General features: G+C 71.4%; 56 protein-coding genes (2 of these 56 cut by a window edge). 29 read left to right on the top strand and 27 right to left on the bottom strand.

Annotation, left to right across the window (positions count from 1 at the left end; translation table 11 throughout):
* From Vau01_RS43330 to Vau01_RS43305, 6 genes are all read left to right on the top strand, one after another.
* Window positions 1–1,470, top strand: partial view of an FtsX-like permease family protein gene (locus Vau01_RS43330; protein ID WP_204005933.1) — the 3' portion only. It extends 1,002 nt beyond the left edge of the window; the window shows 1,470 of its 2,472 coding nt (coding positions 1,003–2,472); its start codon lies off the left edge, out of view; the stop codon is at window positions 1,468–1,470.
* Window positions 1,471–1,552: 82 nt separating this feature from the next.
* Complete coding sequence (locus Vau01_RS43325) at window positions 1,553–3,085, top strand: phenylacetate--CoA ligase family protein (protein ID WP_204005963.1); 1,533 nt, start codon at window positions 1,553–1,555, stop codon at window positions 3,083–3,085.
* Window positions 3,085–3,528 carry a DUF4188 domain-containing protein gene (locus Vau01_RS43320; protein WP_204005932.1) on the top strand — a complete coding sequence of 148 codons (444 nt, stop codon included), beginning with the start codon at window positions 3,085–3,087 and terminating at the stop codon, window positions 3,526–3,528. Before Vau01_RS43325 ends, Vau01_RS43320 begins: the two co-directional genes overlap by 1 nt.
* Entirely contained in the window at window positions 3,528–4,589 is a 1,062-nt protein-coding gene (locus Vau01_RS43315) for a hypothetical protein (RefSeq protein ID WP_204005931.1), read from the top strand. Before Vau01_RS43320 ends, Vau01_RS43315 begins: the two co-directional genes overlap by 1 nt.
* A complete protein-coding gene (locus Vau01_RS43310; protein ID WP_204005930.1) occupies window positions 4,586–5,503 on the top strand; it encodes a nitroreductase family protein in 918 nt (305 codons plus the stop codon). Before Vau01_RS43315 ends, Vau01_RS43310 begins: the two co-directional genes overlap by 4 nt.
* A gap of 52 nt (window positions 5,504–5,555) precedes the next feature.
* A complete protein-coding gene (locus Vau01_RS43305) occupies window positions 5,556–6,398 on the top strand; it encodes a polysaccharide lyase (RefSeq protein ID WP_204005929.1) in 843 nt (280 codons plus the stop codon).
* On the opposite strand, the gene Vau01_RS43300 is transcribed toward Vau01_RS43305, so the two are convergent.
* Window positions 6,372–7,127, bottom strand: a complete 756-nt coding sequence (locus Vau01_RS43300) for an alpha/beta hydrolase family protein (protein ID WP_204005928.1) — start codon at window positions 7,125–7,127, stop codon at window positions 6,372–6,374. The two genes, Vau01_RS43305 and Vau01_RS43300, sit on opposite strands and share 27 nt — an antisense overlap.
* 8 nt (window positions 7,128–7,135) lie before the next feature.
* A complete protein-coding gene (locus Vau01_RS43295) occupies window positions 7,136–7,822 on the bottom strand; it encodes a MerR family transcriptional regulator (RefSeq protein ID WP_204005926.1) in 687 nt (228 codons plus the stop codon).
* A 54-nt stretch (window positions 7,823–7,876) separates the two neighbouring features.
* Here Vau01_RS43295 and Vau01_RS43290 point away from each other — a divergent pair, with 54 nt between their 5' ends.
* A complete protein-coding gene (locus Vau01_RS43290; protein ID WP_204005924.1) occupies window positions 7,877–8,500 on the top strand; it encodes a hypothetical protein in 624 nt (207 codons plus the stop codon).
* Window positions 8,501–8,682: 182 nt separating this feature from the next.
* Entirely contained in the window at window positions 8,683–8,814 is a 132-nt protein-coding gene (locus Vau01_RS64815) for a hypothetical protein (RefSeq protein ID WP_275424007.1), read from the top strand.
* Window positions 8,815–9,072: 258 nt separating this feature from the next.
* On the opposite strand, the gene Vau01_RS43285 is transcribed toward Vau01_RS64815, so the two are convergent.
* Window positions 9,073–10,533, bottom strand: coding sequence for an MFS transporter (locus Vau01_RS43285; RefSeq protein ID WP_204005922.1), 1,461 nt, complete (start codon window positions 10,531–10,533; stop codon window positions 9,073–9,075).
* A 132-nt stretch (window positions 10,534–10,665) separates the two neighbouring features.
* Here Vau01_RS43285 and Vau01_RS43280 point away from each other — a divergent pair, with 132 nt between their 5' ends.
* Window positions 10,666–11,250: a TetR/AcrR family transcriptional regulator gene (locus Vau01_RS43280; protein WP_204005920.1), complete on the top strand. Its 585-nt coding sequence runs from the start codon at window positions 10,666–10,668 to the stop codon at window positions 11,248–11,250.
* Here the strand turns inward: Vau01_RS43280 and Vau01_RS43275 are convergent.
* The 3 genes from Vau01_RS43275 to Vau01_RS43265 are packed head-to-tail and all read right to left on the bottom strand — an operon-like array spanning window position 11,204 to window position 14,469.
* Window positions 11,204–13,603 (bottom strand): ATP-binding cassette domain-containing protein, encoded by a 2,400-nt coding sequence (locus Vau01_RS43275; protein WP_204005918.1) that lies wholly within the window; start codon window positions 13,601–13,603, stop codon window positions 11,204–11,206. The two genes, Vau01_RS43280 and Vau01_RS43275, sit on opposite strands and share 47 nt — an antisense overlap.
* Window positions 13,604–13,612: 9 nt before the next feature.
* Window positions 13,613–14,020: a VOC family protein gene (locus Vau01_RS43270; protein WP_204005916.1), complete on the bottom strand. Its 408-nt coding sequence runs from the start codon at window positions 14,018–14,020 to the stop codon at window positions 13,613–13,615.
* 5 nt (window positions 14,021–14,025) lie between these two features.
* Window positions 14,026–14,469 (bottom strand): helix-turn-helix transcriptional regulator, encoded by a 444-nt coding sequence (locus tag Vau01_RS43265; protein WP_204005914.1) that lies wholly within the window; start codon window positions 14,467–14,469, stop codon window positions 14,026–14,028.
* Between the two features lie 69 nt (window positions 14,470–14,538).
* On the opposite strand from Vau01_RS43265, the gene Vau01_RS43260 reads away from it, so the two are divergent.
* Entirely contained in the window at window positions 14,539–15,687 is a 1,149-nt protein-coding gene (locus tag Vau01_RS43260; protein WP_204005962.1) for an RNA ligase RtcB family protein, read from the top strand.
* On the opposite strand, the gene Vau01_RS43255 is transcribed toward Vau01_RS43260, so the two are convergent.
* The 5 genes from Vau01_RS43255 to Vau01_RS43235 are packed head-to-tail and all read right to left on the bottom strand — an operon-like array spanning window position 15,684 to window position 22,449.
* Entirely contained in the window at window positions 15,684–16,568 is an 885-nt protein-coding gene (locus Vau01_RS43255; RefSeq protein WP_204005912.1) for a formylglycine-generating enzyme family protein, read from the bottom strand. The genes Vau01_RS43260 and Vau01_RS43255 overlap by 4 nt on opposite strands.
* A complete protein-coding gene (locus Vau01_RS43250; RefSeq protein WP_204005910.1) occupies window positions 16,565–17,899 on the bottom strand; it encodes a radical SAM protein in 1,335 nt (444 codons plus the stop codon). Before Vau01_RS43250 ends, Vau01_RS43255 begins: the two co-directional genes overlap by 4 nt.
* On the bottom strand, window positions 17,896–18,504 hold the full coding sequence (locus Vau01_RS43245) for a hypothetical protein (RefSeq protein ID WP_204005909.1): 609 nt from the start codon (window positions 18,502–18,504) through the stop codon (window positions 17,896–17,898). Before Vau01_RS43245 ends, Vau01_RS43250 begins: the two co-directional genes overlap by 4 nt.
* A gap of 9 nt (window positions 18,505–18,513) precedes the next feature.
* A complete protein-coding gene (locus tag Vau01_RS43240; protein WP_204005908.1) occupies window positions 18,514–21,606 on the bottom strand; it encodes an AfsR/SARP family transcriptional regulator in 3,093 nt (1,030 codons plus the stop codon).
* Between the two features lie 54 nt (window positions 21,607–21,660).
* Window positions 21,661–22,449 (bottom strand): SAM-dependent methyltransferase, encoded by a 789-nt coding sequence (locus Vau01_RS43235; protein WP_204005907.1) that lies wholly within the window; start codon window positions 22,447–22,449, stop codon window positions 21,661–21,663.
* Window positions 22,450–22,481: 32 nt separating this feature from the next.
* Between Vau01_RS43235 and Vau01_RS43230 the strand changes: the two genes are divergently transcribed.
* The 4 genes from Vau01_RS43230 (at window position 22,482) to Vau01_RS43215 (ending at window position 25,868) form a co-directional block, all read left to right on the top strand.
* Window positions 22,482–22,949, top strand: coding sequence for a hypothetical protein (locus Vau01_RS43230; RefSeq protein WP_204005906.1), 468 nt, complete (start codon window positions 22,482–22,484; stop codon window positions 22,947–22,949).
* Between the two features lie 129 nt (window positions 22,950–23,078).
* Window positions 23,079–23,636, top strand: a complete 558-nt coding sequence (locus Vau01_RS43225) for an NfeD C-terminal domain-containing protein (RefSeq protein ID WP_204005905.1) — start codon at window positions 23,079–23,081, stop codon at window positions 23,634–23,636.
* Between the two features lie 29 nt (window positions 23,637–23,665).
* Entirely contained in the window at window positions 23,666–25,228 is a 1,563-nt protein-coding gene (locus Vau01_RS43220) for a flotillin family protein (RefSeq protein WP_239152311.1), read from the top strand.
* A gap of 100 nt (window positions 25,229–25,328) precedes the next feature.
* A complete protein-coding gene (locus tag Vau01_RS43215; RefSeq protein ID WP_204005903.1) occupies window positions 25,329–25,868 on the top strand; it encodes a DUF1349 domain-containing protein in 540 nt (179 codons plus the stop codon).
* Between the two features lie 245 nt (window positions 25,869–26,113).
* Here the strand turns inward: Vau01_RS43215 and Vau01_RS43210 are convergent, their stop codons facing one another.
* Complete coding sequence (locus Vau01_RS43210; protein WP_204005901.1) at window positions 26,114–27,118, bottom strand: LacI family DNA-binding transcriptional regulator; 1,005 nt, start codon at window positions 27,116–27,118, stop codon at window positions 26,114–26,116.
* A gap of 193 nt (window positions 27,119–27,311) precedes the next feature.
* On the opposite strand from Vau01_RS43210, the gene Vau01_RS43205 reads away from it, so the two are divergent.
* Window positions 27,312–30,854 carry a LamG-like jellyroll fold domain-containing protein gene (locus tag Vau01_RS43205; protein ID WP_204005900.1) on the top strand — a complete coding sequence of 1,181 codons (3,543 nt, stop codon included), beginning with the start codon at window positions 27,312–27,314 and terminating at the stop codon, window positions 30,852–30,854.
* Between the two features lie 22 nt (window positions 30,855–30,876).
* Entirely contained in the window at window positions 30,877–32,565 is a 1,689-nt protein-coding gene (locus Vau01_RS43200) for a carbohydrate-binding protein (protein WP_239152310.1), read from the top strand.
* On the opposite strand, the gene Vau01_RS43195 is transcribed toward Vau01_RS43200, so the two are convergent.
* Window positions 32,562–33,599 (bottom strand): hypothetical protein, encoded by a 1,038-nt coding sequence (locus tag Vau01_RS43195; protein ID WP_204005899.1) that lies wholly within the window; start codon window positions 33,597–33,599, stop codon window positions 32,562–32,564. The two genes, Vau01_RS43200 and Vau01_RS43195, sit on opposite strands and share 4 nt — an antisense overlap.
* A 78-nt stretch (window positions 33,600–33,677) precedes the next feature.
* On the opposite strand from Vau01_RS43195, the gene Vau01_RS43190 reads away from it, so the two are divergent.
* Both Vau01_RS43190 and Vau01_RS43185 read left to right on the top strand, forming a co-directional pair.
* Window positions 33,678–34,274 (top strand): DUF2975 domain-containing protein, encoded by a 597-nt coding sequence (locus tag Vau01_RS43190; RefSeq protein ID WP_204005898.1) that lies wholly within the window; start codon window positions 33,678–33,680, stop codon window positions 34,272–34,274.
* Window positions 34,274–34,504 (top strand): helix-turn-helix domain-containing protein, encoded by a 231-nt coding sequence (locus Vau01_RS43185; protein WP_204005897.1) that lies wholly within the window; start codon window positions 34,274–34,276, stop codon window positions 34,502–34,504. Before Vau01_RS43190 ends, Vau01_RS43185 begins: the two co-directional genes overlap by 1 nt.
* 90 nt (window positions 34,505–34,594) lie before the next feature.
* Here the strand turns inward: Vau01_RS43185 and Vau01_RS43180 are convergent, their stop codons facing one another.
* On the bottom strand, window positions 34,595–35,704 hold the full coding sequence (locus Vau01_RS43180) for an epoxide hydrolase family protein (RefSeq protein WP_204005896.1): 1,110 nt from the start codon (window positions 35,702–35,704) through the stop codon (window positions 34,595–34,597).
* Between the two features lie 62 nt (window positions 35,705–35,766).
* Between Vau01_RS43180 and Vau01_RS43175 the strand changes: the two genes are divergently transcribed.
* Complete coding sequence (locus Vau01_RS43175; protein ID WP_204005895.1) at window positions 35,767–36,741, top strand: helix-turn-helix transcriptional regulator; 975 nt, start codon at window positions 35,767–35,769, stop codon at window positions 36,739–36,741.
* On the opposite strand, the gene Vau01_RS43170 is transcribed toward Vau01_RS43175, so the two are convergent.
* From Vau01_RS43170 to Vau01_RS43155, 4 genes are all read right to left on the bottom strand, one after another.
* Window positions 36,738–37,640: an LLM class flavin-dependent oxidoreductase gene (locus Vau01_RS43170; protein ID WP_204005894.1), complete on the bottom strand. Its 903-nt coding sequence runs from the start codon at window positions 37,638–37,640 to the stop codon at window positions 36,738–36,740. The two genes, Vau01_RS43175 and Vau01_RS43170, sit on opposite strands and share 4 nt — an antisense overlap.
* A 65-nt stretch (window positions 37,641–37,705) precedes the next feature.
* Window positions 37,706–38,158 carry a MarR family winged helix-turn-helix transcriptional regulator gene (locus Vau01_RS43165; RefSeq protein WP_204005892.1) on the bottom strand — a complete coding sequence of 151 codons (453 nt, stop codon included), beginning with the start codon at window positions 38,156–38,158 and terminating at the stop codon, window positions 37,706–37,708.
* Between the two features lie 27 nt (window positions 38,159–38,185).
* On the bottom strand, window positions 38,186–39,505 hold the full coding sequence (locus Vau01_RS43160) for a vWA domain-containing protein (RefSeq protein WP_204005891.1): 1,320 nt from the start codon (window positions 39,503–39,505) through the stop codon (window positions 38,186–38,188).
* Between the two features lie 53 nt (window positions 39,506–39,558).
* Window positions 39,559–40,032, bottom strand: a complete 474-nt coding sequence (locus Vau01_RS43155; protein WP_204005890.1) for a macro domain-containing protein — start codon at window positions 40,030–40,032, stop codon at window positions 39,559–39,561.
* 23 nt (window positions 40,033–40,055) lie between these two features.
* Between Vau01_RS43155 and Vau01_RS43150 the strand changes: the two genes are divergently transcribed.
* Window positions 40,056–40,751: a ThuA domain-containing protein gene (locus Vau01_RS43150; RefSeq protein WP_204005889.1), complete on the top strand. Its 696-nt coding sequence runs from the start codon at window positions 40,056–40,058 to the stop codon at window positions 40,749–40,751.
* On the opposite strand, the gene Vau01_RS43145 is transcribed toward Vau01_RS43150, so the two are convergent.
* Window positions 40,738–41,127 (bottom strand): hypothetical protein, encoded by a 390-nt coding sequence (locus Vau01_RS43145; protein ID WP_204005888.1) that lies wholly within the window; start codon window positions 41,125–41,127, stop codon window positions 40,738–40,740. The two genes, Vau01_RS43150 and Vau01_RS43145, sit on opposite strands and share 14 nt — an antisense overlap.
* A gap of 86 nt (window positions 41,128–41,213) precedes the next feature.
* Here Vau01_RS43145 and Vau01_RS43140 point away from each other — a divergent pair, with 86 nt between their 5' ends.
* Entirely contained in the window at window positions 41,214–41,675 is a 462-nt protein-coding gene (locus Vau01_RS43140) for a MarR family winged helix-turn-helix transcriptional regulator (RefSeq protein WP_204005887.1), read from the top strand.
* Here the strand turns inward: Vau01_RS43140 and Vau01_RS43135 are convergent, their stop codons facing one another.
* Together Vau01_RS43135 and Vau01_RS43130 are read right to left on the bottom strand one after the other, a co-directional pair.
* Window positions 41,676–42,197 (bottom strand): CGNR zinc finger domain-containing protein, encoded by a 522-nt coding sequence (locus tag Vau01_RS43135; protein WP_204005886.1) that lies wholly within the window; start codon window positions 42,195–42,197, stop codon window positions 41,676–41,678. It lies immediately after the preceding gene.
* A 159-nt stretch (window positions 42,198–42,356) separates the two neighbouring features.
* The gene (locus tag Vau01_RS43130) at window positions 42,357–43,193 is read right to left on the bottom strand and encodes a dioxygenase family protein (protein WP_204005884.1); all 837 of its coding nucleotides are present in this window, start codon (window positions 43,191–43,193) and stop codon (window positions 42,357–42,359) included.
* 37 nt (window positions 43,194–43,230) lie between these two features.
* Here Vau01_RS43130 and Vau01_RS43125 point away from each other — a divergent pair, with 37 nt between their 5' ends.
* The 3 genes from Vau01_RS43125 to Vau01_RS43115 all read left to right on the top strand — a co-directional run bounded on the left by Vau01_RS43125 (window position 43,231) and on the right by Vau01_RS43115 (window position 44,906).
* Window positions 43,231–43,803: a DUF7691 family protein gene (locus Vau01_RS43125; RefSeq protein ID WP_204005882.1), complete on the top strand. Its 573-nt coding sequence runs from the start codon at window positions 43,231–43,233 to the stop codon at window positions 43,801–43,803.
* A gap of 340 nt (window positions 43,804–44,143) precedes the next feature.
* Window positions 44,144–44,635, top strand: coding sequence for a hypothetical protein (locus tag Vau01_RS43120; protein WP_204005880.1), 492 nt, complete (start codon window positions 44,144–44,146; stop codon window positions 44,633–44,635).
* Window positions 44,636–44,753: 118 nt separating this feature from the next.
* A complete protein-coding gene (locus tag Vau01_RS43115) occupies window positions 44,754–44,906 on the top strand; it encodes a hypothetical protein (protein WP_204005878.1) in 153 nt (50 codons plus the stop codon).
* Window positions 44,907–45,005: 99 nt separating this feature from the next.
* On the opposite strand, the gene Vau01_RS43110 is transcribed toward Vau01_RS43115, so the two are convergent.
* The 3 genes from Vau01_RS43110 to Vau01_RS43100 form a co-directional block, all read right to left on the bottom strand.
* Window positions 45,006–46,316: an ABC transporter substrate-binding protein gene (locus Vau01_RS43110; protein WP_204005876.1), complete on the bottom strand. Its 1,311-nt coding sequence runs from the start codon at window positions 46,314–46,316 to the stop codon at window positions 45,006–45,008.
* Window positions 46,317–46,399: 83 nt separating this feature from the next.
* Window positions 46,400–46,957 (bottom strand): AAA family ATPase, encoded by a 558-nt coding sequence (locus Vau01_RS43105; protein WP_204005874.1) that lies wholly within the window; start codon window positions 46,955–46,957, stop codon window positions 46,400–46,402.
* A 165-nt stretch (window positions 46,958–47,122) separates the two neighbouring features.
* On the bottom strand, window positions 47,123–48,043 hold the full coding sequence (locus Vau01_RS43100) for a VOC family protein (RefSeq protein ID WP_204005872.1): 921 nt from the start codon (window positions 48,041–48,043) through the stop codon (window positions 47,123–47,125).
* Between the two features lie 131 nt (window positions 48,044–48,174).
* Between Vau01_RS43100 and Vau01_RS43095 the strand changes: the two genes are divergently transcribed.
* Together Vau01_RS43095 and Vau01_RS43090 are read left to right on the top strand one after the other, a co-directional pair.
* Window positions 48,175–48,816 carry a GntR family transcriptional regulator gene (locus tag Vau01_RS43095; protein ID WP_204005870.1) on the top strand — a complete coding sequence of 214 codons (642 nt, stop codon included), beginning with the start codon at window positions 48,175–48,177 and terminating at the stop codon, window positions 48,814–48,816.
* Window positions 48,813–49,748, top strand: coding sequence for an NADP-dependent oxidoreductase (locus Vau01_RS43090; protein ID WP_204005868.1), 936 nt, complete (start codon window positions 48,813–48,815; stop codon window positions 49,746–49,748). The genes Vau01_RS43095 and Vau01_RS43090 overlap by 4 nt, the downstream gene beginning before the upstream one ends.
* Before the next feature lie 15 nt (window positions 49,749–49,763).
* Here the strand turns inward: Vau01_RS43090 and Vau01_RS43085 are convergent, their stop codons facing one another.
* Entirely contained in the window at window positions 49,764–50,723 is a 960-nt protein-coding gene (locus Vau01_RS43085) for a glycoside hydrolase family 68 protein (RefSeq protein WP_204005865.1), read from the bottom strand.
* Window positions 50,724–50,739: 16 nt separating this feature from the next.
* Window positions 50,740–51,774 carry a LacI family DNA-binding transcriptional regulator gene (locus tag Vau01_RS43080; RefSeq protein ID WP_204005863.1) on the bottom strand — a complete coding sequence of 345 codons (1,035 nt, stop codon included), beginning with the start codon at window positions 51,772–51,774 and terminating at the stop codon, window positions 50,740–50,742.
* A 334-nt stretch (window positions 51,775–52,108) separates the two neighbouring features.
* On the opposite strand from Vau01_RS43080, the gene Vau01_RS43075 reads away from it, so the two are divergent.
* From Vau01_RS43075 to Vau01_RS43065, 3 genes are read left to right on the top strand one after another with little or no spacing between them, the layout of a single operon-like run.
* Complete coding sequence (locus Vau01_RS43075; protein WP_204005862.1) at window positions 52,109–53,473, top strand: ABC transporter substrate-binding protein; 1,365 nt, start codon at window positions 52,109–52,111, stop codon at window positions 53,471–53,473.
* Window positions 53,470–54,375, top strand: coding sequence for a carbohydrate ABC transporter permease (locus tag Vau01_RS43070; RefSeq protein ID WP_239152309.1), 906 nt, complete (start codon window positions 53,470–53,472; stop codon window positions 54,373–54,375). Before Vau01_RS43075 ends, Vau01_RS43070 begins: the two co-directional genes overlap by 4 nt.
* Window positions 54,372–55,196 carry a carbohydrate ABC transporter permease gene (locus tag Vau01_RS43065; protein WP_204005861.1) on the top strand — a complete coding sequence of 275 codons (825 nt, stop codon included), beginning with the start codon at window positions 54,372–54,374 and terminating at the stop codon, window positions 55,194–55,196. Before Vau01_RS43070 ends, Vau01_RS43065 begins: the two co-directional genes overlap by 4 nt.
* A gap of 6 nt (window positions 55,197–55,202) precedes the next feature.
* On the opposite strand, the gene Vau01_RS43060 is transcribed toward Vau01_RS43065, so the two are convergent.
* Window positions 55,203–55,799, bottom strand: the 3' end of a protein-coding gene (locus Vau01_RS43060) for a hypothetical protein (protein WP_204005860.1). Its footprint extends 1,149 nt past the window's final position; only the last 597 of its 1,746 coding nucleotides appear in the window; the start codon falls outside the window, past its right edge; its stop codon occupies window positions 55,203–55,205.

The following is a 55,799-nucleotide window of genomic DNA, read 5'->3' as shown; positions in this document are numbered from 1 at the left end:
GACCGCGGCTTCGTCCCGGCCGGTTTCCCGATCTCCGACGGCCTGGCCGCACCCGTCGCGGCCGCCGTTGTCGTCGCGCTGGTGGCCCTGCTCTCGGCGCTCATCGCGGCCCGCCGGGTCACCTCGATCCGGCCCGTGGAGGCGCTCGGCGAGGTCGCCGTCGAAGCGCAACGCGGCGGCAAGGTGCGGCTGGTCTTCGGCCTCGTCGCGCTGGGCGGTGCCCTCGCGTCGAGCGCGTTCACCCTCGGCGCCGGCGGCCAGGCGGCGCTGGCCGGCGCGCTGGGCATGCTGTACCTCTTCGTGACCGCGGTCGGCCTGCTGGCGCCGTGGATCAACCGGACCGCCGCCACGGTCCTCGCGCCGGTGCTGCGCCTCGTGTGGGGCGCCAGCGGCTACCTCGCGACGGCCAACCTCAAGGCGAACGCGCGCGGCATGGCCGCGGTGCTCACCGCGCTGGTGCTGTCGGTCGGCCTCGGCGGCTCGGTCTGGTTCCTGCAGAACAACCTCGAACGCCAGACGCTGGCGCAGAGCCGCGACGGCCTGATCGCCGGGCACGCGCTGGTCGCGCCGGCCGGCCTGCCTCCGTCCACAGTGGACGAGGTGCGGAAGACCGCCGGGGTCGAGTCCGCGACGGCGGTGCGGCGCACGTCGGTCGTCGTCAAGTTCCTGGACAGCGCGGAGGTGGTCGGCGCGCAGGCCGTCGACGCGACCGACCTGGCGTCCACAATGGACCTCCGGGTGACCGACGGCGACGTTGCCGACCTGCGCGGCGCCGACACCGTTGCGGCGTCGTCGATCCGGGCGTCCACGCACGGGTGGAAGGTCGGCGACCGGGTGAAGCTCTGGCTCGGCGACGGCACGCCGGTGACGCTGCGGCTGGTGGCGATCTACGACCGCGGCCTCGGCTTCGGCGACATCACGCTGACGCGCGAGACGGTCACCGGTCACACCGCCCGGAACCTGGACGACGAGATCCTCATCGCGGGTGACCCGGCCGGCCTCGCCGACCGCTTTCCGGGCGCGTCCCTCGTCGCCACCGACGGTCTCACCCGACAGCTCGCCGACGACCTCGCCGTCAGCGCGTGGCTCAACAAGCTGCTCGTCGGCGTGATGGTCGGGTACGCCGCGCTGGCGGCGGCGAACACGATGGTCATCGCGGCCCTCGCGCGGCGGCGGGAACTGGCCGTGCTGCGCCTCGTCGGGGTCACCCGCCGCCAGGCGCGGCGGATGGTCAACGCGGAACAGGCCGGGCTGCTCGGGGTCGCGGTGCTGACGGGTGCGACGATCGCGTTGGTGACGCTGGCGTTGGTGGTCAGGTCGGTGACCGGCGAACCGGTGCCCTACGTGCCGCCGCTGGGCTGGGTCGCGGTGATCGGGGGGACGGCGCTGCTGGCGCTGCTCACCACCGTGCTGCCGATCGGCCGGCTGCTCCGGGTCCCACCGATCGAGCACATGGGTGTGAAGGAATAGTTCGTGGGCGCCGCTACCTAGGCCGGGTTGAGTACCTGGGCCGAGGTGGCGGCGCCGTGTTTTTCATACGGTGCTGGGCGTGATGAGTTTCGTTCGCCAGTGGACGCTGCGGCTGACCAGCCTCGCGTTGACCGCGCTCTATGCGCTGTACCGGGTGCACCCCGCCGTCTGGCGGACGATGGCCCGCAACTACCGCCCGTGGATGGGCCGGTTCGCCCGCCTGCACGCGTTCATGACGTGCCAGTTCGCCGCTCTCGACGTCCCCGCCTATGCCGACTTCCTGCGCCGGCGCGACTGGGTCTTCCGGTACTTCGACCTCTCCACCTATCCGGAGACGTCGAAGCGGTCCTACGTCCAGGCGTATCCGGAGGAGCAGCGGTGCTGGCACGGCCGGATTCTCGTCAGCGGCAGCGTGGTCGACGAGTCGTCGGGCTCGTCGGGTACGCCGTTCAACTGGGTGCGCAGCCGGCGCGAATTGAACACCGTCCACAAGAACCTGGCCGGGTACACGACGCTCGTCTTCCCGTCGCGCCGCCGCTTCGTGATCAACGCGTACTCGATGGGCGCGTGGGCCACCGGCACCAACACCGGCATCGCGATGGCGAAGGTCGCCATGGTGAAGAACACCGGCCCCGACCTCGCGAAGATCGTCGACACGCTGACGCACTTCGGACCCGGGTTCGAGTACATCGTCACCGCGTACCCGCCGTTCCTGAAGCACCTGCGCGACGCGCTCGACGCTCTCGAGTTCCGGTGGAGTGACTACCGGATCAGCGGTCTGGTCGGCGGCGAGGGAATGACCGAGGCGCTCCGGGACTACCTCGAGGAGCGCTTCGTCAAGGTGCGCAGCGGGTACGGCGCCAGTGATCTGACGATCGGGGTCGCGGGGGAGACCGACCTCAGCGTGTGGCTGCGCCGCCGGCTGCGGCACGACGACGCGTTGCGGGCGCGGCTGCTCGGCCCCGACGAGCACCGGCTGCCGATGGTGTTCCAGTACAACCCGCTGGAGACCTACCTGGAGACCAACGCCGACAACGACGTCGTCTGCACGGTGAACTCGACGTCGGTGATGGCGCCCAAGGTGCGGTACAACATCGGTGACGAGGGACGGCTGCACCCGTTCCCCGACGTGCTCGCCGCTCTCCCGCCGTCGCTGCGCGCGGAGGCGTTGGACGCCTGGAGCACCGACCGAATGCGGCTGCCGTTCCTGTTCCTGTTCGGCCGCCGCGACAGCACGGTCTCGTACATGGGCGCCAACATCTACCCGCAGGACGTCGAGTACGGCCTGTACGCCGGCAACCCGATGGCGCACCTGATCGCCGGGTTCTGCCTGGAACTGGTCGAGGACCCCGACCTGCGTCCGCGTCCCGTGGTGAACCTGCGCCTGCGCACCTCCGTGGTCCTCGACCGCGACGAGCGCGACGACCTCGCCCGGCGGTGCGCCGACGGCGTGGTCGCGCACCTCGCGTCGGCCAGCCGCGACTTCGCCGAGTCGTTGCGCGAGGACCCGTCGGCGGCCCGCGTCGAGGTGCGCGTGTTCGACCACGACGAAGGTCCCTTCGCGGGCACCGACAACCGGATCAAGAACGTCTACCTGATGACGGGAGCACGCTGATGCGCACCGACGACTTCTCGAACGCGCCGCCGATGGGACAGGCGACGGCGATGTTCGTCGGCGCGACACGGTACCGCGGGCCGCTGTCGCTGATCCGGCTGCTGCCGCGGTGGCTGCGCCTGGTGCGGCAGATGAAGCGGATGCGGGGGTACTGCTGGCACACCGTCTACTGGCGGTACCCGTTCAGCCTGGGCACGATCGCGTTCTTCCGCGACCGTGACGCGCTGCTGCTGTTCGCCCGCGGGTCGGCGCACCGGGACCTCATGTGCTGGGTCACCGATGCCGGCACGCGGCACGCGACCGGTGGTTACATCCGCCTCTACAACGCCGAGCCGGCCGGCTACACGAACGGCGTCTGGCGCGCCGAGGAGAACGTGATGAGGCACATCGAGACGTTCAGTCCACTGTCGACGGAGCGCGTCGGACCGGCGGTGCACCGCTGATGGTCGTCGTCGTCTCGAAAGTTGCCGACACCGTTTCCCTGCGCGAATTCTGCGACCTGCCGCTGCGCCTGCACCCCCGCGACAAATACGTGCCGACGCCGCAACCGGTGATCGCCCGCTGGTACCGCGACGGCGTCGACCTGTACGTGGCCCGCAACGACGCCGGTGTCGTCGTGGGGCGAACCACCGTCCACCGCGACGACGCGTTCGACCGGAAGGTGGGGCCACGGCAACTGTTCGGCCTCACCGAGTTCGTCGACGATCCCGCCGTCCTGACGGCCCTTCTGGACACAGCGGCGGCCGGAGGCCGCAGGCTGTTCGGACCGGTCGCGCTGCTGCCGAACCAGACCGGCGGGGTCATCACCGACGGGTTCGCCGAGCGCGGGTTCATCGACTCGGCGTGGAACCCGACCTGGTACCCGGCCAGGTACGAGCAGTACGGGCTGCGCCGCCGCTTCGTGGCCGACACCTGGATCTGCGATCCCACCGCGCCGGGCGGGTTCACGTTCGACGACAGCCGGATCGCGGTGGAGGACCTCGTGATCCGGCGCGGGTCGCGGCGGAGACTCGGCGCACAACTGCCGATCCTGCGCGACATGCTGAACGCGAGCTTCGACCAGCTCGGCTACTACACGGAGATCTCGGCCGCGCAGCTGGCGGCGCAGACCGACGGGTTGGCGTTCCTGCTCGACGAGGGCCTGCTGCTGTGGCTGGAGAAGGCGGGCAAGCCGGTCGCGTTCATCGTGGCGATGCCCGACATCTCGGAGTTCCTCATGCGCGTCGGCGGGAAACTCGGTGTGGCGCAACAGTTCCGGCTGCTGCTCACCCGCCGCCGGTACCGGCGCGACGCGGTGCTCGTCATCAAGGGGACCGTCCCGTCGGAACAGGGCAACGGCTACCTGACGCTGCTCTCCCGGGAACTGCACCGGAACCTGCGCGCTGGCGGCTACCGGTCACTGCGCAGCACGTTCGTCGAGCGCGGCAACCACGCCTCGGCGGCACAGTACCGCCGCATGGGCGGCCGTCCGCTGCACGGCTACACCTTCTACGAGACGCCGTGAGCTGGGTGGCCGATTTCCGGGAGCTGGAGCCGGTGGTGCAACGCGCGCCCAGCGCCCACAACACCCAACCGTGGACGCTGACCTACGGCGCCGACCACGTCGACATCGGCTGGGATCCGGCCGCCGCGTTGCCGGTCGCCGACCCGACCCGCCGCGACCTGTTCCTCGGCCTGGGCGCGTTCGTCGAGACGTGCCTGATCGCCGCCGCCGACACGGGTCTGACCGTCGCCGCCGAGGGGCTGCGTCTCGTCGCCGCGCCGGCCCGCTACGACACGCCGTTCACCGTCACCGACATCGAGGAGCGGCGCTGCGCCCGCGGCCGCTACGAGCCCGGCCCGCTCCCGCCCGTGTCGCTGGAGCCCGGCGTGGTCCGGGTCAACGCCGGTGCGGTCGCGCCGCTGCTGCGCCCGGCCGACCGCTGGATGTTCGGCTCGGCACCCGTGACCGCCGAACTGCGCGAGTGGCTCCGGCTCACGCCCCGGCACCCGCGGTACGACAAGGACGGGCTGACCGACCGCGCGCTGGCACTGTCCACAGTGGAGGCGATCGGGCTACGGGTGGCGGTGAGCCGCCCGGTGCACGCGGTCGGGCGTCGGCTCGGGCTGCCGGCGCTGCTGGCCGCGGCGTCCACTCTCGACGGAACCGTCTTCGTCCTGACCGGCGACGACCCCGTCGACGCGGGCCGCCGCCTGATGCGAACCTGGCTGACGCTGGGCCGCGCGGGGATCGCGGTGCACCCGCTGAGCCAGCTCCTCGACTGCCCGCACACGGCGCGGGCGGTGGCGGCCATGGTCGACGGCACGCCGCTGGCCGTCTTCCGCGCCGGCCGCCCCGTGACGCCACCGCCCCGGTCGGCCCGCCTGTCCGCACCGCGCTCCGGCGCCAGCCCTTCGTGGACATCGATTGATGGATAAATCTTCATTAAGGAGAATGCCGTGGCGTGGCCGGTTCGGCAGACTCGATGTCATGAGACTGCGTCTGGCCATCGGCGCCGCCGGCGTCGTCACGGTGCTGGCGACGATCGCCACCACCGTCGCCACGCTGGCCGTCACCGACGCGTCCGCCGCCGAGAGCCGGTCGGCCGCCCGGCTCGAGACGCAGCGGGCGGCCGCGACCACCTGGTCGGCGTCGTTCGAGGGCTTTCCCGGCGCCGCGTGGAAGTCGTCGTGGGGCGTGGTCTCCGGTGGCCAGTTCGGCTTCGACCGCATGTTCGCGATGACCGGCGGCGGCCTCCTCGTGCGCTACGGCGCCGGATCGTCGGCGCCGAGCTGCACCAACTGCCCCACGGAGGGCGGCGGCCAGTTCTACACGAACGTGCCCTCCCTGGCCACCAGCCGCACGGTGAGCCTGAAGTATCAGCTGAAGTTCCCGGTCGGCCATGATTTCGGACGCGGGGGCAAGCTGCCCGGCCTCTACGGCGGCAGCCCGGGCGAGGCGTCGGGCGGCAACCACGGGAACGCCTGGTCCACCCGGTTCATGTGGCGCAACGGCAACCAGGGCGAGGTCTACTTCTACTCGCCCGACGAGGAGGGCTACGGCCGCGACCTCGGCCTGGGATCGTGGAGCTACCCGGCCGACGACGCGTACCACACGATCGAGCAGTTCGTCGACCGCACCAGCCAGACGATCACCGTCTGGTTCGACGGTCGGCAGGTCTTCACCACGACCGTCAGCGGCATCAGCGCGATCGACGTCAGCGGCATCTTCTTCTCGACGTTCTACGGCGGCCACTCCACCGAGTGGGGCCCGGCGGTCGCGTCGGAGGCGCGGTTCAAGAACTTCTCACTGAGCACAGCGGTCCAGCACTAGGGAGACGGCCCGGTCGACGGCCTGCCGCGACTCGTCGGTGTGGTCGAGGATGTCGAAGGCGTGCCGGCCCTGCGGCACGTCGACGATCGTCAGGTCGGCGTCGGCGGCGCGGGCCGTCGCCACGAACGCCGCCACCGTGTCGGCGATCGCGGGCCGTTCGAGTCCCACCCGGGTCAGCATGATCGGCAGGGCGTTCGCCCGCTGGGCACCGGCGACGCCGGCCGCGGCCGCCACCCCGACGGCCTCCACCGCGTCGGCCGGCCGGAAGCGGAGGTCCGGCGTGAAGCCGGGCATGGGGCCGAGCAGCGGGTAGCTCAGCGCGACGCACCGCAGCCACGCGGGCGGGTCCCGTAGCCAGTCGGCGCTCAACGGCCCGCCGCCGGAGAAGAACCAGAGCGCGACCCGGTCGGCGTCGACCCGCGGATCGCGGCGCACCCGGTCGACGGCGGCCACCACCTGCCCGGCCGCGGCCGGATAGGCGTCGACGTCGAAAAGATCGTGATCGAGCGTCACCCCGACGGCGCCCCGGGCGGCGACGAGCGAGCCGTACCCCCGGTACTGCGGCCATTCCCGCGGGCGCGGCGTCACCGTCGGCGGCAACGGTCCACCGTGGACGAACACCACCGCCGGCCGCGGCCCCTCGACGCCCGGCAGGTACAGGTCGACCGCGCCGTCCCGCTCCGGTTCGACCGGTTCCACCGCCACCACGAACGGTTCGAGAAACTCCATGCTCCACCCTAAACGGGGATCTCCAGGACGACCGCCGTGGCGCCGTCGCCGTCGACGAGGTGCTCCTCCACCGTGGGACCGGCCGGGGCGAGCCGGTGGCGGTGCAGCCAGTCGAATAGGTCGTGCCCGGCGCGCACCACCCCGACATCCGGCGGAACCGTCGCCCGCACCACGCTCCGCGCGGGCAGTGTCAGCGGGTCACCGCCGCGCGTCCCCATGGCCGCGGCGAAGGAGCCGGCCGGGCTCGCGCTCAGCCAGGTCAACAACGTCCCCGCGCACAGGTCTTTGAGTTCAGACGGGTGACCGACCTCCACGTACCGGACGCGCAGCCGTCGCGGTCCCACCCGGGTGAGCTGGGGGAGGACCGTGCTCGGGGTGGCCAGCCGGTCCTCGGCGGCGGTCATGACCGCGGACAGTGCGGCGATGTCGCGCCGGAGCGCCGCCACCCGCTCGGCCAGCGCCTGCCGCACCTGCGAATCCGGGGCGTCGACGATGTCGGCGATCTGCCGCAACGACAACCCGAGATGCTGCAGCCCCCGGATGCGCTCCAACCGCGTCAACTCCGCGGCCCCGTACCAGCGGTACCCGGTCGCCCGGTCGACCGCGGCCGGCGTCAGCAGCCCGATCTTGTCGTAGTGGCGCAGCGTGTGGTCGGAGACGCCGGCCATCCGCGCCAACTGCCCGATGCGCCACACGTGGTCCTCCCGCCTTGACCTTCGCCCCGCACGAGGGTTCTACCTTTCCCGGCCATGACGACCACCGCCGCCCGGCCGACGGGCGCCCTGCTGCTGACCGCGCTGATCGCCATGATTGCGTCCGCGGCCATCGTCGTGCCATCGGGGCTGACCCTGAATCCCGCCGAGCCGGCCGCGACCCTGGCCGCCGTGCACGACAAACCCGGCCTCCACCTGTTGGAACTGGCCCTGGACGTGGTCGGCTGGCTCGCCCTGACCACCGCCGGCCTCCTGCTCGCCGCCCGGCCCGCCTCGGGCGGGGTCGCGGCGGGGTTGCTGGCTGCCGCCGGCCTGGCCGGCCTTCTCCACGACGCGGGAAACCTCGCGGTGACGCAGCTGGCCGCCGACCCCGCGAACGCGCCCATGGCCGCGGCCGTGCTCCTCACCGCGAAGTGGACGGTCAACCTGGCCGGCCTCCTGTGGGTGGCGGCCACTCTCGCGATGAGCCGCACCGTGATGCGCCGGGCGGGTGCGATCGCGGTGGTGTCCGGGCTGGCCGCGGTCGTCCTGCCGTGGACCACCGGCACGGCCGGCCCGTCCCCCGCCCTGGAACAGGCCGGCTACCTCCTCCACCTGCCGGTCATGCTCTGGTGGGCCGCGCTCGGTACCTCGTCGCTGCGCCTCGTGAGTGGGAGGTGAGATACCCCCAACCGCGCAGTTGACGTATCCAACCTCCCACTCAACCTATTGCTGCCATAACAACCACAAAGTTCAAAGATCTGCTGGCTCGTCCACCATTGACCGATCTTCGACTTCGGTCGTTAAGGCCTAGATACTGCAACGGATGTGGCGGGTGTGCCCGATCGCGTGCAGTGCGGGGCGTGACCACTGATGTGTTCTGCTCGATGGCTCAAGATCGCCGTTCGCGGAACAAACCTGAAGCCTCACTGCGGGTTTCTTCCAAGGACAGCGATCTTGCTGTCGGCTCGTCCAAGATGACCTCGAACCCGTGATGCCGCCCACGCCGGATCACCCCGCATGAGTCGATCTTGCAGTTGTGGTGCCTGCCAAAGCGGGACAAAGCCGTTGTGATCCGACACCACAACTGCAGGATCAATTGAGGGGCGAACCCCAGTCCAAGATCCGCAAAGTAGGCCGAGCAGGGGAACCAGCCTAGCCTCCTAGGATGGCGGAGAGGGTGTGCGGGCTACCACCCGCACGAGCGACAACGGAGGCCGGGCCCGTACCCAGGCCCGGCCTCCGTTCAACGGCTACCGCTGGAGGGCTGCGGCGTCCACGGCTTCGGCGTGGCGGCGGCGGGCCGAGGGGAGGGCAACGGCCGCAGCCACGGCGATCACCGCCACCGCCGCGCACACCCAGAAGCCCTCGGTGAACGCGGCGTCCGTCGGCAGCCCGCGGGCGTCGGTGTTGGACGCGATCACCGCGGCGACCACGGCCGTCCCGATGCTGCCGCCGATGGTGCGCACGATCGCGTTGACGCCGGTGGCCTCGCCGGTGTGGCTGGCGGGGACGGTCTCGATGATGGCGTTGGACATGGCCGCGAACGCCAGGCCGATGCCGGCACCGGTCAACAGGCCGGAGACCACGATCTGCCAGAGCGAGTCGTGCATCAGCGCCGGCAGGGCGAAGGCGGCAACAACAGCAACGGCGCCGAGGAACATCGGGAGCTTCGGGCCGAACCTGCGGTCGAGCAGGCCGGACAGCGGGCCGAACACCAGCATGGTCATCGTCGTGGGCAGCAGGAACAGGCCGGCCTGCGACACGGACTTGCCGAAGCCGTACCCGGTCGCCGCGGGAAGCTGCAGCAGCACCGGGATGAGCAGGAACGTGCCGAACATCGCGAAGCCGAACGCCAGGCCGACGAGGTTGGTGGCCCACACGCCGCGGATCGCGATCAGGCGCATGTTGATCAAGGGTTCGCGCACGCGGAGTTCGACCAGTACGAAGGAGAGAAGCGCCACCACGCCGAGCGCCAGCAGGCCGATGGTCAGCGGGTCGGTCCAGCCCCAGTCGCGGCCCTTGCTGATCGCCAGCAGCAACGCGACCAACGAGACCGACAAGATTGCTGCGCCGAGCACGTCGAGGCGGCCGGGCGTGCGCACCGGCGACTCGGGCACGCCGAAGATCACGCCGAGCATCGCGATCACGATCAGCACCAACGGTAGCCAGAACAGCCAGTGCCACGAGAGGTGGTCGACGATCGGGCCGGCGGCCACGATCCCGATGCCGGCGCCGATGCCGAACAGCGCCGACAGCAGGCCGACGATCACGCCGACCTTCTCGCGCGGAAGTTCGTCGCGCACGATACCGATCGACAGCGGCAGGATCGCGCCGGCCGCGCCCTGGAGGGCGCGCGCGGCGATCAGCACGATCAGGTTCGGCGCGAGCGCGGCCAGCAGCGTGCCGGCGAAGAAGATCACGAGGACGGCGAGCAGCACCCGCCGCTTGCCCACCATGTCGCCCAGCCGGCCGAGGATCGGGGTGAACACCGAGGCGGCCAGCAGGTACGCGGTGAGCACCCAGCTGATGTCGCCGGTGGAGGCGCTCAGGTCCTTGGCGATCACCGGTAGGGCCGGCGCCACCAGCGACTGCAGCGTCGCGAACGCGAGGCCGCCGAGCGAGAGGAACAGGACCAACAGGGTGGCATTGGCGTGCCGGCCGGAGGTCGCCCCGCCGGGGAGGTCGCGCTTGGCGGCGACGGTCTGTGTCATGTGAGGAGCCCCCGGAGTTGAGAGAGAGCATGTAAACGTATGCTGACTTAGCTACGGTAGGGTGATCACCAAGCTGAGTCAACGCGCGTTTACATCACATGTGACGTCCGTTACCCGGGAAGGGGGAGTCCGATGGACGAGACCGCCCGTAGGCGCGATTCCACCCGCACGAGAAAAGCTCTATTGGACGCGGCGAGCCGCCGCTTCGCGCAGGACGGCTACTCCGCCACCACGGTCCGCCACATCGCCGACGACGCGGGTGTCAACGTCGCCCTGATCAACCGGTACTTCGGCTCCAAGGAGGGCCTGTTCGAGGCGTGCCTGGTGAACCTCGTCGAGGAGTCCCGGCAGGAGGCCAGTTCGGAGCCCGAGCGCATCGCCGAGAGCATCGCGGCCCTGATCGCCGGGCCGAAGGCCGACCACGGTCACCGCGAGTTCCTGCCGTTGCTGCTGCGCAAGACGGGCGACGAGCGGATCGACCAGCTGCGGCTGGGCTTCCTGCGCTACTACACGGAGCGGCTGGCCGCCGCCGCCGGATGGCAACCCGGCGGTGACGACCAGCTCCTGCTCCGGGCGCAGCTCGTGCTCGCCGCGTCGATCGGTGCCGTGGTGTTCCGGGCGGCGGGGCTGGAGCCGCTCGGGTCGGTCGACGAGAAGGACCTGGTCGGCCCTATGCGCGACCTCGTCGACGCGGTGCTGCTGCGGCACGGCTCTTAGCGGGCGCTCCCACGTAGTCCGCGAGGTGCTCGCCGGTCAGCGTCGACCGCTTGGCGACCAGTTCGGCCGGCGTCCCCTCGAACACGATCTTCCCGCCGTCGTGGCCGGCGCCCGGGCCGAGGTCGATGATCCAGTCGGCGTGCGCCATGACGGCCTGGTGGTGCTCGATGACGATCACCGACTTTCCGCTCTCGACCAGCCGGTCGAGCAGGCCGAGCAGCTGCTCGACGTCGGCGAGGTGCAGGCCCGTGGTGGGCTCGTCGAGGATGTAGATGCCGCCCTTCTCACCCATGTGGGTGGCGAGCTTGAGCCGCTGGCGCTCGCCGCCGGACAGGGTGGTGAGCGGTTGGCCGAGGCTCAGGTACCCGAGCCCCACGTCGACCAGCCGGGTGAGGATCGCGTGCGCCGCCGGGAGCTTCGCATCGCCGTCACCGAAGAACTTCTCGGCCTCGGCCGCCGACATCGCCAGCACCTCGCTGATGTCGCGACCACCGAACTTGTAGTCGAGCACCTCGGCCTGGAACCGCTTGCCCTCGCACTCCTCGCACGGGGTGGCGACGCCGGCGACCATGCCGAGGTCGGTGTAGATGACGCCGTTGCCGTTGCAGACCGGGCAGGCGCCCTCGGAGTTCGCGCTGAACAGCGCCGGCTTGACGCCGTTGGCCTTCGCGAACGCCTTGCGGATCGGTTCGAGCAGACCGGTGTACGTGGCCGGGTTGCTGCGCCGCGAGCCCTTGATCGCGGCCTGGTCGATCGCGACCACGCCGTCCCGCCCGGCCACCGAGCCGTGGATCAGCGAGCTCTTGCCCGAGCCCGCCACGCCGGTGACCACGGTGAGCACCCCGAGCGGGACGTCGACGTCGACGTTCCGCAGGTTGTTCGCCGTCGCACCGCGGATCTCCAGCGCCTCGGTCGACTCCCGCACGTTCTCCTTGATCGACGCGCGGTCGTCGAGGTGCCGGCCGGTGACCGTGTCGCTCTTGCGCAGCTCCTCGACGGTCCCCTCGAAGCAGATCGTGCCGCCGGCCGAGCCGGCGCCGGGGCCGAGGTCGACCACGTGGTCGCCGATCGCGATCGTCTCCGGCTTGTGCTCGACGACGAGCACCGTGTTGCCCTTGTCGCGCAGCCGGATCAGCAGGTTGTTCATCCGCTCGATGTCGTGCGGGTGCAGCCCGATGGTGGGCTCGTCAAAGACGTACGTGGTGTCGGTGAGCGACGACCCGAGGTGGCGGATCATCTTGACGCGCTGCGCCTCGCCGCCCGACAGCGTGCCCGACGGCCGCTCCAGCGACAGGTAGCCGAGCCCGATCTCGACGAACGAGTCGAGCGTGTGCTTCAGCCCGGTGAGGAGGGGGGCGACCCCCTTGTCGGTGATGCTCCCGACCCACTCGGCCAGGTCGCTGATCTGCATGCGGCACGCGTCCGCGATGTTCTTGCCCTTGATCTTCGACGACCGGGCCAGTTCGGTGAGCCGGGTGCCTTCGCACTCGGGGCAGGTCTGGAACGTGATGGCCCGCTCGACGAACGCGCGGATGTGCGGCTGCATCGCCTCGACGTCCTTGGACAGGAACGACTTCTGGATCGACGGGATCAGCCCGGAGTAGGTCAGGTTGATGCCCTCGACCTTGATCTTCGTCGGCTCCTTGTAGAGGAGGTCCTGGAGTTCGCGCTTGGTGTACTTCTTGATTGGTTTGTCCGGGTCGAAGAAGCCGGACTGGCGGAAGATGCGGCCGTACCAGCCCTCCATGCTGTAGCCGGGGATTGTGATCGCGCCCTCGTTGAGCGACTTGTTCTCGTCGTAGAGGGCGGTGAGGTCGAAGTCGGAGACCGAGCCGCGGCCCTCGCAGCGCGCGCACATGCCACCGGTGATGCTGAAGCTGCGCCGCTCCTTGATCTTCTGGCCGTGCTTCTCGACGGTGACCGCGCCGGCGCCCGAGATCGACGCGACGTTGAACGAGAACGCCTGCGCCGAGCCGATGTACGGCTTCCCGAGCCGGCTGAACAGGATGCGCAGCATGGCGTTGGCGTCGGTGACGGTGCCGACCGTGGAGCGGGGGTTCGCGCCCAGCCGCTCCTGGTCGATGATGATCGCGGTGGTGAGGCCGTCGAGGAAGTCGACGTCGGGCCTGGCCAGCGTCGGCATGAACCCCTGCACGAACGCGCTGTACGTCTCGTTGATCATCCGCTGCGACTCGGCGGCGATCGTGCCGAACACCAGCGAGCTCTTCCCCGAGCCGGAGACGCCGGTGAACACGGTGAGCCGGCGCTTCGGTATCTCGACGCTGACGTCCTTGAGGTTGTTCACCCGGGCGCCCTGCACTCGGAGCAGGTCGTGGGAATCGGCGGGGTGCATGCGTTCTCCTCAGGCTTGCTGGATACGGAGCAGGTTGCCCGCGGGGTCCCGGACGGCGAAGTCACGGATGCCGTACGGCTGGTCGGTCGGCTCCTGGACGATGTCGATGTCGGTGGCCTGCAGCTTCTCGAACGTGGCGTCGACGTCCTTCGTGGCCAGCAGCAGGGCGGCGTAGGTGCCCTTGGCCATCATCTCGGAGATCATCCGACGCTCGTCGTCGGTGATGCCCGGGTCGGCACCCGGCGGGGTCAGCACGATCGAGGTCTGCGGCTGGTCGGGCGGGCCGACCGTGAGCCAGCGCAGCCCGTTGAAGCTGACGTCCTTGCGCAGCTCGAAGCCGAGCTTGTCGCGGTAGAAGGCGAGGGCGGCCTCGCCGTCGTCGTGTGGCAGGAAGCTCGCGGAGATCGCAATGTTCATACCGATCAGGCTAGTTGCGACGGGTCGGCCCGGGCTTCTCGATTCCTGATCGGTCTGGTGACCTGCCTGGTGACGATCGTCGGGAAGTCGGCCGGCGCGTGCTCGGTGCGGTAGACGCTGGGCGGGACGCCGACCAGTTCGGTGAACCTGGTGCTGAACGTGCCCAGTGAGGAACAGCCGACCTCGAAGCACACGTCGGTGACGCTCATGTCGCCCCGGCGCAGGAGCGCCATCGCGCGCTCGATCCGCCGGGTCATCAGGTAGGAGTACGGCGACTCGCCGTAGGCGGCGCGGAACTGGCGGCTGAGGTGGCCGGCCGACATGTTCACGCCCCGGGCGAGCGCCTCGACGTCGAGCGGCCGGGCGTACTCGCGGTCGATCCGGTCGCGCACGCGCCGCAGCCGCACGAGGTCGCGGAGGTGCTGGGTCTCAGCGGAGGTAGCGGCCATCGCGTTGATAATAAATTGCCGGGACGGGCGTGGGGCGGCACAGTGTGACCATGACGTTCTGACGTGCTGTTGTTCTGGGACCATGCCGCCCGTTTCTGTACGAGGAAGAACGTCTTGTCTACCGTTACCGTTTTCGCGTCGTCGACGAGCTGGATCGAGTCCGACGCGGTCGACCAGTGCCACCACGTCGCGGCGCTCACCGGCATGCGTCACGTCGCCGGAATGCCCGACCTCCACCCCGGCAAGGGCGCCCCGATCGGCGCGGCCATGTCGTCGACCGTGCTGTACCCGCACCTGGTCGGCTCCGACATCGGCTGCGGCATCGCCGTGTTCCCGGTGAAGCTGAAGCGCGCGGTGCCCGAGCAACTCGCCGGCCGGTTCCCGAACCTCGACGTCGCCGTCGACGACGACGATCCCGCGTGGGACGTGGTCGACGAGTTCGGCGGGCCGCCCGGCGGGTGGGTCGAGGGGCTGGGCACGGTCGGTCGCGGCAACCATTTCGTGGAGCTGGCCCGGGTCGAACCGGTCGCTGACGCCTCGCGGCTCGGGCTTTCCGCCGGCGACCTGGTGCTCATCGTCCACAGTGGATCGCGCGGCCACGGCGAGCGCATCCTCCGCGCGCACACCGAACGCCTCGGCGCCGGCCCGTCCGACGACCCCGCCGGCTACCTCGCCGCGCACGACGACGCCGTGCGGTGGGGCTCGCTGAACCGTCGGGTGCTCGCCGCCCGCGTGGCGGCCGCGCTCGGTTCGCCGGTGACCGCCCCGATCGTCGACCAGTGCCACAATCTCGTCGAGGTCACCGGCGAGGGTTACCTCCACCGGAAGGGCGCCGCCCCGGGGAACGGCTGCGACGTGCTGATCGCCGGCACCCGCGGAACGCGGTCGTACATCGTGGCCGCGCACGCCGGTCCCGAGGCGAACTTCTCCGTGGCCCACGGCGCCGGACGCAAGATGTCGCGGGCCGACGCGCTGCGCCGCGGCAAGGCCAAGCACACCGTCGAGGAGCTACGGCGCACGCCGGTCGGCTCGGTCGTCGTGTGCGGCGACCGGCAGTTGCTGTTCGAGGAGGCGCCGACCGCGTACAAGCGGATCGAACAGGTCATCGCCGACCTCGTCGACCACGGCCTGGCCACCCCGGTGGCGGCGACGGTCCCCCTGGTCACCTACAAGACCCCCGACGCCGGTCCGTCCGGAAAGCGCGGCCGGCGCCGTTAGGCCCCGGCTTCTGCCTTGCGGCAGAGGCGGAAGCCGATGTTCGGCGCGAAGTGGTCGCCCCACGCGGCGTCCCGCCACGACCGCGACCCGCGCGACATCCGGAACGACACGGTCACCGCGTCGGCGCAGTCCGACCACGACCCGCCGCGCAGAACGCGTTCCTCGCCTCCGCCGGCGCTTCCGGCGTAGGACATCGAGTCGTACCAGTCAGACGTCCACTCCCACACCGTGCCGCTCATCGCGTACAGGCCGTATCCGTTGGGCGGGAACGTGTCCGGCGCGCGGATGGAGAACTCGGCGAACCGGTCGAAGTCGCAGCGGTCGGGGGTCGGTGGGTCGTCGCCCCACGGGTACCGGCGGCCGGCCAGCCCGCCCCGGGCGGCCTTCTCCCACTCGGCCTCGGACGGCAACGAGTACCGGACGTCCGCTGTGGACAACCGGGCGCACAGCTCCTCGGCGTCCTGCCAGCCGACGCTGACCATCGGTGTCTCGAGCTCACAGTACTGGAGGCGGATCTTGTTCTGCTCGTAGAGATGGAACCCGGGCTCGGGCGGCGTCCCGATGGGTGGTGGCTCCCAGCCCATCAGGTCGCAGTAGGCGGCCCACGTCATCGGCGTCTCCGCGAGCCAGTAGGCGCCGAGGGTCACCGGATGCACCGGGCTCTCGTCCGGGTCACCGTCGGTCGAACCCATGAGAAACGTGCCGGCCGGCACGTACCGGAACCGGATGCCGTGCTCCTCGACGGCGAGCCGGTCGAGCAGGTCGCGCCGTTCGTCCGTCACCTCGAAACCCCGGGCGTACGCGCGGTCGTAGGCGCTGGCGGCGCCGGGCAGGTCACCGCTGCCGGCCAGGTCCCGGGCGAGGGTGAGCGGGTCGGTCATCTCCGCACCGTCCGTACGTCCACGATGGACAGTGGATTGTGGACGGCGGCGGCCGTCGAATGCTCGAGAGCGACCTGGTCGGAGATCCACGGGTCGGGCGCGTTGACCGAGCCGTTGAGAACGAGCGCCCGGGCCCGGCAGCCGCCGGCGAACGTCGCCGTGTTCCCCCGTCCGCTCGACGCCTCCGCGTGCGGCAGCGCGCGGATCGCCCGGAACCCGGCGCTGTGCCGCCAGATCTCGGCGAGCGAACTGTCGCGCACGTTGGCGGCGACGAACGCCGGACCCAGGAAGCTGCACGGGTTCACGTCACCGGACACCGACACCGAGCACACCAGGTTCCCCGCGCCGCACCCGTAGTTCTGGTGTACCACCGACTGCGTCTCGGTACGCGAGTACGGGCCGAACGGGTCGATCTGGCGCAGGTGCATCGCGTCGTCGTCGATGCTGGCGAGCGTGTTGAGGGCCGCGTTGTACTCGGCGAAGCTCGGCATCAGCTCCATATGCTGCGTCGCCACTCCCACCGGGTACAGCGGGCGGAACACCGCCGTGTCGGCGCCGACGTCGTGCGCGAGGCGCGCACACGCGTCGATCTCGTCGACGTTGGTGCGCATGACCGTGAACGCGAGCGTGAACCGGGCGTGCCGCCGCAGCAGCGCCAGCTTGTCGAGCACGCGGTCGAACGTCCCCTCGCCCCGGACCCGGTCGTTCGTGGCCGCCGTCGCGCCCTCCAGGCTGACGTTCAGCCACACCAGGTCGCGCCGGCCGAACTCGCGCGCGGTCTCCTCGGTGAGCAGCAGGCCGTTCGTCGTGACGCACGGCGCCAGCCCGTGCCCGAGGGCGAGGTCGACGATGTCGAAGAGGTCCCTGCGCAGCAGCGGTTCCCCGCCGGTCAGCCCGAGCCGGAAGCTGCCGAGCGCCGCCATCTCGGCGAACAGGCGGTCGAGTTCGTCCAGCGTCAACCGGCGTTCGCGGCGCGGCAGGTCGCCGGCGAAGCAGTGGGTGCAGGTCAGGTTGCACGCCGAAATCACCTCGAGGTGAACCGCCAGCGGCGCGGCGAGGTGGTCGGCGGGCGGGTCGACGTCGAGCGCCACGCCGGCGAACCGGGTGTCGACGGTGAAGAAGCCGAGGTCGTAGAAGTGCTCGAAGAACCGCACGATCCGCTGCCGGTGCGCGTCGTCGCGGGCGTCGGCCAGCACCGCCTCGACCGGCGCGGTGAGCAGGCGGGTGAGCACGTCGGTCGCGTCGGCGTCGAACGGGAGGTAGCGCGAGGTCCGGCGGTCGAACACCAGGCTGCCGAAGAACTGCGGAATGAGCACCAACGGCGGCCTCACAGCGTGAACTCCCGCCGGATCCAGACCCGGGGCACGTTGAGCTCGACGCCCAACCCGACGGCGCCCGCCTCGGCCAGCCCGTCGACGCGGTACCGCGCGTAATCGCGGTCCGGATCCTCGGGTGGACGCCGGTCGGGCCGCGCCGCCATCTCCAGCCAGTCGCCGTCGTCGAAGCCGGGATGCAGCCACCCGTCGTCGGCGGGTCTGTCCACTGTGTACCGCCACGTCCCGTCGGCGGCCGTGACCAACCGGAACGCCGCGCCGCGCTCCGGCCGCGACCGGGCGGGCGGCTCGTCGACCGCGGTGACCATCAGCACCAGGTACGCCGGGTCGAACCCCGACACCACCAGCCCGAGCACGTGCCCCCCGAACGGCACGATCGACCGCGCCGCCGGCGGCGACTGCCCGTCGAGGAGCAACGTGCCCTCACCCTCGACGTACATCCGCAGGACCAGCGGCACCCCGGCACGCGGGTCCCGCCACCGCAGCACCACCCCGCCACAACCGGCCGGCACCTCGCAGTGCCCGTGCTCCTCGAGAATCAGCAACGGCGACTCCTTGGAGTACCGCGACAGCGAGTTGAGCTTCAGGTCCCGATCCGCCACCCGCCAAGGTTATCCGTGGCGGGCATTCAGCGCGGCCAGCGCCAGCTCCGCGCGTCTCTGCTCGTCGTGGTCCTGTGTCTCGGTCGCGATCGTCAATGCGGCCCGGTGGTACGCGAGCGCCTCGTCGTCGCGCCCGACCGACCCGAGCGCCTCGCCCATGCCGTTGCGGGCGCTCGCCTCGCCGTACCGGTGGCCGGTCTCCTCGAAGATGCGGATCGCCGCCGACAGGTCCTCCAGCGCGGCACCGACCGCACCCAACCGCAGTTTCACCTGCCCCAGATTCGTCAGCGCGACCGCTTCGCCGTTGCGGTGGCCCGCCGCCCGGAACAGCGGCAGCGCCTCGGCGAGCCGTTCGGCGGCGCGGGCCGGCTCGCCCATTGTGGAGAGCACGTCGCCGAGGTTGGAGAGGGCGGCCGCCTCACCGGTGGGCTCGGCCAGGTCGCGGAAAATGGTCCAGGCCTGCTCGAACGCGTCGGCGGCGCGGGCCGGCTCGTCCTGCCCGCTGTAGGCGTTGCCCAGGTTCACGAGCACGCCCGCCTCGCCGCGGCGGTCGTCGGCGCGACGGTACCGGGTGAGCGCGTCGCGGTGATGGCGCACGGCCGACGCGTGGTCGCCGGTCCGCTCGGCCACGATCCCGAGCCCCGACAGCGCCCGTGCCTCGCCGCGCAGGTCGCCGGTGCGGCGGTGCCCCGCCAGCGCCTCGCGCAACCGGTCGGCGGCCACGTCGTAGCGGCCGAGCAGCCGGTGGATCTCACCGACGTGGGCCCGCAGGTGGGCGACCGCCGCGTCGTCGCCGAGGTCGCCGGCGGCCGCCAGCGCGAACGAGTGCACGGTGAGCCCGTCCCGGTACCTGCCTCCCTCGAAGTGCCGCTGCAGGTTCGCGGCGATCGCGATCGCGTGCCGCGGCCACCCGTTGCGCGCGGCGTGGGCGCACAGCGCGGTCAGGTTCGCCTGCTCGCGGTCGAGCCATGCCACCGCGGCGGCCGCGTCCGCGAGCTCCGGGCCACCGGGGGAGCCCGGCGAAGGAAGATATCCGTGCCACGTCGGGTACAACACCGCCCGCGCCCGGCACACCCCGCCCAGATAGTGGTCCAGCAATGCCTCGGTCGCCGTCGCCCGGGCGTCCGCGTCGTCGAGGTCGCGCGACACCTCCTCGGCGTAGGCGCGCAGCAGGTCGTGCATGCGGTACCGGCCGGACCGGCAGGGCTCGACGAGATGCCCGCGGGCGAGCACGCCGAGCGCCCGGGCCGCCGTTCGATCGTCCACTGAGGACAGTGCCGCCACGGTGAGCGCGTCGAACTCGGGACCGGGGTGCAGCGCCAGCCGCCGGAACGCGAGCGCCGCCACCGCGTCCAGGTGATGGAACGACCACGACAGCACCTCGCGCACGGCGGCGCTGGTGTCGCCGCCGACGTCGAGGAGGTCGAGCCGCGCGTGCCGGTCGGCCAGTTGCCCGGCGATGCCGGACAGGCTCTCCGCCGGCCACGACGCGGCGAGCTCGGCCGCGACCCGCAGCGCCAGCGGCAGGCGCGCGCACTGCTCCACCAACGTCTCGGCGCTGTGCGGATCGTCGGCGACGCGCGGACCGATCAGCAGCCGCAGCAACGCGACCGCGTCGTCGGTCGGCAGCGGCGCGAGCTCCACGCGGTTCGCGCCGTCCAACGCGACCAGCCCGCCGAGGTGGTCGCGGCTCGTCACCAGCACCATGCTCGGTCCGCTGCCGGGCAGCAGCGGCCGGATCTGGTCGGCGCTCGCGGCGTTGTCGAGCACGATGAGCAGCCGCCGCCCGGCCGATTCGGTGCGGAACAACGCCGCGCGCTCCGCCGGGTCGGCGGGCAGGTCGGCCTCCGACCGTCCTAACGCGACACACAGATGCCCCAACGCGTCCGGCGCCGACAGCGGCGTGCCCGTGCCGTAGCCGCGCAGATCCAGATACAGCTGGCCGTCGGGGAACCGGTCGCGGGCCCGGTGCGCCCACCGCAACGCGAACGCCGTCTTCCCCACCCCGGCCGCGCCGCAGATCACCGCGATCACCGGCCGCCCGTCCGGCTCGCCGCCGAGTCGGTCGAGGCCGTCGAGATCCGGGCCGCGGCCGACGAACGCCCCGACGTCGGCCGGCAGCTGTCGCGGCGTTGGGCGATCGCGTCGGTCCCGGCCATCGGCTTTGTGAGATGACGCCATGAGCGTCCCCGCCGTCCGCGGATCCGTCGGGGTCACGGCCGCCGGCGGCCCGTTCCGCGCCGGCGGCTGCGACCCCGACGTCCCGCCCGCCCGTCCCCGCATCCCGCCGGGCTGGCCGGGCTTGCCCGCCGTTCCGCCCGCCCGCCCCGGCGTCCCGTTCGTTTGTTGACCTCCGTCGCGCAGCAGATCGCTGAGCGCGGCACCGAGTTCCGGACCCGGCACCACGCCGAGTTCCTCGGCGAGGCGCTGCCGCGCCCGGTGGTACACCTCGAGGGCCTGCCCCCGCTGGCCCATCGACCGGTAGACCCGCACCAGCCGGGCCTGCGCCGACTCGTCGAGCGGGTTCTCCGCCGCGTCGGCGACCGCCGTGCTCACGACGCCGGACGCGCGACCGGTGCCGACCATCGCGTCGACGTAGCGGGCCAGCACCCGCCGCCGGTCGAGCCCGAGCCCCTCGACCCACCGGTGGTGCGCCAGCGCCGGAACGTCGGCCAGGGCCGGGCCGCGCCACAGCGCGAGCGCGTCGCCGAGCAGGCCGGCCGCCTCGGCCCGGAGCTCGCCCTCCTCGGCCCGGTCGGCGGCGACGACCAGTTCCCGGAAGCGCGTCAGGTCGACGCTCGCGTCGTCGGTGATCAGCCGGTACCCGTCGCCGACGGTGCGGATGCGACGGCTGGGCGACCGCGCGCTCCGGGTCGGTTCCAGCACCCGCCGCAGGTGCATGACGTGCGACTGCACCACGTTGGCCGCCGACGTCGGCGGCGCGTCGCCCCACAACGCGTCGACGAGTTCGGCCCGGGTGACGGGACGGTCGCCGGCCAGCACCAGCAGCCCCAGCACGGCACGCCGGCCGGGTGGGCCGAGCGGGATCTCGTCGGTGCCGTACCAGACCCGGACCTGTCCGAGAACCTGCACAACCAGCACCAGCGAACCTCCGACGCGGCATCCACGTGCGTGGATAGCCTACGGAAGCACAGCCTACGGCGTGCGACCCACGGCGGCCAGGATCGCCGGCTGCGGCTCCTCGTCGCCGCCCGGATCGGGGTGCCAGTCGGTCACCGGCACGATGCCGGGCGGGACGAGTTCGAGGCCGGCGACCATGCCGGCGACCTCCGCCGGCGTCCGGGTGATCACCGGGGTCGGCGTGTGCCGGTACAGGTCACGGACCTTCTCCTGCTCGTCGGTGAGGTCCGTGGTGTGGATGCCGTGCGAGAGCGCGATGTAGCTTCCGCCGACCACCGCGTCGCGGTAGCGCGCGATGATGTCGGCCGGCTTGTCCTCGTCGGGGACGAAGTGGAGCACGGCGATCAGCAGCACGGCGACCGGCCGGGTGAAGTCGACGAGGTCGGTGACCTCCGGGTGGCCCAGGATGTCCTCGGGCCGGCGCAGGTCGGCGCGGATCGCCGTGGCGTGCGGGTGGCCGGCGAGGATCGCCCGCCCGTGCGAGACGGCGACCGGGTCGATGTCGACGTAGACCACCGTGGCGTCGGGCGCGGTCTCGTGCACGTTGCCCAGCGTCGGGATGCCGGAGCCGACGTCGAGGAACTGCCGCACCCCGGCGGCGGTGAGCCACTGCACCACCCGCCGCAGGTACGCGCGGTTGGCGTGGGCGATCAGCCGGAGCCCCGGCCACATCTCCTCGGCCCGCTCGAAGAACATGCGGTCGACCTCGAAGTTGTGGAACCCACCCAACGCGAAGTCGTACACCCGCGCCGCGTTCGGCACCGTGATGTCGACCTCGTCGGAAACCCAGCCGGGCCTTTCCATGCCACTCCCATCGAATGTGTTCGAATGGTGCGGTGGAGCTTACCAAGCGGTTCGGCGCCGACCGGTTCGCGCGTGCCCTCGAGTCCTGGGCCTGGCTGCCCCTCGACGGTCTGACCCCGCGGTTCACCTCGCTGTTCGGCAACGTCTTCCTCGCGGGCGGCGACGGGTCCTGGTGGTTCCTCGACACGTTCGACGGCGAGCTGCTGCGGCCGTGGAACACCCACGCCGACCTCGCCGCCGAGCTCGACACCGAGGACGGCCGCGACGCGTACCTGATGGCGGCGCTCGCGATCGGCGCGCACCACCGGCGCGGTCTGACCCTCGACGACGACCAGGTGTACACGTACATTCCGCCGCCGGTCGTCACCGGCAGCTTCGCCGTCGACGAGATCCAGGTGTTCGACTTCGTGGTGGCCGTCAACCTCGCCGGGCAGCTGCACGAGCAACTGCGGCAGAAGGGACCGGGCTTCACGGTCACCGGGTTCGAACTCGCCGACTGAGCGCCGCCTACCGGGCGCCGCCGGCGGTGCGGGCGCTGTTGCGCGCGTCCACTAGACTTTCGTTCAGTTCCATAGGTGAGCCGGGAAGACTGGTCGGCACAGGTTTCACCGTGCCTATGGAGGTCGCCCGTGGATCCGATCACACTCGGTCTTCTCGTTCTCGGGTGCACGGGCGTGCTCATTCTCGCCGCGTCGCTGATCTTCGGTGAACTTCTCCACGTCGACGTCCACGCCGACCATGCCGACCTCGGCCACGACGACAGCGGCCCGTTCTCGATCCCGGTGCTCGCCGCGTTCGTCGGCGCGTTCGGTTTCGTCGGCGCCATCGGCCATTCCGTGGCGGGCGGCGCCGACGACGGAACCGGGGTCGTCCCGTTGGCCGCCGCGGTCGTCGCCGGCCTGGCCGGCGCGATCCCGACGGCGTGGCTCACGATCCGGTTGAGCCGCTCGCTCGCCGGCATGCCGACCGACGCCACGTTGACCGCCTCGGCGTTGGTGGCGCAGACCGGCGTCGTGGTGACGCCGATCGGCGCGGGCACCTTCGGCGAGGTGCAGGTGAACGTCGGCGGTCAACCCCTGAAGTTGTATGCGAAGTCCGATCGCCCGCTCCGGTTGGGAACCGCCGTCCTCGTGGTGGAGGCCCTGACCGAATCGTCGGTGATCGTCGAGGAGTACGGCTCGTTCTGAGCCGCCGAACCCCGGAAGGTGGGTTGCTCGTGCCTGTTGTCGCGTTCGCCGGCGGCGGCGTCGTGCTGTTGCTGGTTCTGTTGGTGTTACTGGTGATGAGTCGGCTGCGGGTGGCAAGCCCCGACGAGGCGTTCATCATCACGGGGCGCAAGGGTCGGTCGATCACCAGCTCCACCGGTGCCCTGTCGACCGACCTGTCCGGGCAGAAGGTCGTGCTCGGTGCGTCGGTGTTCGTCGTTCCGGTGGTGCAGAAGCTGTACGCGCTCGACCTGTCGAGCCGCCGGATCAACGTGCGGATCCAGGGCGCGGTGAGCGCGCAGGGGATCCGGTGTGACCTCGAGGGCGTCGCGATCGTGAAGGTCGGCGGGGGCGAGGCGGCAATCCGGGCCGCCGCCCAGCGGTTCCTGCACCAGCAGGACGGCATCGAGGCGTTCACGTCGGAGGTGCTCGCCGGTGTGCTGCGGGCGATCGTGGGCCGGCTCACCGTCGAGGCGATCATCCGCGACCGGGCGGCGTTCGCGTCGGAGGTCGCGGAGGAGGCCGAGGCGTCGCTGACCAATCAGGGGCTGGTGCTCGACACGTTCCAGTTGCACGATATCCGCGCGGAGGGCACGTACCTGGCCGACCTCGGTCGGCCGGAGGCGGCCCGGGTGGTGAAGGAGGCCGCGATCGCGGAGGCGCGCGCCCACCAGGCGGCCGAGCAGGAGCGGTTGCTGGCGGAAGAGGCGGTGGCCGTCGCCGAGCGTCAGCTCGCCTTGAAGAGGGCGGGCATCCAGGCCGAGATCGACGCGGCCCGGGCCCTGTCGGCGTCCGCCGGTCCGCTGGCACAGGCCGAGCGCGACCAGGCGGTGCTCGCGGAGAAGGAGAAGGTGGCCACGCGCAACGCCGCGCTGACCGAGCGGAAGCTCGACACCGAGGTGCGGCGTCCGGCCGACGCGGCCCGGTACCGGCTGGAACAGGAGGCCGAGGCGGCCCGCAACGCCGCGGTCTTCAAGGCCGACGCCGAGCGGCAGGCCACGATCGCGGCGGCGCAGGCGGCCGCGGAGCAGGCCCGGCTGGTCGGTGAGGGCGAGCGGGCCCGGCGGGCGGCACTCGCCGAGGCCGAGGCGATCGAGGGCGCGAAGCGCGGTGAGGCCGAGCAGGTGCGGCGTACCGCCATCGCGCAGGCCGTCGAGGCCGAAGGCACCGCCGACGCGGCGGCGACGCTGGCGCGGGGTCAGGCCGAGGCCGAGGCGATGCGGGTGCGCGCCGAGGCGTTCGCGCAGTACAACGAGGCGGCCGTGCTGGAGATGCTGATCCGGGTGCTGCCCGAGGTGGTGCGGGCGGCGTCCGAGCCGCTGGCCGCGGTCGACAAGATGACCGTCATCTCCACCGACGGCGCGAGCGCGCTGACCCGCTCGGTGAGCACCGGCGTGGCACAGGGCCTGCAACTGGGCAGCGATCTGACCGGGCTCGACCTGCCGGCGCTGCTGGCCCGGCTGGGTGGCGTCGGCGTGCCGGACGGGTCTTCGGTGTCGCCGAAGCAGGTGACGCCGGCGGTGTCGGCGAGGCCCGTCAAGCCACCGGCCGACGGGGCGACACCGGTTCGCTGATCCGGGTCTCGGTTCGGGTTTCCGGGTGAGGTGCCGCGGCCGAGGCGGCATCTCACCCGGTATGGTTCGCGGCGCCGCCCGACCCGAATCGAGGTGATGTGTGAGCATCGAATCGCTCACCGGTCCGTTCAGCGCCCCCGCGCGCAGCGACTGGTTCATCGATCCCGCCACCGGCGAGGCGACCGCGAGCGCGCCCCTGCGCCTGATCGACGTCACCGGCGATTTCCAGTTGCGGGCCCGGGTCGACGCCCCGTTGGCGGCGATGTACGACGCGGGCACGCTGTTCGTCCACGGCGGCCCGAGCACGTGGGGCAAACTGGCGCTGGAGCGGTCGCCCGAGGGCACCGACATGATCGTCACCGTCGTGACCCGCGGCGTCTCCGACGACGCCAACGGTGCCGTGGTCCCGAATCCGGGCACGTCGTGGCTGCGCATCTCCCGAACCGGCGACGTCTACATGTTCCACTTCTCGGCCGACGGCGCCCACTGGTCGCTGGCCCGCCTGTTCACGCTGGGCCCGGCGGCCGACCACCGGGTGGGCGTCGGCGTGCAGTCCCCGACCGGCGACGGGTTGACCGCCACCTTCACCGACGTGTCCCTGATCCACGAACCATTGGCCGACCCCCGCAACGGCTCCTGACGGCGCGATCCGGGGCCCGGCCCCGCGTGCCGGTGGTCAGCGGTAGCCGTCAGGCCGTGCGAACCCGGATTCCGGGAGACAAAGTCCCGCCGGAACCGACCGTTGTCTCCCAGGAAGCCCCGCCACCCGAGCCGCCCCTGACCCCTGGTTGATCTCTGGACTGGGCGCTCAGGCACGTTTCCCCGCATCGATGAGGTGCCTCAGCGCCCGGTCAGAAGATCAACTCTCCTGACCCGGCGTACCGGTCAGGACGGGGCCGAGGAGGCGCGCACGACGAGCCGGCACCCGACCGTGTGCAGTCCGGCCTGCGGGCCGTGCTCGATCGCCCGCAGCAGCAGCGTTCCCGCGACCCGGCCGACCTCGCGCAGGTTCAGGTCCACCGTCGACAGCGGTGGTCGGCAGGCCTCCGCGACCGGCGCCCAGTTGTCGACGCCGACCAGCGCGACGTCGTCGGGCAGCCGGCGGCCGTTCTCCCGTAGGCCGTCGGCCACGCCGCGGGCGATCACGTCGCTGCCGCAGAACACCGCGTCGACCTCGGGATGCGCGCGGTTCAGCGCGGCGGCCGCGAACCGGCCCCACACCTCGCTCCAGCCGCCGTACCAGGGCTCGCCCACGAGGTCCAGGCCGGCGGCGCGCAGCGCGCGGTGCGTCCCCTCGACCCGTGCCCGCACCGACGCGTGCCCGTGCGGACCGGTGACGTGGGCGATGTGCCGCCGCCCGGTCCGCACCAGGTGCTCGACGGCCGTCACCGCGCCGGCCGCCTCGTCGACCACGACGCTGCAATCCTCGGGGTCGGCCGAGCGGGCGAACGCGTACACGACGGGCACCGTCGGCGCGCCCACCAGCGGGAGCCGGGCCTCGGTGCGGCGGCCGGCGACGATGATCCCGTCGACCCGCCGGCGGATCAGGCTGCGGACGTAGTGCTGCTCGCGGATCGGGTCGTCGCGGGTGTCGCACACGAACGCGACCGTCTCGCCCCAGCCGAGCGCGTCCTCGGCGCCGTGCAGGATCGGCAGGCTGAACCGTCCGTGATGGTCGGTCATGATCAGGCCGACCGTGTAGGTGCGGCCGCTGAGCAGGCTCGCCGCCACCGCGCTGGGCACGAACCCGAGTTCGTGGGCGGCTAAACGCACCCGTTCGCGGGTCTCGGACCGTAACTGTCCGCGGCCGTTGAGCGCCTTCGACGCCGTGCCGACCGACACGCCCGCCCGCCGCGCGACGTCGACGATGCCGACCCGCCTCCCACCCATGTGGGGCACCGTAGCGACGGAAAACCTTTTCCTCAATGCGCCCCGCCGGTACACATTGACGTCGGCCGCTGTCCTCCGTAACCTACGCGAAACCGGCGCGGAGAGCGGGGACCGCGCGGAAAACATTTTCCGGATCAGGCAGAGGCGCCGCCGGCACGGCGGTTGTGAACGATAACAATCTTGGGGGACCGCGATGAGGCCCGCAGCTACGTCCGTCACCGCCTGGCTCGCGATCGCCTGTCTCGCCACCACCGTCGGCGCCACGGCGCCGGCCCTCGCGAAGGAGGCGGAAGCCGTGCCCGCCCCCGTCCTCAGCTACACGTTCGACACCGACGACCCCGCCACCGGCCGGATCACCGACACGTCCGGCAACGGCCTGCACGGTGTCCTCGTGAACGGCGCGACGGCGACCATCAGCGACGGCGCGATCAACCTCCCCGGCGGCGCGCCGACGTCCACCGGCGCCTACATCCAACTGCCGCGGGCGCTGCTGGAGGGCCGCACCGACCTCACCGTGCAGGCGCGGATCAGGTGGGACGGCACCACCGCGCCGTGGCAGTGGATCTACGCGCTCGGCAAGGACACCGGCCGCTACCTGTTCAGCACCCCGTACAACGGCGACGGCCGGTTGCGCACCGCGGTCACCACGTCGTTCGCCGGGGGAGAGGCACAGGTGACGGGCTACGCGGCGCTGCCGGCCAACGTGTGGAAGACGCTCACCGTCACCCTCGACACCGTCGCGCGGCGGGTGACCACCTATCTCGACGGCGCCGCCGTCGCGTCCGCACCCACGGCGGCGAAGGCCGGCGACCTGATCGACGCCGCGACCACGTCGGCGGGCTTCATCGGCCGCTCGTTCTACCCCGACCCGCTGTTCGACGGCGCCGTCGACGACTTCCGCGTCTACGCCGCGGCGCTGACCGCCGACCAGGTCGCCGAGGGACTCACGCCGCCCACCCCCACCGGTCTTTCCGCGACGACGTTCGACGTCCGCACCACGATCGGCGTCGCGCCGCCGCTGCCCGAGACCGTCCGCGCGACGTTCAGCGACGGCTACGACCGCGACGTCCCGATCGCGTGGGACCCGGTGGACCCGGCCCGGTACGCCGCGCGCGGAACGTTCACAGTGGACGGTGCCGCGGCGGGCCGCACCGTGACGGCGACCGTCACCGTGATCCGCGAGGGCGAACTCACCGTCGACCTCGGCGCCACCACCGGCCCGTTCCACGGCGGCGCGGCGGGCACGTTGTACGGGCTGTACGGGCCGGGCGTCCCCACGAACACGCTCATCGAGGGCATGCGCCTGCGCACGGTCTCGACCAAGGCGCAGGACGGCCCGCAGCATCCCGGCGCCGACGCGCTGGAGGTCGTGCGGCCGCTGGCCGACAGCACCGACGGCGACGTCTACATCTACATGACCGACATCCACCGCGGATTCCCGTACCAGTGGCCGGGAAGCACGCCGGCGGAGAAGGTCGCGCTGTACCGGGAGAAGGTCGCCACGCAGGTCGACCAGGTGCTGCAACTGCCGTCGCAGTACCGCGACAACATCGTGTTCGTGCCGTTCAACGAGCCCGAGGGCAACATGTTCGGCACCGGCGAGTGGAGCTACAACGGCGTCAGCTGGCTCAGCGACCCGACCGACTACTTCCGCACCTGGGACGACTTCTACCGCCTCATCAAGAGCAAAATCCCGGACGCCCGCATCGCCGGCCCGAACACCAGCGTGCTCTACGCACAGGTGAGAGGTTTCCTCGAACACACGGTCGCCGCCGGCACGGTGCCCGACGTGATGACGTGGCACGAGCTCTCGCACCCGGAGGCCGTGCGGGAGAACGTGCGCCGGTACCGCGCGATGGAGGCGGAGGTGCTCGGCGGGCGGCAACTGCCGATCAACATCAACGAGTACGCCTTCAACTACCACACCTCCGTGCCCGGCCAGATGATCCAGTGGATCTCCGCGATCGAGGAGTCCAAAGTGGACGCCGACATCGCCTACTGGAACATCGACGGCAACCTCTCCGACTCGGCGGTGCAGGCGAACCGGGCCAACGGGCAGTGGTGGCTGTTCAACGCGTACGGCGGCATGACCGGGGACACGGTGCGCGTCACGCCGCCGTACCCGGGCCGGAACTACACGCTGCAGGGCGTCGCGACGCTCGACCGCGCCAAGCGTCAGGCCCGCGCGATCGTCGGCGGCGCGGGCGGCGCCGGTCACATCCGGTTCGCGAACGTCCCGTCGACGGTGTTCGGCCGCACCGTGCACGCGACGGTCCGGGAGATCCCGTGGAGCGGCCAGATCGGCGACTCCGGCCCGCCGCGATTGTTCGCCGAACGCGACATCAGGGTCCGCGACAACACGGCCGTGGTCGACCTGACGGGTCTCACCGAGTCGTCGGCGTACGAGATCGTTCTGGCGCCCGCCGGTGACGACCGGGCGACGCCGGATCCCCTGCTGTGGCAGCAGTCCTACGAGGCCGAGAACGCCACCTACACCGGCGGCGGCTACAGCCGCAACGGCCCGGAGGGCTCGCCGGCCGACGTGTCGAAGTTCTACACCTCCGGCGGGTTCAACGTCGGCGGGCTGCGCACCGGCAGCGACGGCGTGCTCGACTTCACCGTCGACGTCCCGACGGCCGGCCGCTACGACCTGAGCGTGTTCGCCAACTCTCTCAACACGTTCGACCTCATCAGGGAACAGGGGCCGACGAACGTGTTCCTCCGTGTGGACGGCGGCGCCGAGCAGGAAGTGTTCCTGCCGCTGGGCTACAAGTGGGTGGTCTGGGACCACGCCGACACCACCGTCGACCTCACCGCCGGCCGGCACACGATCTCGCTCGCCGCCCGCAGCCTCGACGGGTCGAAGGCCACGAGGGGCGACGCGATCGTCGATCGCATCCGGCTCGGCCTGCCCAATCCTTTGGCACAGGCGACCGTCTACCAGGCCGAGTTCGCCGACCTGACCGGCGGCCGCACCGTCTACAGCGGACGGTCGTCGGGTGCCGCGCTCGACCGCGGCGACACGGCGACGTTCTGGGTGTACTCGGCCCGCGACGCCGAGGCCGGGCTCGACCTCGCCGTCCCCGACGGCGCGGTACGTATGACGGTCAACGGCGTGGAGGTCGGTCGCAAGGCGGCCGTGTCGCTGTCCGGCGGCATCAACAAGGTCGTGGTGACGGGCACCTCGCGGCACGCCGTTGTCGACCGGCTCACCGTGCGTCCCGGCGCCGGCCGCCTGCCGACCACCACCTACGAGGCCGAACAGGCACAGCCGGCCGGCACCGCCACCGTGGAACCGCGGTCGCTCGCCAGCGGCGGCACCGTCGTCACCGGCATCGGCGGCGATCCCGGCAACGCCAACACGCTCACGTTCACGGTCACCGCACCGGCCGACGGCACCTACGCGATGCGGGTCCGCTACTCCAACCCCGAACAGTCACCGGCCACCCACTACAACCCCGACCCGTTGGCCCGCCACGCCGACGTGTCGGTCAACGGCGCGGCCGCGCAGCGCGTCCTGTTCCCGCACTCGTTCCACGCGAACAACTTCTGGGAGCTCACCGTGCTCGTGCGGCTGACGAAGGGCCGCAACACGGTGCGGTTCGCGTCGTCGGAACTCCCCAACTTCGACGGGACCACATACGCGTCGGACACGTTCCCCGGCGTGCTCCTCCGGTCGCGGTACGCGCCACTGATCGACCGCATCACCGTCACCCCGTTCAGCCGGAACCTCTAACACCCCCCGAGGAGGAACCCCCGTGAACCGCCGCAGATCCGCCGTGACGATCCTCATCGTCGCCGGTGCGCTACTCGCGCCCGCCCCCGCGAGCGCCGCCAACACCACGCTGACCGTCAACGCCGCCTCGCCGTTCCGCCCGGTGAGCCACGTCGGCGCCGGCGGCCTCTACGCGCTGGCCGAGAACAACCGGCCCGCCGACACCATGCTGCTGCCGTTGAAGCTCAACACGTTGACCCAGCCGTCGCCCCGGGTCGGTCAGCGTCCGAACGGCCAGCCACCGGGCGGCGACGCGCTGCTCGTCGCGCCGCAGGCGACCCGCGTCGGCGCCGCCGAGTACATCCGGATGCCCGACATCTACCCGAACTTCCCGTACCAGTGGGTCAGCTGGAACGACTGGCTGTCCAAAGTGGACACCCAGGTGCGTGACCGGCTGGCCGCGACCGGCACCAGCAACATCGCCGGCTGGGAGCTGTGGAACGAACCCGACTACACCTGGAACACGAGCGCGGCCGGCAGCTTCAACGCCGGCTGGGTCACCACGTTCCGGCGGGTGCGTGCCCTCGACGCGCTGACCCCGATCGTCGGGCCGAGCACCGCCACCTACAACGAGTCGTGGATGCGCTCGTTCCTCACCTACGCCCGCGACAACAACGCGCTGCCCGACATCATCTGCTGGCACGAGCTCACCGCCGCGTCCCGGATCGCCGGCGACATCGCGAACTACCGCGCGCTGGAGTCGTCGCTCGGGATCAGCCCGCGCCGCATCTCCATCAACGAGTACGCCACGCCCACCGAGATCGACCAGCCCGGCCCGGTGGCGAGCTACATCGCGAAGTTCGAGCGCGGCGGCGTCAACGACGCCGAGCGTGCGTTCTGGTACGAGTACGGGACCGTGAACGGGCTCACCGTCAACAACCAGCCGACCGGTAGCTGGTGGCTGTACAAGTGGTACGGCGACATGGCCGGCAACATGGTCGTCACCACGCCACGGGCGCAGACCGGCCTCGACGGCTTCGCCTCCCACGACCCGACCCGCCGCATCGTCGACGTCGTCTTCGGCGGCGAGTCCGCCACCAACTTCGTCCGCGTCACGGGACTGTCCACAGTGGGCGGTCAGGTGCGCGTCACGCTGGAGTCGACCCCGGCGAACGGGCGCACGTCGGTGGTGTCGAACCCGACGACGATCAGCAACACCACGGCCACCGTCTCCAACGGCGAGCTGACCGTGACCGTCCCCAACATGAGCGCCACGAGCGGCTACCACCTCCGCATCCAGCCGACCAGCGGCGTGCCCGCGTACCAGCAGCGGTACGAGGCGGAGAACGCGGCGATCTTCCGCGCCAACCGGTTCGGCAGTTCCAGCGCGTCGGCCGGCGCGTACGTGGGGCAGATCGACAACACCGGTGACCCGCGCACCGCCAGCTACGTCGACTTCGTGGTCAACGTGCCGACCGCTCGCGCCTACACGATGCGGATCGGTTACGCCAACGCGACCGGCGCGACGTCGACGCACGGCCTGGCCTACAACGGCGGCGCGTGGTCGACGGTCAGCTACCCGCCCACCGGTGCGTGGGGCCAGTTCGGCGCGACCGTGAGCACGTCGGTGACGCTGCGCGCCGGCTACAACGTGATCCGGCTCGCGAAGGGCTCGCCGTTCTTCGGCGGCGGCACCGGTTACGCCGAACTGGACTACATCGAACTGGTCTAGGCGCTCAGGTGACGGACGTTGCGTAGCCCCGGATCGTAGGTCGCGTTCATCGTCGCCTTCCCCTCCGCCCAGTCGCCGAGCAGGTCGCGGACCCGCTCGGCGACGCCGGTGGTGGAGTCGACGTAGTAGTGCAGCACCCGCACGCCCCGGGTGGTCTCGTGGGCGAGCAGCGTTCCCGCGTCCCGCAGCAGGTCGGTCACCTCGTCCTCCTTGGCCCGCAACGCTTCCAGCGAGGACTCCACCGGGAGGCGGCCGTCGTTCACCGTGCGGTAGGGCAGGGTGACCGCGAGATGCGTGTCGAAGCGCGGGAAGCGCACCGGCACCAACGGCTGCTGGGCGCAGGCGAGAACGGGCCAGCCGTCCGCGTCACCGCTCATCAGCGCCCACACGTCGTCCTTCTCCTCGGCGGCCAGCCGGTCGACCGCGGCCCGCAACTGGGCGCCCGGCTGGGCGTCGGACGGCGGCGCGCCGCCGAACTCGACGTGCCCGATCCACCGCTCGACCGCGTCCTCGCCGAGCAGCCAGTCGAGGCTGAGGAACGAGACCTGCCCGCGGACCTCGTCCGGCAGGTCGGGGAACACCGGGTGGTAGACGGTGACGTCGGCCTGGTCCCGGTCCGGGTCGACGGCGAAACCGAAGCGCAGGTCGGCGAGCGCGAGTTCGGCGTTCTCCAGGCGCATCGAGTACTCCAGCCCGGCGGGATCGGCCTGACGGGCGGCGTGGTACTCGAAGGTGTCGTCGGCCGGCGGCGCCGCGTCGAGCCAGCGGACGGCGTACGCACGCAGTTCCGCGTGCCCGCCCGGCGACACCACGAGGGCGTGCCGCGCCCGCTGTCCCTTGGCCACCTCCCACTGCAGGTCGGTGTGGATCGCGGCGACCCGCTCGGCCAGTACCGGGTGCAGGTCCTGCCACTCGCCGCTGGTGGTGGCGGCCTCGACGCCGGGGCGCACCCGCGGCCACCACTCCCAGAACGCCGCGATCGCGGCGTCGGCCTTCGCGTACCTGTCGCCGTTCCGGGACCGCCGAGAGATCATCGCGACACTGTACCGGGCTTGACATCCGCGTCCCCTGTATTGATTATCGGTATATCGATTTTCAATATGGGGGTACTCATGATGAGGCGACTGCGCAGGCCGGACTGGCTCGCGGAACTGCAGGGCCTGACCCTGCTGCTGATGGTGGTCGCGGTGGTCGTGTCCGCGGTCCGCGTTGTGATGGTGACGTTCGGCGACGACGCCGTGCCGGTCGAACTGCAGGCGCGCGACCTCGGCGCCGACGACCTGTCGGTGGGCGGCGCCACGGTCGGCCCCGACGGCGCGGTCGAGGCGTACGTGTCCGACCCGTCCGGGCACCAGATGCTGCTCTCGGCGTTGACGTGGATACCCACGGTGGTCCTGGTGGTGGCGGTCCTCGCGCTGTTGTTCCGGGCGATCCGGGACGCGCGCAGCGGCGACCCGTTCACCACGCGCATGGTGCGCCGGCTCCGGATTCTCGCCGTCGTCGCGCTCGTGGGCGGGGAAGTGGTCGCGCTCACCGAGGCGTTCAGCGGGATGTCGCTGGTGGGCACGGTTCTCCCGGAACCGGGCGCGTTCCACGGGGTCCTCACGCTGCCGATCGGCTGGGTGTTCGCCGGCTTCGGATTCCTCGCCCTCGGCGAGCTGATCCGCCGCGGCCGCGCGCTGCGCGAGGAACTGGCCGAGGTCATCTGATGCCGCCGGAGGACCCGCACCGCGTCGACATCCACCTCGACCACCTGCTCGCCAAGCGCGGCATGACCCTGACCGAACTGGCCGACCGCGTCGGCGTCACCTTCGCGAACCTGTCGGTGTTGAAGAACGGACGGGCCCGCGCGATTCGGTTCAGCACCCTCACCGCCCTCTGCGACGCGCTCGACTGCCAACCCGCCGACCTGCTCACCGTCCGCCCGGGCCGGTCCTGAAACCCGTGGCCGAACCTGCCGTTCCTCGTCGACCTGGTCGCCTGCGTGCAAGATCGGCGACGTGGGGTCCACTGACACTCCACCCAGCGGTCACCGATCGCGGAAGAACTCGCGGATGTCGGCGACCAGCGTGTCCGGCGCGTCGAGCGCCGAGTAGTGGCTGCCCTCGTCGTGGTACTTCCACGACACGATGTTCGCGTGCTCGCGTTCGGCGAAGCGGCGGACCGACTGGAAGTCGAACTTGAAGTTCGACAGGCCCAACGGAACCGTGGTCGGCCCGTCGGGAACGGCGGACGCGTGCCGGTCCTCGAAATACAGCCGCGCGGCCGAGCCGGCCGTGTTCGTGAACCAGTAGATGCTCACGTTCGTGAGCAACAGGTCGGGGTCGAGGGACCCGAGCAACTGCGCGCTCCACGCCAACTGGCCCACCGGCGAGTCCGCCAGCGCGTGCGCGATCGTCTGCGGGGCGAGCGACTGCATCTTGTCGTGCGCGCCGCCGTTCTCGTTCCACCATTGCATGAACTGCACCCGGGGACCGTCCGATGAGGACAGTTCCGCGAACTCCGCCGGGTCGCCCGACGGGAACGCGAACACCTGCGTCACGTGCACGCCGGTCACGTGCGCGGGGTCCACCCGACCGACCTCCGGCGAGATCAGCGACCCGGCGTCGTTGCCGTGCACGCCGTACCGCTCGTACCCGAGGCGGCGCATGAGTTCCGCCCACGCCCGCGCGACGCGGTACCGGTTCCAGCCCTTCTCCGTCGTGCGTCCGGAGAACGCGAATCCCGGGATCGACGGGATCACGAGATGGAACGCGTCGCCCGGATTGCCGCCGTGCGCCCGCGGATCGCTCAGCGGACCGATGACCTCGAACAGGTCGAGCACCGACCCGGGCCAGCTGTGCGTGAGGATGAGCGGCGTCGCGTCGGGCTCCGGCGAGCGGACGTGGAGGAAGTGCACGTTCTGCCCGTCGATCGTCGTGGTGAACTGGGGGTACGCGTTGAGCCGCTTCTCCCAGGCGCGCCAGTCGTACCCGTTCCGCCACCGCTCCACCAGTTCGCGGACCCGGTCCAGCGGCACGCCGTAGTCCTCGCCGGCGCCGGGCAGTTCGTCGGTGAACCGGGTGCGGGCCAGGCGCTGGGCCAGGTCGTCGAGGTCGGCCTGCGGGATGTCGACGGTGAACTCGCGGATGTCTGTCATGCCGTCACTCTCGCAGCGAATTAGGAGAGGTCCGTTCCTAATGATCGGGCAGAATCGGAGACATGCTGGAGACGTCCGCGCGATTGTTGCGGCTATTGTCCCTTCTGCAGAGCAAAAGCGAGTGGACGGGCACAGAGCTGGCCGAGCGGCTCGAAGTGAGCGGGCGCACGGTCCGTACGGACATCGAGCGGCTGCGCGTCCTCGGGTACCCGATCGAGGGCCTCCGCGGCTCGGCGGGCGGTTACCGGTTGGGCGCGGGCGCCGCCATGCCGCCGCTGCTCCTCGACGACGAGGAGGCGGTGGTCGTCGCGATCGGCCTGCGGGCGGCCGCCGCCGGGTCCATCGGTGGCTCGAGCGGCATCGAGGAGACGGCGCTGCGCGCGCTCACCAAGCTCGAACGCGTCCTCCCGCCCCGCCTGCGCCGCCGGGCCGCGGCCCTGCGCGCGTTCACGGTGGCCGTCCGTCCCGACTCCGCCGGCCCGGCCGTCGACCCCGCGACGCTGTCGACGCTGGCCGCCGCCTGCCGCGACCACGAGGGCGTCCGGTTCGACTACGAGAGCCACGGTAAGGCCGCGAGCCGCCGGGAGATCGAGCCGTACCGGTTGGTCAACTGGGGCCGCCGCTGGTACCTGCTCGCCTACGACCCGGGCCGGGCCGGCTGGCGCACGTTCCGCGTCGACCGCATGCGCCTGCGCACGCCGAACAATCCCCGGTTCACCCCGCGCCCGCTGCCCACCGACGACGTGGCCGCCTACGTGTCCGGCGGCGCGTCCGCCGCGGCCTGGCGCTGGCAGGCCGACGTCGTCGTCGACGCACCGGCCGCCGACATCGCCGCGAAGATCAATCCGGCCGTCGGCACCGTCGAGCCGCTGCCCGACGGCCGGCGCTGCGTCCTCCACACGGGTGCCGACTCCGTCGAGACCCTGGCCGTACACCTGAGCCTGCTCGACACCGACTTCACCGTCACCGGCCCACCCGAGCTCGTGGCGCAGCTGCGCGTGCTGGCCGACCGGTACGCCCGCAGCACCGCCCCCTAGTTCTTCTCCACCGCCGCGCGGACGGCCGGCGCGATGTCGTTCGCCCAGCGGGCGAGCAGGTCGGGATCCGGGGTGGCGCCGTTCGGGGCGAACAGCGTGAAGCCGCTCGCGTCGTGGTCGAGCACGGCGGCCGTCAGCTCGTCGACCCACTGCTCAACGGAGCCGCCGACCCAGCGGCCGTCGTCGTCGCGCGTGGCGGCGAGCGGCCGCGCGGTCACGCGTCCCGGAAAATTGAAGACCGTGCGGACCGCGTGCGGATCGCGGCCGGAAGCGGCCGCGGCCTCGTCGATGACCGGGCGCGACGTGCGGTAGCGGTCGCTCAGCCAGTCGGCGGCGTGGCCGGGGATCCAGCCGTCGGCCACGCGGCCGGTGGCCGCCAGCGACCGCGGGCCGACCGAGCCGGTCCAGATCGGCGGCGCCGGCGCGGGTGCCGGCTCGACCCGGTCGACCCGGTAGTGGACGCCGTGGTGGGTCACCGGCGCGCCGCCCCCGCACAGCGCGCGGACCAACCCGATGGCCTCCTCGAACGCGTCGACCGCCGCCGCGTTGGACAGCCGTGGCACGCCCATCGCCGAGATGCGGTCCCACAGACCGCCGGCGCCCATGCCGAGCACCACCCGGTCGCCGGAGAGGGTCGCCAGCGAGGTGATCGCGCGGGCCAGCATCGGCGCGGGACGCGTGGGCAGGTTGGTGACGTTGACGAAACCGGTGATCCGCCGGGTGCGCCCGAGCGCGAACCCGAGGATCGCGTAGGCGTCGAGCCGCGAGCCGATGTACGGGTGGTCGGACACGGAGAACAGGTCGAGCCCGTCGCGGTCGGCCTGGTCGACGAGCCGCAGCAGGGTCGGCGCGTCGTCGACGGCGCTGGGCGCGCCGAAACCGAACAGAACGCGGTGCATGGCGACCTCCTTCGGAGGTAGGTTCGTGCCACGAACGATATTGGTTCGTGGCACGAACCGCAACGTCAGCCGTCGGTGTCCTGGAACACCGCGGGCACCTCGTTGTCGCGCACGATGCGGCCGAGCAGGCCGGCGAGCGTGGCGCGGTCGGCGGCGCTGAACCCCACCGGCAGCGCGTCGATCTGCCGGCACGTCTCGTCGTAGAACACCCGCGCCTGCCGCGCCCCGCGCGCCGTGAGCGCCACCCGCACCGCCCGCGAATCGCGCGGATCCGGCTCGCGCCGCACCAGCCCGTTGCGCTCGGTGCGGTCGACGAGTCCGGTGAGGCTCGACTTCGCCAGCCCCAGCACGGAACCCAGCTCGGTCATGCCGTACGGCTGGGCCATCAGCACGCACAGCAGTTGGCCCTGCTGCGGGGTGAGGCCGTGCTCGCGGGCCGATTCCGCGTACACGGCGTTGATGAGAAACGACGCCCGCACCAGCGCGGTCACCACTCCGAGACGGCCATCCGTACCCACGGCCGCCACGGTACACGATGGTTCGCGCTACGAACCGTCGTTGTCCCCGGTGTCGGGATCCACCGGCGGGGTCTGCTGCGACGGGAACACGCGTCCCCGCTTCTGCATCTTCCGGTACGAGCTCGCCGACAGGTACTTGCCCGACCGCGCCTGCGAGCCGTACTCCGTCTCGCGGGCCAGGTACTCCAGTTCCTGCGCCTCCTCGGCGAGGTCGGCCGCCTGCGCGTCGGGCGCGTTCGCGCGCGCCGCCGCGATGTCCTGCTGCGCCTGCCGGAGCTCGCGCAGCGCCGCGTCGGAGTCGCCCTTGCTGAGGTGACCGGACGCGCGCCGCTTCGCCTGCTGCGCCTTGAGGTACACCAGTTCCGTGCGCACCACCGGGTCGGCCACGCGTCCCGCCGCCTGGTCGCCGGGCACCACGTTGACGGTCACCGGCACCGTCACGGTGTGCTGCACCAGCGCCGGCAGTTCCACGTACGTGAACGTCAACGTGGCCACCTCGGCCAGCCCGAGCGCGGCGACGCCGGGGATGTCGAACGTCAGCACCACCTTGCGGGTCTCGTCGGCGTAGAAGCTGCCGAGCTCCACGATCAGCCCACCGTCGACCACGTTGGACGGCAGGTCGTTGACGACGAGCACGCGCCGCACGTCCGAGCCGAGCCGGACCTGGAGCGACGCCGCCTGGACCGTCTGCGCGAGCAGGCCCTCCACCTCGCCGGCGATCAGCGCCACCGCCGTGTCGGGCTCCTCGGCGAAGTGCTCGTTGCCCGACCCGCCCCGGGCGATCGCCGACATCAGCACCTCGTCGTACCCGAGGCCGAAGCCGAGCGTCGACGTGGTGACGCCGTGCGTGTAGGCCTCGGCGGCCACCCGCCCGAGCGTCGCCGGGTCGACGATGCCGACGTTCGCGTGCCCGTCGCTGACGATGAGGACGGTGCCCGCGCCACCGTCACCGACGACCCGGCGCGCCTCCTGCAGCCCGTGCAGGTACCCGCTGGACAGGTCGGTGCTGCCCCGCGCGTCGACGCCCGCGATCGCCCGCTTCACCGCCGCCTTGTCGGTGAGCGGCCCGGCCGGCACCGGGAGGTCGACCTCGTTGTCGAAGACCACCAGGCCGAAGTTGTCGCGCGGATCGAGCCGGTCGACCAGGTTGAGCAGCGCCGTACGCGCACCGGCGATCCGGGCGCCGCCCATCGAGCCGCTGCGGTCGAGCACCACCTGGAGCGTGCTCGGCGCCCGCTCGGTGCCACCCGCGGGCGCGGGTGGCGCGGCGAGCTCGATCAGCACCGATACCCGGTCTTCGGTCTCGAGGGCGATCAGCTCGACGTCGAGATGCGCGGTGATTCGCACGGCGGCTCCTTCGCTGGGGACGCCGCCCAGCGTAGTGGCGCCCGCCAATCCCCTCAGACGTCGTAGACGGTGACCGCGACCCCCGCGTCGCACAGGGTGCGGACCACGATCGGCTCGATCAGCTCCCAGCGTCCGCCGGCCAGGCCGCACCCGATGCGCGGCATGTGGACGGACGCGTCCAGCCGCCGCGCCTCCGCCGCGACCGTCGTGAGGCACGTCTCGACGGCCGGATAGCGGATGGGTGGGCCGTTGCTGCCGGTCCGGATCCCGTGCTGGGCCACCATGTTGGCCACCCACAGCCCCGGCTGCACCGGAACCAGCCGCACGGCGCCGAGGCCGAAGTCGTTACGGGCGCGCCCGCGGTGCCACTGCCGGTAGTCGCGCTCGGGTTCGGGCCAGCGACGGGAGACCGCCAGCACGAAGCCCCTGCCCCAGCCGCCGAGGTCGTTGCAGACGTGGGCGATGATCTTCGGCCCCTTGGCCTGCGGGCTGGTGGCGTCGCCCCGGACGACGCTCGGAACTGTCACGGCCCGACGCTACAGTGATCGTCATGAGCAGCGCGTTGATCGTCCGGGGTGGGTGGGACGGGCATCGGCCGGTCGAGGCGACCGACCTGTTCGTGCCGTTCCTCGAGGCGTCCGGTTACACGGTCCGCATCGAGGAGTCCACGGCCGTCTACGCCGACGCCGCCGTCATGGCGGCGACCGACCTGGTGGTGCAGTGCATCACGATGTCGACGATCAGCGGCGACGAGCTGGCCGGCCTCGCCGCGGCGGTCGAACGGGGCACCGGGCTGGCCGGCTGGCACGGCGGCATCGCCGACTCGTTCCGCAACTCGTCCGACTACCTGCAGCTGATCGGCGGCCAGTTCGCGTCGCATCCGGGCAAGGAGCCGTGCGAGCGGCGCGGCGACGAGACCGACAACTTCCTGCCGTACACAGTCACGGTCACCGACGCCGGGCGCGCCCATCCGGTGACGGCCGGGATCGCCGACTTCGACCTGACGACCGAGCAGTACTGGGTGCTGCACGACGACCTCGTCGACGTGCTCGCCACCACGACGCACCCGGCGCGGCCGTGGCAGCCGTGGACGCGTCCGGTCACGTCACCGGCGGTCTGGACGCGCCAGTGGGGCGCGGGCCGGATCGTCGTCGCCACGCCCGGCCACAGCCTCGACGTCCTCGAGCATCCGAGCGTCCGCACGATCATCGAACGCGGCATGATCTGGGCCACTAGAGCCGGCTGACGGCCCGGTCGAGGGCGGTCGCGTCGAAGCTTCCGGTCGGCAGCGTCGCGGCCAGCCGGTACACCTCCTGCCCGGTCGCGTCGAACAGCAGCGTCCCGCTGTGCTGGACGATCAGCGTCCGGTCGAGGCCGGCCGCCCGGTGCGCGGCGACGCCGTCCGACGACACGACCGGCACGCCCCTCGCGACCCGCCGCACCCGCTCCGCCTCGGCCGCCCCGCCGGGCACCACGACGGCGACCGCCACCCCGCGCGCCGCCAGCCCGAGCCCGGCGAGCGCCTTGACGTGCCGCACGCAGATCGCGCAGTTCGCCGCCCGGATGAAGTACACGACCAGCCCCTTGGCGTCTCCCCGCAACCCCGCGATGTCGATTCCCATGATCCCGCTCCCCTCTTGGGTAACTCAGTTACTAATATTAGATACGTAACTGAGTTACCCTGTCAACGATCGGTAGGGTCTCGACCATGAGTTCCGACCCGGACCTGGGCGTCCTGCTCGCCGCCGCCTGCGAGCGCATCGTGCGGGAGATCCTGGGCGAGCTGGCGGGTGCCGGCTATGCCCACCTGACCCCGTCACAGGCCCTGGCGGTCCTCTTCATCGGCGACGGCCTGGACACGGTGACCCAGCTGGCCGACCGCCTGGGCATGACCACGCAGGCGATCAGCAAGATCTGCGCCGCCCTGGCCGCGGAAGGCCTCCTGGACCGCCACCCGAACGAGGTCGACGCCCGCAGCCGCCGCCTGACCCTCACGCCGTCGGGCACCGCCGCCGTCACCCGCATGCGCGCGGCCGGCGCCGCGGCGGAACGCGCCTGGGTGGAACTCGTCGGCGCCGAGACGCTCGACGTGGTCAAGGGCGCGCTGGCGGCGTTCGCGTTCGCGCCGCCGTCCGCCGCCGCGAGCCCGGTGCGGATCCGCTTCTCCTGATCAGCCGGCGTGCGTGCGGGCCCGGTGCGCGGCGACGTTCACCCGGTTGGCGCAGGCCAGCGAGCAGAACCGGCGCCGGCCGTTGCGTGAGGTGTCGACGTAGACGGTCGCGCACCCGTCGCGACCGCACCGGCCCAGGCGCGACCCGCCGGCGCCGCACAGCGCGACCGCGAGGCCGCCCGCGACGGTGGCGCTGATCCGGGCGACCGGGTCGTCGGTGCCGGTGATGTAGTGCAGGTGCGGGTCGTACCCGTCGTGGGTGGAGACCCGCACCGACGTGGTGGCGCCGGCGAGGAGCTCGTTCACCAGCCGGATCTGACGGCGGGTGTCGGTCTCGCCGAAGACCGGGCGCACGCCGTCGACCCAGGCGGCCAACGCCCGCGCCTGCGCGCCGGTGAGCTTCCGGCTGGTCATCTCGTGCTCGGTGAGCACCCGTTCCAGCTCCGGCGGGGTGAAATCGACGGTGTTGAGCAGCGCCGCCGCCAGGAACGCGCCGGTGCCGCCGTAATGGTTGAACTGCACAAGGCCATTACAGCACGCTGGATCCCATGAACGCATGCGCCGCCTGCGGACGCCCGTCCGCGACCGCCCGGGTCGAGTCCAGCCACCGCACGTCCGAGGGCGTCGTGCGGTACCTCCGCTGCGCGTGCGGCCACCGCTGGGTCGAGCGTCTGGTACTGGTCAGCTGCTCCGGAGAATGAAGTCGTGCTCGACGACGCTGGTGCCGTCGGGCTGCTCGACGAAGTCCTTGATGAGCGAGTCCTTCACCCCGAACACCGAGTCGTTGTCGAGGTACTCGCTGGCCCGGTCGAACAGGTGCGTCGTCACCGGCCGGTGGCCGTCGGCGGTGACGATGACGTGGATGTGCGCCGGCCGGCCGGGGGTGCGACCGGTCAGCCGGAGCAGCGCGCCGGCCGGGCCGTCGCTGTTCACGTGGTAGTACTTCGGCCGGATCGTCCGGACGCTGTACCGGCCCTCGGCGTCGGTGCGGTAGCGACCGCGCAGGTTGTCGGCCGGCATGAGGTCGGGCCGCTTGACCGCGTAGTTGCCGTGCTCGTCCGTCTGCCACAGGTCGAGCACGGCGCCGGCGAGCGGGGTGCCGTCGGTGGCGAGCACCCGGCCGCGCAGGTGCACCGGCTGGCCGGTGGTGCCCTCGTGCGTCACCATCGACTCGCCCGCCTCGCGCCAGGGGGAGTCCGGGACGTAGAACGGGCCGAGAATCGTCTCCTCGGTGGCGCCCTCGTCGTCGCGGTCCTGCGCGATCGTCGACACCAGCGCCGACAGGCCGAGCGTGTCGGAGAGCAGGATGAACTCCTGCCGGGTCGGGCCGCAGATCTGGCCGGTCGCGGTGAGGAACTGGATCGCGGCCATCCATTCGTCGCCGGTGAGTCGCACCTCCCGCGCGAACGCGTGCAGGTGCCGCACCAGAGCCTCCATCAGCTGACGCACGCGGGGATCCGGCGTTCCGGCGAGCTGCTTGAGGACCGCGGCGGTGAGGTCGGCTTCATCAACGTCCATGCCGTCACCCTAGACAGGCATCGGTAAAAATGAGCGCATGAGTTACGGCGTGATGGCCTACGCGGTCGACATCGACAAGCTGAAGGCGCTGTGCGGCAGCGGCGACAACCAGACGCGGCGGGCGGTGTGCGGCCGGTTCCGCGCCGACATCAGCCGGTCGAACGACTGGTTCGACCTGTCGGGCGACCGCGGCGCGCCGAACATCTTCACCGCGATCGAGCACCTGATCATGGGCAACGATAAGACGCTGGACGGGTACCTGTACGGCTACGGGTTCAAGTACATCGTCGAGTTCTCCGGCCGGACGCTCGACAACGGCCCGTTCTACCCGTGCCCGTCCAGCTACCTGTCCGACACGGTCGACCCGGCGATCCGGGCGACCGGCGCCGGCCTCAGCATGTCGGACCTGATCTTCGGGGGCGCGCCGGTGACGTTCCCGACGCCCGACGACTTCCCGGCGATCGGCCACTGGACGGCCGCCGAGGTGGCCGCGGCCGACGAGCCGCTGCGGGCAGCGGGTGCCGACGCGATCGAGGAGGTCCGCACCGTGGCCGGGTGGGTCACCCACGCGACGGGCCGCTCGCAGGGAATCGTCGGCTTCTACCACTGAGCCGTGGCCGCGCACGACGTCGGGAACTGGCTGCCCTGACGGCGTACCCGAACGACGATGCGCCGACGCAGGGCCACGTCCTGGACACGCCGAGCCAGGCCCCCAGTTCCAGCGCGACCCGCAGCGACGCGAGCAACTGCTCGCCGCGAACGGGTTTCTCCGTCACCCGCGACGGGTGCCGGTTCATCTGGCGGGCCGGCGATCCACTTCCCGCCCAGGACGACCTGTAGATCGTCGACGAGCGCCGCGAGTGGGGTGCGTGTTCGTGCAATCGCCACGTCGCCGGATGACAGGCCGAATCGCCCCCTGCCACTGTTCGCCCGAGCGAAGGAGGCTCTTTATGAAACGAAGGATTGCCGCATTCCTCGCGTCTGTGGCAGTGATGGTCGCGTTGTCGATGGTGGTACTGCCGTCGAGCCCGGCCCAGGCGGCGCCGTCCTGCATCTTCCCGACGATCAGTCTCTATCCCGGCGAAGCGGGACCGAACCTCCGCTACGGCGAGGTCAGCGTCTCGTTCGTCGTCTGCAACAACAGGTCGCCGCACGACTGGACCGCCGACGTGACCAAGTCGCAGGTCAACACGACCGGCAAGAACCTCGGGTTCTTCATCGACGGCGTGAATATCCGGACTACATTCATCGGCGACTACTCGCGTTACTGGACTCTCACCGTCAACGCCAGCACGTGCGTGCCCCGGGTGGGTTGGCCGTGCCACGCCACGTACACCCTGACGGCGGAGTTCCAGGGAAACCTCGAGTACTACACCTACCCGGCCGTGTACCTGAACCGCACCACGGGATACCTGACCATGGTGTTGTTCCGTACGCCGTAACCACCACGGAAGGGCGCCATGGAGGCCGATGTCCGGGGTTCGGGAGGCGTCACGACGGGTAGTCCGGTGTCACCGGCGCTGTGCGATCCGCGCACGCCGCCTCTTGAGAGGTGAACCGATGGCTTCCTCGTCGTTGTTGAACCGCATCATGGCGTTCTTCCGGAGCCCACAGGGTCAGCGGCTCGTCGCCCAGGGCCGACAACAGATGTCCCGGCCGGGCAACCGCAGCAAGCTGCAGGCACTCCTCGCCCGGTTCCGCGGCCGCCGCTGACGCCACCACCTGCGGTCCACGCCGGTATCGCGGCCACGCCGGTATCGAGGGCCACGCCGACCGTGGACGCGACGCGTTGCCGGTGACCCCGCACGGGGATCAGCGGGTCGACGACGAGGGCCGGCCGGTCGGCGTCGACGGGGGTGGCGGTTCCAGCCACTGGCCGCCGGTGGTGTCGCGCCAGTTGTCGTTGCCCAGGTAGTTGTAGACGCGGCTCGACAGGGACCCGATCGCCGGCAGGCCCGGGATGGTGCCGAACACCAGGCGGGGCACGCCGAGGAACACCGGGCCGGCGAAGCGTTTGAGCTGGTTGCCGACCGTGGTGGGCGTCAGGTTGTCGGCGGGTACCGATCCGACGACCCGGGCCGCGACCAGGATCATCTGCAGCATCATCACGCCGGCGGTGCTGGGCACGCCGCGCGCCGCCAGCGGCGGGAACCACTCCTTGAGGGCCCGCAGCTGCCAGGCGGTGCTGTCGTCGCGGCCGCCGGCCTCGGCGCTGATGTTGAACGTCATGAAGTTCCAGCGCGGGTAGTCGCCGAGCTTCGCGCGGACGTCCTGGCTCAGGCAGCCGGCGAGCGTCAGCACCTGCGTGTTGATCGCCAGTTGCTGCAGGGCGTTGTGGATGTTGACGCACTGCGCGGGGTCGACGACCACCGGGATGAACAGGTCGGCTCCCGCGGCGCCGCTCGCGGTGAGGGGCTCCTTGAGGTCCGTGCTGTTGGCCGGGTACTTCGCGACGGTGACCGTGACGCCGCTCGCCTCCAGGCCCTGCTTGATCGCGGCGACCGCCCGCTCGGAGGCCGCGAAGCCCTCCGAGGTGAGCATCGAGACCTTCTTCGCGCGGACGTACTGCGTCGCGTAGGTGACCACGCCCAGCGCCCCGAACTGCCCGCTGGAGAAGTAGTACGCGTTCTGCGCCTGCGCGTCGGCGGGTTGCAGCGGCAGGCCGCCGAGCAGGGGCAGCTTGGGGGAGAGCGTGCGGTGGAAGGCGGTCGTGTCCGAGTCGACGGCGCCGTGCAGCACCGCGAGGACCGTGGGGTCGCCGGCGAACCGCTGGGCGCACTGCTCGGCCTGCGCGGCGTCCTGCGGGTGGCACATGTCGAGTTCGACCGGCCGGCCCTTGATCCCGCCCAGCTGCTCGTTGAGCAGGCGAACGGCGTCGGTCATCGCGATCGTGTACTCGGGGAACGCGCCCGGGCCGGTCTCGGTGTTGATGAACCCGAGGCGGATCGGCGCGCCCGTCGCGCGTCCCGCCGTCGACCCGGTGTACTGGGTGAACGTGGCCAGGGCCGAGGCACTGAGGGCGGCGCTCGCGCTCGTCTTCGGGGCGGGTCCGCCGAGGCCGCTGTCGTCCGACCCGTCCCCGTTGCATGCGGTGAGCGTGAGGGACGCTGAGAGCGCGATCACTGCTGGTAGAGTGATCAACCGGGGCAGGTTTCGGAACATGATTCCGGAACGCTAGCCGCCCGCTGCTTGCGTCCGCAAATTTCTCACTGAGCGTGGTCGGCCGCCATCGCAATGTGCTGGTCGATCATGGTGACCCGGTCGGCCAGCGGTGCGGGCGGCACGTCGATCAACTCGAATCCGAACTCGCGGTACGCCCGCTCGTGGATCCCCTCGAACCGTACCGACTGTTCGAGCGTGATCCGCCGCGCCGCGGTCCGCGTGATGAACCCGAGCAGTCGCACGAAGAACACCCGCGGCTGGTAGATCCGCTCGCCCACGACCCGGTCGACCTCGCCGGCCAGCAGCGGCGTCACCGGCACCTCGGCGTACCGGGCCAGGGCCAGCGTGCAGATCGGCGACCGGTCGAACACCTGCACCGTCGCCGCCGGCGGCACCGGCAGTTGCTGGCGACGCCGTTGCAGGCGGGTGATCGCGTCGATGAAGTCCGGACTCCGCCACGCCTCCTCGCGGCCCTTCCGCTGCTCGCGCGTGATGACGTCGGTCGCCGCCTCGCCGACGACCGGGTAACCCCGGTCACGCAGCGCGGTGAGGATCGTGGTCTTGCCGGCACCGGGCGCGCCGGTGATGATGTAGCGCCGCATGGGCGTCCCTCGAATCTGGACGGGCGCCGACGGCGCTCCGATCCACGACCCGGCGCCCGGCGCTGGATGGATTGGCATGGGATAAGCACGCGATCAACGCCGGAGGGCGTTGGGTGGACCGGCCGTCGGAAATGCGACAAATGCGCCGGTGATCCCATCAGGTCGTCACATCGTACCGCGGGCCCGTTCCTCCCGGGTCCAGGTGACGGTGGGCCAGTCGGGGGCGAGGATGAGGCGGGCGCCGGCGTTGCAGAGTTCGATGCGGTTGCCGCCCGGTTCCGACACGTAGAGGTAGAACGTCTGCTGGATCGCGTGCTCGTTCGGGCCGGTCTCGATGCGGATGCCGGCGTCGAGGCAGAGGTCGGCGGCGCGCAGGATCTCCTCGCGGGTGTCGGTGGCGAACGCGAGGTGGTGCAGGCCGGCGGTCCGGTCCCCGGTGTACACGAGGTCGTACGACTTGTTGCCGACGGAGAACCACATCGCCTGCGGGCTGCCGTCGTCGGTCACGACCTGTTCGGTGCACCGCGCGCCGAGCGTGTCGCGCAGGAACATCGACACCGCCGGCATGTCGGCGGCCCGGTAGTTGACGTGGTCCAGCCGCCGCAGGTTGGCGCCGCGACCCGGGTACGCGGCGGCCTGGTTCTTCGACGCCGGCCGGTCGGTGGCGTCGGCGCGGTACCAGGCGCTGTCCCAGTACAGGCCGTACTCGTGCCCGTCGGGGTCGGTGAACAGGTAGACGCGGCCGAGGTGCGGCACGTTGCTCACGGTTCCGTGGCCGTGGCCGGTCGACTCGATCCCGGTGGCGACCCGCTGCATCGCCTGCCGGCTGGCGGCGCGCAGGTAGGTGCGGCCGACGCCCGCCGCGTCCCGTCGGATCAGCCGTACCGTCCAGGCCTGGTAGTCGTCCCAGGTGTGCAGGTACACCGACGTGGCGTCGCGGTTCACCTCGCGGAGGCCCATCAGCCGCACGAAGAAGTCGACGGAGTCCTCGAGGGCGGGCGTGTACACCTCGACCGGCCCGACGTGCGCGAGGTCCCGGCGGCGCTCCGGATCGTGGGTGAGCTGGGGCGACGGTGCCGTGCTCATCGGACTGCCTCCAGGCTCTGTTCGCAAAGTTGTTGACAATATATGCCGATCTGTCGACGCGTTGGTGCCCCGCCGGCGTTGCGGCTCCCGCGCATACGATGGGCATTCGCGTGTGGGGGTGGATCTCGACGATGGGTGATGTGCTGGCGCTGCTGCGGGCCGCGATCCTGCGGGGCGAGTACGCCCCGCGCCAACGACTCATCGAGACCGAACTGGCCGAGCGGTACTCGACCAGCCGGTTCGTGCTCCGCAACGCGTTGAACCGGCTGGCCACCGAGGGCCTGGTGGAACTGCAGCCGAACCGGGGCGCGCGGGTCCGCGAGATCTCGATCGAGGAGGCCATCGAGATCACCGAGATCCGGCGCGCCGTGGAGGGGCTGGTCGCGGCCCGGGCGGCGGAGCGCGTCACCGACGTGGAGACGGCGGAGTTGCGGGCGCTGGGCGACGAGATGACCGAGGTGGTGGCGCGGGCCGACATGATCCGGTACTCGGAGCTGAACGCGCGGCTGCACGGGCTGATCCGGTCGATCGGGCGGCACGCGTCGGCCACCCGGATCATCGAGCAGCTCAACGGGCAGATGGTGCGCCACCAGTTCCGCCTGTCGCTGGTGCCCGGCCGGCCGTCGGTGTCGTTGCCCGAGCACCTCGCGATCGTCGAGGCGATCTGTGCCCGGGACCCCGAACGGGCGGAACGGGTCATGCGGGCGCACCTCACGAGCGTCCTCGACGCTCTTTCCGCGTATTCCGACGTTCCCGCCGGTCTCTATCGATGAGGGCTGTTGTGATCAACCGGTACGGGGGGCCGGAGGTGCTCGAGGTCGTTCCCGTCGAGCCGCCGCCGACGCCGCCCGACGGGGTGCTGATCGAGGTGCGGGCCGCCGGCGTCAACCCGTTCGACACCAAGATCCGGTCGGGTGCGCGGGCCGCGGGTCCGCTCGTCGCGCCGTTGCGCCTCGGCGCCGACGCGGCCGGGGTGGTCGTCGGCTCGTCGATCCGCGGCTTCGCCGTCGGTGACGCGGTCATCGCGCGCGGCCTCACCGGCGCGTACGCGACCCACGTGACCGCGACCCCGGACCTGCTGGTGCACAAGCCCGACGGGGTCACGTTCGAACAGGGCGCCGGGATCGGCGTCCCCGCCGGCACGGCGTACCAGGTGCTCCGGTCGCTGCGCCTGGCGGCGGGCGAGACGCTGCTGGTGCACGCCGGGTCCGGCGGCGTGGGGCAGGCGGCGATCCAGTTCGCCCGGCACCGGGGCGCCTCGGTCGTGGCGACGGCGAGCCGCCCGAACCACGAGCGGCTGACCCGCCTCGGCGCGGTGCCGGTCGCCTACGGAGCCGGCCTGCTGGACCGGATCCGGGCCGCCGCCCCGACCGGCGTCGACGCCGTGCTGGACGCCGCCGGCACCGACGAGGCGCTGGACGCGTCCGTCGCGCTGGTCGCCGACCGGAGCCGGATCGCCACGATCGTGGTCGGCGCGCGGGCCGCCGAACTGGGAATCCGTGCGCACAGCGGGTTCCGGCCGGGCTTCATCCACCCGTGGGAGCGGGAGCTGCGGGCGGAGGCGCTCGGCGTCACGGCGGACCTGCTGAACGAGGGCAGGTTCGAGATCGAGGTCGGTGCCGTGTATCCCCTCGACCGGGTGGCGGACGCCCACCGCCACAGCGAAAGCGGCCACGTCCGCGGAAAGATCGTCCTCGTGCCCTGATGCCGGCACACGGGTTCACCGGGCGCGGTGGTCCGATCCGGACAGCGCGGTGCCATCCGGCGTGCGGGCGAGCAGTCCGATCCTCGGGTCGTACCGCACCGGTAGCGGGTCGGTCAGCTCGCCGACGAAACCGCCGTCGACGTGGTCGAGGAAGCCGATGACCGCCCAGCCGTCGTCCCGCGGCACGAGCCGGGGCGCGTAGAGGTGGGAGTGGTCGAACGGCTGCGCGGTGGCGAGGTCCCACGGGCCGGTGACGGTGGAGCCGGGTACGACCCAGATCCGGTGGCCGTCGGCGTCGGGGTTGCTGCAGAAGAGGAGCAGGGGCCGGCCGTCGACGACGGCCACCTGGGGCACTTCGAGATGGCCGAAACCGGCCGGGGTGGACAGTGGTGGCCGCACGGTCCAGGTGACCAGGTCGGTGGAGGTGGCGTGACCGACGACGCCGCGACCGGCCGCCGGGCCGGTGTTGGCCCGCGCGGTGATGAGCATGTGCCAGCCGGCCCCGGCGGGGTCCGGGAACACCCACGGGTCGCGCCAGGCCTGCTCGTACCAGGCGGCCGGATCGAGCTGCTCGTACCAGGTCGGGTCGGCTTCGACCAGCGGGCCGGTGCCGTGGCGGTGCCAGGTGATCAGGTCGGTGGAGGTCGCCAGGCCGATGCGCTGGACGCGGCCCTCGTCGGCGCGGCCGACCCCGGTGTAGAACAGGTACCACCGCCCGTCCGGGCCCCGGACGGTACTTCCGGTCCAGACGGCCAGATCGTCCCAACCGGGCGCGTCGGCGGCCACCAGCGCGTCGGGTTGCAGCCGCCAGCGGGCCAGGTCGGCGGAGACCGCATGGCCGATCGAGGCGCGGTGGTGCCGGCGCTCGGCGTCGAGCAGCGCGCGGGAGGCCCGCAGGAAGAACACGTGCCAGGCGCCGTCGTCGTCGCGGGTGTACCAGCTGTCCCACACCCAGTGGTCCGGCAGTTGGAGCATCCGCGAAAGATACCAGCTAAATCGGTTTAGCGGGCGGTGGCGCGATCGACTTGCGGCGGCGCAACGTCATCGGGACGAGGTGCGGCTCGGTGCCGGGTCCGTCGAGGAGCAGTTCGACGGCGCGGCGTCCCATCTCCTGGTGGGGCAGTTCCACGGTGGACAGGCCGGGCCGCAGCCACGCCGCGATCGGGTCGTCGTCGAACGAGACGATCGAGATGTCGGCCGGGACGCCGAGCCCGGCCTCGGCGAGGGCCTGGTACACGCCGAACGCGAGCCGGTCGTTCATGCAGATGACGGCGGTCGGCCGGTCGGGCTTGCGCAGGACGGCCCGCATGGCCCTGTACCCGTGCTCGGGCAGCCACTCGTGGCAGAACGCCTCGTGGCGCAGGGTGGTGCCCGCCTCGGCAAGGGCGTCCTGGATCCCGCGCATGCGGGCGGCGGCGGCGAGGGAGATCTCCGGGTCGGCCTCCTTGACGCGGTTGCGGCCGATCACCGCGATCCGGTCGTGGTGACCCTTGTCGAGCAGCGCGGCGGTGGCGATGCGGCCGGCGCGCTCGTTGTCCGGCAGCACGCAGGGCAGGTTGTCCGGGGTGGTGGCGTTGAGCACCACCACGGGGCCGGCCGGCAGCGCGGGCGGCACGGTGAGCCGGCGGGTGGCCATGGCGGCGTAGATGAAACCGTCGACCTGGCGGTCGAGCATCGCGTCGATCGCGTGCTGTTCGAAGGCCGCGTCGCCCTGGGTCTCCGCGATGAGCAGCACGTGGTCGCGTTCGCGGGCGGCGTCCAGGGCCCCGCGGATGAGATCGCCGGCGAACCGGGTCGTGGCCACGACGTCCGAGACGAAGGCGATGGTGGCGGTCTTGTGGGTGCGCAGGCTGCGGGCGGCCATGTTGGGTCGGTAGCCCAGTTCCTCGGCCGCGGCGAAGACGCGCTGGTGCGCCTCGGCGGACAGGCGGGTGCCCTCGCGCCCGTTCAACACCATGGACGCGGCCGTCTTGGACAACCCGGCGCGGCGCGCCACGTCAGCCAGGGTCGCTCGGTTGTGCCTCATCAGTCCTCCGCTACGGCGGTTACAGCGCTGCCGCCCCGCCCAACATCATGCGCCGTTACCGGGGTGCGGACAGCCCGGCAGTGGCGGGCGTGGTGTGAACCCGCCGTTTCCGAGCCGTTGCCGAACGGTCCTTGACACCGTTGACCCAACACGAGCATGCTCGCGCTAAATCAGTTTAGCAAAGGGTCGACTGATGGATACGGTGTTGCGGCGAGCCCCCACGACGGCCTTGCCCACGCCGACCGTCCCGCATTGCGGACGTGACGGGACGCCATGGAAACCACCGCGCCGCGCGACGCGTTCGCGCGGTCGGTGACGGAGCGAGGAGCCATAGATGCCTGGATTCAGGGCAGGGCGGTTGTCGCGGCGCGGCGTGGTGCTGGCGGCCCCGCTCGCGGCCGTGGCACTGGTGGCCGGCGCGTGCAGCGCGCCCGGCTCGGACGATTCGTCGACGCCGCAAACCAACCGGCCGGTCAGCACCGAGTTGGGGAGCGCGCCGATCACGCTGGAGATGTACGCCGAGACCGGATTCCCGCTGGCGAAGGCGCTGGCCGACGAGTTCACCAAGCAGTACCCCAATGTGAAGTTCACCGTGCGCGAGGACCAGTTCACCGTCATCGTGGAGAACGCGCCGCGGGTGCTGGCCTCGGACAACGCGCCGGACATCATCCGGCTGCCCACGATGGTCGACCTGGTCAAGGACAACCTGCTGCGGAATCTCGACCCGTACTTCACCGCCTACGGGTGGGACAAGTTCCCGGCCTCGCAACTGGTGCAGTTGCGGATCGCCAGCGGCGGGCGCCCGCGCGGCACCGGCTCGCTGTTCGGGATGGGGCTGGGCTACAGCGTCACCGGCGTCTTCTACAACAGGTCGCTCGCCCAGCGGATCGGCATGACCCAGCCACCGGCGACGGTCGCCGAGTTCGAAGAGCTGCTCGCGAAGGCGAAGGCCGCCAACGTGCAGCCGATCATGCAGTTCAACAAGAACACCGCCGGCATCAACTTCCCGCACCAGGCCCTGCAGAACCAGTTCGGTGACCCGGCCCAGATCGCCGACTGGATCTTCCAGAAACCAGGGGCGACGTTCAACACGCCGGCCGCGCTCAGGGCCACCCAGACCATCCAGAAATGGGCCCAGGCCGGCTACTTCCCCAAGGACGCCAACGCCATCGACTACACCGCGATGATGGGCGAGTTCCAGAACGGCAACGGCCTGTTCATGTTCAACGGCGACTGGGAGTCGGCCAACCTGGACAAGAAGATGAGCGGCAACGTCGGCTTCTTCCTGTTCCCGGGCGAGACGGCCGGCGCCAAGCACGTCGCCATGTCGGCCCCGAACACGTTCGGCATCGGCGCCAAGGCGAAGAACCCCGACGCGGCGGCGTTCTTCCTCAACTGGGTGCACACCAACGCCAAGGCCCGCGAGATCTCGGTGACGGTCGGCGGCTCCAGCCCGGGCGGCCCGCCCGGCCTGACGGTGCCGCCGCCGGCCGCGGGCACCGTGCTGGCCGAGACCCTCAAGGCCGCCCAGCAACTCGGTGCCGAGAACGGAGCGGTGGACTTCACCGCCAACGCCACCGGAGCCATCTTCGCCTCCGCGATCACCCCGGAGATGCAGAAACTCATCGCCGGGCAGCAGACGCCGGAAGGATACGTGAAGGCCGTCCAGGCCGAGTACGACAAGGAACTGTCCCGGTGACACCACCCGTGCGGGCCCGCCGACGCCGGTGGGCCCGCGCGGCGCGGTGGAGCGGCTGGCTGTACGTGCTGCCCGCCATGCTCATGTACGGGTTCTTCGTGCTGCGACCGCTCGTGGTCACGGTCCAGTACTCCCTGTACCACTGGAACGGGATCGGCGCGTCCCGCTGGGCCGGCCTCGACAACTACGTCACCGTGTTCACCGACAGCGACCTGCTGAAGATCATCGGCAACGCGTTCGTCCTGATCATCTTCTTCAGCTTCATCCCGGTCGGCCTCGGCCTGCTCGTCGCCACCCTGGTCCGGCGTCTCGCCGGCGGCCCGTTCGGCACCGCGGTCCGCACGATCCTCTTTCTGCCGCAGGTGATCCCGCTGGTGGCCGCCGGCATCGCGTGGAGTTGGCTGCTGTCGTCGACCGGCCTGGTCAACCAGGTGCTCCGCGCCGTGGGGCTGGGTGGGCTGGCGCGGGCCTGGCTCGGCGAGTTCGACACCGCCCTGCCGGCCGTCGGTGTGATCGGCGCCTGGGTGCTGCTCGGCCTCTGCACCATCCTGCTGGTCACGGGCATGAGCAAGATAGATCCCGCGTTGTACGAGGCCGCCCGCATCGACGGCGCCGGACCGGTCCGGGAGTTCCTCGCCGTGACCCTGCCCAGCCTGCGCCAGGAGATCGGGGTCTGCCTGACCGTCACGGTGATCGCCGCCCTGGCCAGCTTCGACATCGTCTACATCGCCACCGGCGGCGGTCCCGGCCTGCAGACCACGGTGCCCGGACTGGAGATCTACCGACTCGCGTTCGCCCAGCGCCAGGTCGGGCTCGCCTCCGCCCTCGCCGTCGTACTGATGGCGCTGGTGCTCGTCTGCGTGCTGCCCATCCAGCGGCTCACCCGGGAGGACACGAGGTGAAGCTGAGCCGACGCGAACAACTCACCGGGCGCATCTTCCTCGTCGCCCTGGCCCTGATCACGCTGCTGCCGTTCGTCAGCATGCTCTCCGCGGCCCTGCAGCCGCGAGGCACCGTACCCAGCGGCCTGAGCTGGCCGGCGGACCCGCAGTGGGGCAACTTCGTCGACGCGTTCACCGTCGCGAACATGGCCGCCCTGCTGCGCTCCAGCCTGCTCATCGTCGCCGGCGTCGTGCCCGTCTCCGTACTCATCGCCACCATGGCCGGTTTCGGCCTCGGCCAACTGCGCGTACCCGGCGGCAGGATCGCCTTCGCACTCCTGCTGCTCGGCCTCACCATGCCGTTCGAGGCCGTCGTCACGCCGATCTACTACCAGATCCGCGACCTCGGCCTGCTCAACACCCGGTGGGCGATCATCCTTCCGCTCATCGGCCTCTACATGCCCTTCGCCGTCTTCTGGATGCGCGCCCACTTCATCAACGTCCCGCAGGAACTGGCCGACGCCGCCCGCGTCGACGGCAGCAGCACCTGGCAACTCTTCTGGCGGGTCCAGGTACCCCTCGCGAAGCCGGCCATCGCCTCGCTGACGATCCTGCTGTTCCTCTGGACCTGGAACCAGTTCCTGCTCGCCATCGTCCTCGTCGACGACTCCACCAAACGCACCATGGCCGGCGCCCTCGGCGCCTTCCAGGGGCAATGGGGCACCGATCAGGTGCTGCTCTGCGCCGGCTCCCTCCTCATCCTCACGCCGACCCTCGTCATCTTCCTGATCTTCCAACGCCAGTTCATCAAGGCCCTGCTCCAGGGCTCCCTGAAGGGATAGCGGTCCTCAGGACCCGGCGGCCAGCCAGCTGTCGGTGGCGACCCGCGCGGCCACGGCGTCGAGGTACGCGGCGGCCGAGAGCCAGGTCGTCGCCAACTCGTCGGTGTGCGCGGCCGGCCGGCCGAACTCGTCGCGGGGACGGTCGACCGCCAGGCGGTCCAGGCTCCGGGCGAGGCCGGCGGCGGTGGGCAGTCCCGCGGCGGTGAGCCGGACGGCGTCGCGGCGGGCGCCGGCCGCGGCGAGCGCGCCGCCCTCCACGGTTCGCTGCACCCGCCGGGAGAGCAGGTACAGCGGGAGCTCCGGCGGGGGTGCGGCGGGCGGTGCCGGCAGGTCCGGGACGGGTTCCGCGGCCGATTCCTGGGTCGCGGCCGGGAGCCAGGTGCGGACGATCTGGTCGACGCCCAGGTCGACGTGGCCGGACTGCTCGTCGGGGAGGCCGTCCCAGGCGGCGGCCAGGGCTTCCACCCGCCCGTCGCCGACGAAGCGGCCCACCACGCGCACCGTGCCGGTCACCTCGGCGAGCATCCGCAGGTTGCGCAGGTAGGGCAGGCCCGGGTCGTCGGTCGGGGCGACCAGGTGGACGGGGTGGCCGTCGGCCGTGTC

The organism is Virgisporangium aurantiacum, from assembly GCF_016863635.1.
Lineage (GTDB): Bacteria > Actinomycetota > Actinomycetes > Mycobacteriales > Micromonosporaceae > Virgisporangium > Virgisporangium aurantiacum.
This window is presented reverse-complemented; position numbering and strand designations above follow the sequence as displayed.

Coding starts and splice junctions, on each gene's coding strand:
- Vau01_RS43325 (WP_204005963.1), top strand. CDS start 1,553: ATGAGTTTCGTTCGCCAGTGGACGCTGCGGCTGACCAGCCTCGCGTTG.
- Vau01_RS43320 (WP_204005932.1), top strand. CDS start 3,085: ATGCGCACCGACGACTTCTCGAACGCGCCGCCGATGGGACAGGCGACG.
- Vau01_RS43315 (WP_204005931.1), top strand. CDS start 3,528: ATGGTCGTCGTCGTCTCGAAAGTTGCCGACACCGTTTCCCTGCGCGAA.
- Vau01_RS43305 (WP_204005929.1), top strand. CDS start 5,556: ATGAGACTGCGTCTGGCCATCGGCGCCGCCGGCGTCGTCACGGTGCTG.
- Vau01_RS43300 (WP_204005928.1), bottom strand. CDS start 7,127: ATGGAGTTTCTCGAACCGTTCGTGGTGGCGGTGGAACCGGTCGAACCG.
- Vau01_RS43290 (WP_204005924.1), top strand. CDS start 7,877: ATGACGACCACCGCCGCCCGGCCGACGGGCGCCCTGCTGCTGACCGCG.
- Vau01_RS43285 (WP_204005922.1), bottom strand. CDS start 10,533: ATGACACAGACCGTCGCCGCCAAGCGCGACCTCCCCGGCGGGGCGACC.
- Vau01_RS43280 (WP_204005920.1), top strand. CDS start 10,666: ATGGACGAGACCGCCCGTAGGCGCGATTCCACCCGCACGAGAAAAGCT.
- Vau01_RS43275 (WP_204005918.1), bottom strand. CDS start 13,603: ATGCACCCCGCCGATTCCCACGACCTGCTCCGAGTGCAGGGCGCCCGG.
- Vau01_RS43270 (WP_204005916.1), bottom strand. CDS start 14,020: ATGAACATTGCGATCTCCGCGAGCTTCCTGCCACACGACGACGGCGAG.
- Vau01_RS43265 (WP_204005914.1), bottom strand. CDS start 14,469: ATGGCCGCTACCTCCGCTGAGACCCAGCACCTCCGCGACCTCGTGCGG.
- Vau01_RS43255 (WP_204005912.1), bottom strand. CDS start 16,568: ATGACCGACCCGCTCACCCTCGCCCGGGACCTGGCCGGCAGCGGTGAC.
- Vau01_RS43235 (WP_204005907.1), bottom strand. CDS start 22,449: ATGGAAAGGCCCGGCTGGGTTTCCGACGAGGTCGACATCACGGTGCCG.
- Vau01_RS43210 (WP_204005901.1), bottom strand. CDS start 27,118: ATGGGTGGGAGGCGGGTCGGCATCGTCGACGTCGCGCGGCGGGCGGGC.
- Vau01_RS43205 (WP_204005900.1), top strand. CDS start 27,312: ATGAGGCCCGCAGCTACGTCCGTCACCGCCTGGCTCGCGATCGCCTGT.
- Vau01_RS43195 (WP_204005899.1), bottom strand. CDS start 33,599: ATGATCTCTCGGCGGTCCCGGAACGGCGACAGGTACGCGAAGGCCGAC.
- Vau01_RS43190 (WP_204005898.1), top strand. CDS start 33,678: ATGATGAGGCGACTGCGCAGGCCGGACTGGCTCGCGGAACTGCAGGGC.
- Vau01_RS43185 (WP_204005897.1), top strand. CDS start 34,274: ATGCCGCCGGAGGACCCGCACCGCGTCGACATCCACCTCGACCACCTG.
- Vau01_RS43180 (WP_204005896.1), bottom strand. CDS start 35,704: ATGACAGACATCCGCGAGTTCACCGTCGACATCCCGCAGGCCGACCTC.
- Vau01_RS43175 (WP_204005895.1), top strand. CDS start 35,767: ATGCTGGAGACGTCCGCGCGATTGTTGCGGCTATTGTCCCTTCTGCAG.
- Vau01_RS43170 (WP_204005894.1), bottom strand. CDS start 37,640: ATGCACCGCGTTCTGTTCGGTTTCGGCGCGCCCAGCGCCGTCGACGAC.
- Vau01_RS43150 (WP_204005889.1), top strand. CDS start 40,056: ATGAGCAGCGCGTTGATCGTCCGGGGTGGGTGGGACGGGCATCGGCCG.
- Vau01_RS43145 (WP_204005888.1), bottom strand. CDS start 41,127: ATGGGAATCGACATCGCGGGGTTGCGGGGAGACGCCAAGGGGCTGGTC.
- Vau01_RS43140 (WP_204005887.1), top strand. CDS start 41,214: ATGAGTTCCGACCCGGACCTGGGCGTCCTGCTCGCCGCCGCCTGCGAG.
- Vau01_RS43130 (WP_204005884.1), bottom strand. CDS start 43,193: ATGGACGTTGATGAAGCCGACCTCACCGCCGCGGTCCTCAAGCAGCTC.
- Vau01_RS43125 (WP_204005882.1), top strand. CDS start 43,231: ATGAGTTACGGCGTGATGGCCTACGCGGTCGACATCGACAAGCTGAAG.
- Vau01_RS43120 (WP_204005880.1), top strand. CDS start 44,144: ATGAAACGAAGGATTGCCGCATTCCTCGCGTCTGTGGCAGTGATGGTC.
- Vau01_RS43115 (WP_204005878.1), top strand. CDS start 44,754: ATGGCTTCCTCGTCGTTGTTGAACCGCATCATGGCGTTCTTCCGGAGC.
- Vau01_RS43105 (WP_204005874.1), bottom strand. CDS start 46,957: ATGCGGCGCTACATCATCACCGGCGCGCCCGGTGCCGGCAAGACCACG.
- Vau01_RS43100 (WP_204005872.1), bottom strand. CDS start 48,043: ATGAGCACGGCACCGTCGCCCCAGCTCACCCACGATCCGGAGCGCCGC.
- Vau01_RS43095 (WP_204005870.1), top strand. CDS start 48,175: ATGGGTGATGTGCTGGCGCTGCTGCGGGCCGCGATCCTGCGGGGCGAG.
- Vau01_RS43090 (WP_204005868.1), top strand. CDS start 48,813: ATGAGGGCTGTTGTGATCAACCGGTACGGGGGGCCGGAGGTGCTCGAG.
- Vau01_RS43085 (WP_204005865.1), bottom strand. CDS start 50,723: ATGCTCCAACTGCCGGACCACTGGGTGTGGGACAGCTGGTACACCCGC.
- Vau01_RS43080 (WP_204005863.1), bottom strand. CDS start 51,774: ATGAGGCACAACCGAGCGACCCTGGCTGACGTGGCGCGCCGCGCCGGG.
- Vau01_RS43075 (WP_204005862.1), top strand. CDS start 52,109: ATGCCTGGATTCAGGGCAGGGCGGTTGTCGCGGCGCGGCGTGGTGCTG.